Source organism: Aeromicrobium sp. YIM 150415 (assembly GCF_016918125.1).
GTDB classification, from domain to species: Bacteria; Actinomycetota; Actinomycetes; order Propionibacteriales; family Nocardioidaceae; genus Aeromicrobium; species Aeromicrobium piscarium.
In genome coordinates this window covers 1-56,324 of sequence record NZ_JAERWM010000011.1, presented here as the reverse complement: position 1 = coordinate 56,324, position 56,324 = coordinate 1, and the positions used below count along the sequence as shown (strand labels likewise).

Genomic DNA, 56,324 nt, shown 5'->3' with positions numbered 1-56,324 from the left:
TCCGCGCGGCAGCACCTCGACCTGGAGCTTGCCCTCATCGAGGTAGAGACGATTGAGATCGGTGATCTCCAGCTCCCCGCGGGCCGAGGGGCGCAGGCGCTTGGCCCGCTCGACGACCGAGTTGTCGTAGAAGTACAGCCCCGGCACCGCGTAATTGCTCTTGGGCGACGGCGGCTTCTCCTCCAGGGAGATCGCCCGCCCGGAGTCGTCGAACTCCACGACGCCGTACGCGGTGGGGTCGGACACCCAGTAGCCGAAGACCGCCGCCCCCTCGGTCTCATCGAAGCGGTGCAGGCTCGTGCCGACACCGGCCCCGTAGAAGATGTTGTCGCCGAGCACGAGCGCCGCGCCCTCGGAGCCGATGTGCTCCTCGCCGATGACGAAGGCCTGGGCCAGTCCGTCGGGGCTCGGCTGCTGGGCGAAGGTGATGTTCACGCCCAGATGCGAGCCGTCGCCGAGCAGCCGCTCGAACTGGGCCGCGTCGTGCGGCGTGGTGATGACGAGGATGTCGCGGATGCCCGCCGTCATCAACGTCGACAACGGGTAGTAGATCATCGGCTTGTCGTACACGGGGACGAGCTGCTTGCTCACCCCCAGGGTGATGGGGTGCAGCCGAGATCCGGTGCCCCCGGCCAGGATGATTCCGCGCATGGTGCCGAGCCTACCGGGATCCCGGGGCCGGCACGGGATCGATTGGTAGCGTCAGAGCATGGAGAAGATCGTGGTCACCGGTGGCGCCGGGTTCATCGGATCGAATTTCGTGCACCATCTGGTGCGCGAGACGGACCTGCGGGTCACCGTCCTGGACAAACTGACCTATGCCGGCAGCAGGGAGAGCATCGCCGGACTCCCCGAGGACCAGGTGAACCTCGTCGTCGGCGATATCGCCGATGCCGAGCTCGTCGACGAGCTCGCGGGCACGCACGACGCGATCGTGCACTACGCCGCCGAGTCGCACAATGACAACTCCCTCGACGGACCGCGGCCCTTCCTCGACACCAACATCATCGGTACCTACACACTGCTGGAGGCCGCCCGCAAGCACGATGTCCGGCTGCACCACATCTCCACCGACGAGGTCTACGGCGATCTGGAGTTCGACGACCCCAACCGGTTCACCGAGTCCACGCCCTACAACCCGTCGAGCCCGTACTCCTCCACCAAGGCCGGTTCGGATCTGCTCGTGCGCGCGTGGGTGCGCTCCTTCGGCGTGCGCGCGACCATCTCGAACTGCTCGAACAACTACGGACCCTGGCAGCACATCGAGAAGTTCATTCCCCGCCAGATCACCGGCCTCATCGACGGCATCCGTCCGCGCGTGTACGGCGACGGCGCCAATGTCCGCGACTGGATCCACGCCGAGGACCACTCCAGCGCCGTGCTGACGATCCTGGAGCAGGGACGCATCGGCGAGACGTATCTCATCGGCGCCGACGGCGAGAAGACCAACAAGCAGGTCGTCGAGATGCTGCTGCGACTGTTCGGGCGTGACGCCGACGATTTCGACCATGTCACCGACCGCGCCGGTCACGATCTGCGCTACGCGATCGACTCGACCAAGCTGCGCACCGAGCTGGGGTGGTCGCCGCGCTTCACCGACTTCTCCGATGGACTGGAGCAGACCGTGCAGTGGTACCGCGATCACGAGAGCTGGTGGCGGCCGAAGAAGGCCGCCGTCGAGGCCGGCTACGCGGCGAAGGGACAGTGATGGTCAGCGTCGACACCACCGAGATCCCCGGGCTGCTCGTCGTCCACCTGGACCTGCACGGCGACAACCGCGGCTGGTTCAAGGAGAACTGGCAACGCTCGAAGATGACCGCGCTGGGACTGCCGGACTTCGGGCCCGTGCAGAACAATGTCTCGTTCAATGCCGACGCCGGCACCATCCGTGGCATCCATGCCGAGCCGTGGGACAAGTTCGTGTCCGTGGCCGCGGGACGTGCCTTCGGCGCCTGGGTGGATCTGCGCGAGGGCGAGTCCTTCGGGCGCACCTTCTGGATCGAGCTGAACCCCGAGACCGCGGTGTTCGTGCCGCGCGGAGTGGCCAACTCCTTCCAGGTGCTGGAGGACCGCACGGCCTACTCCTATCTCGTCAACGCGCACTGGCGCGCGGATGCCACCTACACCAATGTCAATCTGCTCGACCCGGCCCTCGCGATCCCGTGGCCCGCGGAGATCGCCGAGATGTCCGAGAAGGACAAGGGACATCCGCTGCTCGCCGATGTCACCCCGATGCCCGCCAAGCAGACGGTCGTGATCGGCGCGAACGGCCAACTGGGGCGCGCGATGCGCAAGGCCAGGCCCGACCTCACCTTCTACGACCGCTCCACCGTCGATCTCGCCGATCCGTCGACCCTCGACGCCGTGCCATGGGACGACGTGCAGACGATCATCAACGCCGCCGCGTACACGAATGTCGACGGCGCCGAGACTCCCGAGGGACGCCGCGACGCCTGGGCGGTGAATGTGACGGGTGTGGCCGCCCTCGCCCGCATCGCCATCGAGCGGGGACTGACGCTGGTGAACGTGTCGAGCGACTACGTCTTCGACGGCACGGTCGAGGAGCACCCGACCGACGAGCCGCTGTCGCCGCTCGGGGTCTACGGCCAGACCAAGGCGGCAGGCGAGGCCGTCACCTCGACGGTGCCGCGGCACTACATCGTGCGCACCAGCTGGGTGATCGGCGACGGCAAGAACTTCGTGGAGACGATGCGGCGGCTCGCGCGCGACGGCGTGAGTCCGTCCGTGGTGGACGACCAGATCGGCCGCCTGACCCACGCCGACGATCTCGCCGCGGGCATCCTCCGTCTGCTGGACGACCGAGCCCCGTTCGGCGTGCACCACGTCACCGGCCCCGGCGAGCCGAGGTCCTGGGCCGACATCGCGCGCGAGGTCTTCGCCGAGGAGGGACGCGACCCCGGCGATGTGACCGGCGTCAGCACCGAGGAGTACGCGGCCGGAAAGCCGACCGCTCCGCGCCCCCGGCACTCGGCACTGCTCCTGCCGTGAACGAGATGGGCCGCATCGATGACACCGATGCGGCCCGTCCGGAGAAGAGGCGGCCCACCGCGCTCTCGTCGCGGCCAGCTCGAGAACGAATGGCCGCGCCAGCGACCAAGCCGGGCGCGGTGGGCGCTGAGGCCACGCTAGCGAGCCACGAGGCGCGCGCCAAATCGAGACAAGCTCTGAGCGGGAAAATCCCACGATGCGAACACGTACGCCGCATATTTATCACCCACATGACAACTTTTCGTGGGGTCCGCGGCGGGCGTCGGAGTCGGCACCGCTGTGCCCTGGGCCCGTGCGATGTCGAGTGACCCGACGATGTGAGGATCAGTCGACGTCATCGTCCACCCAGTCGAAGGTCTTGGTGACGGCCTTCTTCCAGTTGCGGTAGAGCCGGTCGCGCTCTGCCTCGTCCATCGCGGGCTCCCAGCGCTCGTCCTCCTGCCAGTTGCGCTCCAGCTCCTCGGTGCTCTCCCAGAAGCCGACGGCCAGGCCCGCCGCGTAGGCCGCACCGAGGGCGGTCGTCTCCACGACCACCGGGCGCACCACCGGAACCCGCAGGATGTCGGCCTGGAACTGCATCAACGTGTCGTTGGCGGTCATGCCGCCGTCCACCCTCAGCTCCGTCAACGGCACCTCCGCATCGGAGTTGACAGCGTCCAGCACCTCCGCGGTCTGATAGGCCGTGGCCTCCAGGACCGCGCGAGCGATGTGCCCCTTGTTGATGTACCGGGTGAGGCCCACGAGGGCACCACGCGCGTCCGGGCGCCAGTACGGTGCGAACAGGCCCGAGAACGCCGGAACGAAGTAGGCGCCGCCGTTGTCCTCGACGGACTCCGCCAGCTGCTCGATCTCCGGGGCCGAGGAGATGATGCCCAGATTGTCGCGCAGCCACTGCACGAGCGAGCCGGTCACGGCGATCGACCCCTCCAGCGCGTAGTAGGGCTCGTCGTCGCCGAGCTGATAGGCGAGCGTGGTGATGAGCCCGCTATCGGACTTGACGATCTCATGGCCCGTGTTGACGATCAGGAAGTTGCCGGTGCCGTAGGTGTTCTTGGCGCCGCCGCGATCGAAGGCCGCCTGACCGAAGGTGGCGGCCTGCTGATCGCCGAGGATGCCCGCGATCGGGGTCTCACGCAGCAACGACTCCGAGTGCGCGTGCCCGTACACCTCGCTCGAGGACTTGATCTCCGGCAGCATCGACGTGGGGACGCCGAAGACCTCGAGGATGTCCTCGTCCCAGGTGCGGCTCTCCAGATCCATGAACAGGGTGCGTGACGCATTGGTGACATCGGTGACGTGCACGCCCCCGTCGGTGCCGCCGGTGAGATTCCACAGCACCCAGGTGTCGGTGGTCCCGAACAGGAGATCGCCGGCCTCGGCCCGCTCGCGGGCGCCGTCGACATTGTCGAGGATCCACTTGACCTTGGTGCCCGCGAAGTAGGTGGCCAGCGGGAGACCCGTGGTCTCCTTGAAGCGCTCGGTGCCGCCGTCCTCGGCGAGCTCGTCCACGATCTTCTGCGTGCGAGTGTCCTGCCAGACGATCGCGTTGTAGACCGCCTCGCCGGTGTTCTTGTCCCATACGACGGTCGTCTCGCGCTGATTGGTGATGCCGATGGCCTCGACATTGTGGCGGGTGACATTGGCGCGGCTCAGGGCCTGGCCGATGACCTCGCGAGTGTTGTCCCAGATCTCCTTCGGATCGTGCTCGACCCAACCGGCATGGGGGAAGATCTGCTCGTGCTCGATCTGACCGGTGCTGACGACGGCGCCGTCGTGGTCGAAGAGGATGGCGCGGCTGGACGTGGTGCCTTGGTCGATGGCCATCACGTACTGGGTCATGGGTCTCTCCTTGGGGGTCGCGGGTCAGGACAGCAGGGGCAACAGAGGATAGGAGGCGAGGCCCGCGAGCAGGCCGCCGAGCAGGGGTCCGAGGATCGGCACCCAGGCGTAGGCCCAGTCGCTCGTGCCCTTGCCCTTGATGGGCAGCACGGCGTGCGCGATACGCGGACCGAGGTCACGGGCCGGATTGATGGCGTAGCCGGTCGGACCGCCGAGCGAGGCGCCGATACCGACGACGAGGAGCGCGACAGGCATCGCGCCGAGTGCGGCCAGCCCGGCCGGAGCGTCCGAACCGGTGTCGCCCACCCGGCTGAACGCGATCACCACGAAGACGAGGACGAAGGTCGCGATCGTCTCGGTCACCATGTTCCACCGGTACGAACGGATCTCCGGGGCCGTGGAGAACACCGAGAACTTCTTGGTCGTGTCCTCCTCCGCATCGAAGTGCTGCTTGTACGCGAGGAAGACCAGGCAGGCGCCGACGAAGGCGCCGATCAGCTGCGCGGCCACGTAGACCGCGAACTGGACGACGTCGATCTCGCCCGTGACGAGCAGCCCCACCGAGACGGCCGGGTTCAGGTGCGCGCCCGACGCATAGGCGACGCTGACGCCGGCGAAGACACCGAGACCCCAGCCGAAGTTGATCATCAGCCAGCCGCCGTCGAGGCCCTTGGACTTGGCGAGCAGCGCGGTCGCCACCACGCCCCCGCCGAGCAGGACCAGGATGCCGGTGCCGACGGCCTCGGCCAGGAAGATCGTCCCGAGCGAGGGATCATCCATGGCGATCCACCTCCTTCGGGGCAGTGACGCGTCTCACCCCTCCGTCGATCGTAGGAGTTGTCAGCCTCGACGGCTCGCCGAGCGATCTGCGCGCGGGACACTAGACTGCCCGCGTGCCCGCCGACCGCGATCCTCTCGCCCTCGACGAACAGGTGTGCTTCGCCCTCGCCGTGGCAGCGCGCTCGGTGATCGCCGCCTACAAGCCCGCCCTCGAACCCCTCGGGCTGACCCACCCGCAGTACCTCGTGATGCTCGCGCTCTGGCAGAACGACGGCCTCGGCCTGAGCGAGCTCAGCACCACGCTGTCACTCGACCCGGGCACCGCCTCGCCCCTCGTCAAGAGACTCGAGCAGATGGGGCTCGTCGAGCGCGTGCGCTCACCCCACGACCAACGCTCGCTGCAGATCACCCTGACCGCGGACGGACGGGCGCTGCGCTCACGCGCACTCGACGTGCCTCCGGCCATGCTCGAACGACTCGGCATGACCGAGGACGACCTCGACCACGCCAACGCCCTCCTCCACCGCATCATCGCCGCCGCGCACGCGGCGGAGTGAGCCCTAGACGATGGCCTGGTAGACCAGCTGACGCAACCCTTCACGCACGGGGAGCGGTCTGCCGGTGAACGCCTGCGTGAAGAACAGCGCCGTCAGCTCCTCGGCCGGATCCACCCAGAACCGCGTTCCGGCCATGCCGCCCCAGCCGTACGTGCCCGGGCTGCCCGGCCGTCCCGCGGCGGCGGCATCGAGATCGACCGAGAATCCCAGCCCGAAACCGACGCCCCGCATCGTCGACTCCGAGTACACCGGCGGACCGTAGGTCTGAAGATCGACACCGCCGGGGAGGTGATTGCGCGTCATGAAGTCGACGATGCGCGGACCGAGCAGCCGCTGGCCGTCCAGCTCGCCACCGCGCAGGAGCATCTGGGTGAACCGGTGGTAGTCCCGCGCGGAGCTGATCAGTCCACCGCCCCCGCCCGGGTAGGCCGGACGATCCACCGTCTCGGCGAGATGGTCGGCCGGCTCCAGTCCGGACTGGGTAAGCGAGTACAGCCGCGCGAGCCGTGTTACCGCCGACTCCTCGATGCCGAATCGCGTCTCGGTCATCCCCAGCGGCTCGAAGATCCGCGACGCGAGGAAGGACTCCACGCTCTGCCCGCTGAGCACCTCCACTACCCGACCGAGGACGTCCGAGGCCATCGAGTAGGCCCACCTGGAACCCGGCTCGAACAACAGCGGCAGTCCCGCCAGTCGATCGCAGAGGGCGGCCAGATCGAGACCGCCGCTGCCATCGAGGCCGTGGGAACGGTAGAGCGCGTCCACGGGATGCTGGCGGACGAAGCCATAGGTCAGCCCGGAGGTATGGGTCAGCAGGTGGACCATGCGCATCGGCTCGGCGGCCGGCACCGTGGAGGGTCGCAGATCGCTTCCGCCGCTGTAGACCGAGAGGTCGGCGAAGGACGGGATGATGTCGCCGACCGGGTCGCTGAGCTGGAAGGCCCCGTGCTCGTAGAGCATCATCGCCGCCACCGAGACGATGGGCTTGGTCATGGAGTAGATCCGGAACAAGGAGTCGTCGCCGACCGGCACCGAGTCCTCGCGATGCCGGAGTCCGTAGGACGAGGCGTGCGCGATCCTGCCGCCGCGGCTGATGGCCAGCTGCCATCCCGGCAACAGTCCATCGTCGACGTATCGTCGCAGATAGGCGTCGATACGACCGAGCCGACCGGGGTCCAGCCCCACCTCATGTGCCTCGACCTGTGGTTCCATGCCGCTCCTCATCGATGGTCTCCTCGCGCCCGAGTCGCGCTGCTCGACATCAGGCGATCACTCCCTCGGCGCGGAGGGTGCCGAGGGCGCCGTCGCCGAGATCGAGCAGCTCCCTCAGCACCTCGTCGGTGTGCTGGCCGGATGCCGGGCCGGGATGACGGATGCCGCCCGGGGTTCCCGACAGATGCGGCACGACGCCCGGCATGACGACGTCCCGGCCGCCCTCATCGGGCACTCGGACCAGCAGGCCCTCCTCCCAGGCGTCCGCATCCGCGAAAAGATCGGCCATCGAGTTGACCCGTCCGACCGCCACCTGATGGGCACGGAGCGACTCGTACAGATCGTCCAGCTCCCGGCCGGCGATCATCGGTTCGAGAACCGCCTCCAGCTCCTCGCGATGGCGCAGCCGATCCGCATTCGTGCGGAAGCGTTCGTCCTCGGCGACCTCGGGGCGGCCGAGAGCGACCCACAGTCGCTGCCACATACTCGGCGTGCTGATCGGCAGGACGATCCACTGATCGTCCGCGGTGCGGTAGATCCCATTGGGCGCGATGCTGTCGTTGCGGTTCCCGCTCCGCTCCGGCGATCTCCCCGTCGTCTCGTAGGCGGCGACGAGTCCCTCCAGCATGCGCACCATCGCCCCGGCGAGCGATACCTCGACGAGTTGTCCCCTCCCGGAGACACGCGCCTCGTAGAGAGCCAGCAGCACCGCGAAGGCCCCGTGGACGCCGCCGACACCGTCGGCGATCGCATAGCCCGAGAACATCGGCGGGCCGTCGGGGTCTCCCGAGGCGTAGGTGAGACCGGAGTAGGCCTCGGCGACGCGGGCGAAGCCGGGGTCGTCGCGGCGCGTGCCCGAACGGCCGAAGGCGGACAGGTGGTACATGATGAGCCCGGGATTGGCCCGCGACAGTTCCGGATAACCGAGCCCCCACCGTTCGAGGGTCGACATGCGCAGGTTCGTCACGACGACATCCACCTGCCCCGTCAACTCGCGGAACAGCGCCTGCCCCTGGGCGTCACGCAGGTCGATGGCGACGCTGCGCTTGTTGCGGTGGGAGATCTTCGACAGCACCGACCGGCCGTCCTCATCGGAGGAGATGAGCCGCATCGGGTCGCCGCCGCGAGTGTCCTCGACCTTGATGACCTCCGCGCCGAAGTCGGCGAGCAGGCCGCCGGTGAGCGGACCCGCGAGCATGGTGCTCGCGTCGAGCACCCGCACGCCACGCAAGGGGCCCTCGCCTGCCGAGAGAGGCGCACCCTCGGTCATCAGGTGTCCGCCCGCAGCAGCTGAGGGATCGAGTCCACGAGCAGCCGCGTGTACTCGTGCTGGGGAGATCCGCACACCTCGTCGGCGGTCCCCGACTCGACGATCCGTCCCTCGCGCATGACGTGGACCCGATCGCACAGCTGCCGGATCATCGCCAGATCATGGCCGATGAACAGCATGGCTGAATCGGGACGCAGGAGACCGTGCAGCAGCCGCGCCACCGAGGCGGCGGTGGTCACGTCCAGGGCGCTCAGCGCCTCATCGAGGATCAGCAACGAAGGATCGACGATGATCGCGCGGGCGATGGCGACCCGTTGTCGCTGCCCGCCCGACAGCTCCCGCGTCGTCCGCGGCAGGAAACCGGAGTCGAGCCCCACCGACTCGAGGGTCGCGATCACGCGGTCCCGTCGCTCACGCGACCCCAGATCGGTGTGCAGCACCAGCGGCTCCGCGACGATATCGGCCACGCTGTGGCGTGGATTGAGCGCCTGCAGCGGATCCTGGAAGACCGCCTGCACCGTCCGCCGGTAGGCGAGGGGCGGCGGCGCCGGCAGCGTGGAGAGATCGAATCCGCAGATCGTCGCATCGCCGGTGAAAGGCGTCAGTTTCAAGAGCGCACGGGCCACGGTCGACTTGCCCGAGCCGGACTCCCCGACGAGCCCGGTGATCTCGCCGGCGCGCAGATCGAGCGTGGCGTGATCGACCGCGGTGAACGGCTTGGGACGCAGGTCGCCCCACCGTGGGCGACGGGCGAAGGTGACGGTGAGGTCCTCGATCGACCCCAGCAGCTCGGTCGTCATCACATGATCTCCTCGGTGATCCGCGGCGGTTCGAGGATCGCCCGGCCCGGTTCGTTGCGTGGGACCGCGGCCACCAGCGCGGCCGTGTACTCGTGCTGCGGCCGGCGGACGACCGACTCGATGGGGCCGGACTCCACCACATGACCGTGCAGCATGACGACGACCTCGTCGGCGAGCTCGCCGGCGACACCGAGGTCATGGGTCACGAGCAGGACGCCGAACTCACGCTCCTCGCAGAGCCGTCGCAACAGGGCGATGATCTCGGCCTGCACGGTCACGTCCAGGGCCGTCGTGGGCTCGTCGGCGATGAGCAGATCCGGGGACTTGGCCAGCGCGAGAGCGATCATGACGCGCTGGGCCATACCGCCGGAGATCTGGCCGGGCCGCAACCGCGCCACCTCGTCGGGCCGGCGCAGACCGACGGAGGTGAGCAGATCGACGATCTCCTCGTCGACCGCTCTCGGGGTTCCGCCCTGCCGCCGGCCGCCGGCGAGGCGGCGCTGCGCCTCGATGACATCGCGGAGCTGGCGGCCGACCGTCTGCAGCGGATTCAGGGCTGCGGACGGCTCCTGGAAGACCACGCCGACCCGTCCGCGCCAGGCTGCGCGCGTGGCATCGTCGGCATCGACGAGCTCGAGCGGTCGGCAACCGCCGAGGCGCACCCGTGCGGCCGTGCTGGATGCCGGTGGGGTGAGCAGGTCGGCGAGGGCCATCGCCAGCGAAGTCTTGCCGCTGCCGGACTCTCCCACGAGGGCCACGACCTGACCGTGCCGGATCGCGAGGTCGGCGGCATCGACCGCCGTGGTCTCGCCGTATCGCACGGTGATCCCCTCGACCTCCAGCAGCGGGCTCACGGTCCCGCCGGGCACGTCTGACTCGTCGCCGCGGACATGCGCATCGGACGCGCCAAGATCGGTCGGCTCGAGATATCCCGTGGGATTCTCGGCGCTGGCACCGCGACGACGGCGGATCAGCGCGTCGCCGACGATATTGAGCGCCAGCACCGTCAACACGAGCGCGAGACCGGGCGGGATCGCCTGGAACGGCGCCTCACGGATCGCGCGCTGCGCGCTCGACAGCATGATCCCCCAACTCGCCGCCGGTGGTTGAGTGCCGAGACCGAGGAAGCTCAGCGCTGCCTCGATGGCCACCGCATGGGCGAACACCAAGGTGGCCTCGACTCCCATCGGCGCGGCGATATTCGGAGCGATGTGGCGGAACAGCAGTCGGCGCCGGTCGGCGCCGATCACCCGGGCGCCGTCCACATACAATCGGTCGCGCTCCGCCATCGTCAGTCCGCGGGCCAGCCGGGCGATACCCATCGCGAAGGCGATGCCGACGGCGAACATCGAGGTGGTCAGACCGCTGCCGAGGGCCGCGATGAGCGCGATGGCGAGCACGATCGCGGGGATCGCCGAGATGCCCTCGACGATGCGCATGACGATGCGATCGGGCCAGCCGCCGACAAGACCGATCACCATGCCCACGCCGCCGCCGAGCACCACCGCGACCGCGGTCGCCTCGAAACCGGCGATCGTCGACACCCGGGCGCCGTCGATGAGCCGGCTCAGTGTGTCCCGACCGAGATAGTCGGTGCCGAGCCAGTGGTCGCCGCTCGGGCCGGCGAGGGCGTCACCGACCGCGCCGGCCGTCGGGTCGTAGGGCGCGATCCACGGTCCGGCCACAGCGAGCACACCGACGACGATCAGTACGCCCCAGGATGCCTTGACGAGCACCGAACTGCCCCTCATGACGCACGCACCCGAGGATCGACGAGGGCGTAGGCCAGGTCCAGCAGGAACTGGATGACGGCCATCAAGAGGGCCATGAGGACGACGAATCCGAGCACCACGGGCATGTCTCCGTTCCGGATGGCGTTGAGTACGAGCTGACCGAGGCCGGGCAGCGCAAAGACCTGTTCGATCACGACGGCTCCGCCGACGAGCACGGCGGCCTGTCCCGCGATCGTGGTGACCACGGGGACCGCCGCATTACGCAGCGCCGTGCGCCACAGGATCCGCCGGCGCGCCAGCCCCCCGGCGACGGCCGTGCGGATGTACGGCTCGTGCAGGACCCGGACGAATCCCGCCCGAGTCTGCCGGGCGAAGGCCCCGGCGGCCGCCGCCCCGAGCGCGAGCGACGGAAGCGCGATACTGCGCAGCCACTCCCCGGGGTCGGTGCCGAAGGGGACGTAGCCGGTCGCCGGGAACCACGGCGTCTGCATCGCCACATAGGCGACCAGCAGAAGAGCCAGCCAGAAGCTCGGGATGGCCTGCCCGACCGAGGCGGCGCCCGTGAGCAGCGAATCGGTGCTGCGGCCCGCGCGGATGCCCGCGGCGATACCCGCCGGGATGCCGATCAGCAGTCCCACGACGAGCGCCCCGACGGAGATGGCCAAGGTGACCGGGAATCGGCTCATCAGCAGCTCGGTCACCGGGGTGGAGCTCGACCAGGACACGCCGAGATCGCCCTGCACGGCGCCCAGCAGCCAACTTCCGAACTGGACGAGGATCGGACGATCCAGGCCGAGCTCGTGGCGGAAGGCCGCGTAGGCCTCGTCCGTCGCCGTCTCGCCGAGGCGCACCACCGCGGGATCGACCGCGGTCAACTGCAACAGCAGGAAGGTGGTGAAGCTGGCCACGAAGACCAAGGGGATGAGCGCCGCGAGGCGGCTCAGAGCGACACGAAGCACCGTCAGTCCAACGTGATGTCGTAGGGCTTCGGCAGATTGTCCGAGGGCGACAGCTCGGCACCGGACACGTGCTCCGCGGCCACGACCACCGGGATCTGGTGTGCGACCACCATGAGGTAGCCCTGCTCGATCAGGTAGGAGTAGACATCGCGCCAGCCTTCAGCCTGACCTTCCTCCGTCTCAGCGTTCAAGGCGATATCCGCCAGCTCGGCGACATCGCCGCGATCGGTGCCCAGCGGATCGTAGGGGCTGCCCGGCGCGTGCCGCTCGTCGTAGTGGGACTCGGCGGTGAAACCGCGGGCGAGCGTGACGGCCATGGCGGTCGTGCCGTTGCGCATCACATCGGCGAGGGTCCCGGGCTCGACCTGATCGATCGTGACCTCGACACCGATCTCGCCCCACATCTGCTGCACCGACTCGGCCACCTCGGTGATCGCACCGAAGCTCGGGAAGGTCACCGAGAAGCCATCGGCATAGCCGGCCTCGGCCAGCAGGTCGCGTGCCTCCTCGGGATCGTAGGCGAGATCCTCCAGGTCCTCGTCGTAGTAGGGGGTCTCCTCCAGCCAGAAGCTGGGGCTCGGATCGCCCTGCCCGAACTGCAGGCCCTTCATGACCGATTCACGATCGATGGCCAGGTTGAGTGCCCGGCGGACGCGCTCGTCGCCCATCGGCTCGATCAGCGTGCCATCGGTATCCATGATCTGGACGTAGTAGACATTCGCATTCGCCCGCTCGATCAGCTGCAGTGAGCCGTTGTCGAGGGTCGACCGGTCGGCCTCACTGCGCATCTCGATGACGTCGACCTGTCCGTCGAGCACGGCATTGGTAGCGGCCGAGGCGTCCTCGAGCGCACGGATCTCGACGGTGTCGACACCGACTCGGTCGGTATCCCAGTAGTCGGGATTGGCGCGGTACACCTGCACCTCGCCCGCATTGGAGGCCGCGGCATCGTAGGTCCATCCGCCGGCACCGATCGGCGTCGTCTCCGGGTTCGCCTCGAAGGAGGCGGGGCTCATCATCATGCCGGGCAGACGACTGAGCTGGGAGAGCATGTCGGTGGTCGGCTCGGAGAGCGTGAGCCGGACCGTGGCGTCGTCGACGGCCTCGACACCGGCGATATTGCTGTAGAAGGCCGCCGAGGGGCTGGCCTCCATCCCCATCCCGCGCTCGAAGTTGGCGACCACCGCGTCGGTGTCCATCGGCTCGCCGTCGCTGAAGACGACATCCGGACGGACGGTCAGCTCGAAGGTCACCGGGTCGACGATCTCCCACTCCTCGGCGAGGCCGGGCTCGAAGGTTCCGTCGGGCTGGGCGTGGATCAACGTGTCGAAGACCGGGTTCACGTAGTACTCCTGCGCCACCGCGGCCATCTGCGGGTCGAGGGTCTGCAGGTTGGTCGCTGCGCCGATCGTCAAGGTGCCATCACCCGACGACTCGGATCCACCGCCGGAGCACGCGGTCAGCGCGAGGGCGGCGCTCACAGCGCCGACGAGGATGCCGAGGCGACGGGAGGGACGCTGCGGTCGGTGAGTCTTCATGACACTCCTTGATGATGTCTCGGTCACGTGCGGATCAGGCCGGTCCGCGAAGGCAGGGCGGTTGATGGGGTCGTCGTTCGGCGGCGATGGGCGCATCAGATCGTTCCATTCGCGCGCAGAGTGCCGATCTCCTCAGCGGACAGACCCGCGAGATCGGCCAGCACGGCGTCGGTGTGCTGACCGAGTCCGGGTGCTGGCGAGCGGAGCGTGCCCTCGAAGCCGGAGAACAGCCCGGCCGGCGACTGCATCCGACGCAGATGTCCCGAGTCGTCCGGGAACTCCACCACCGAACCACGGGCGCGGATGTGCGGATCGGCGCAGATCTCCTCGGCGGTGTTGACCGGGCCCGCGGCGATACCCGCGTCGACGAGCAACTCCATCAGGGGCTCGAGATCGTACGAGCCGACGAAGGCGTGGACACGATCCTCGATCTGCTGGCGATGCGCTACCCGCTGGGCCATGTCGGTGTAGCCGGCGAGATCGTCGGCACCCATCGCCTTCACCAGACGCCTCCACATCTGCTCGGTGGACGCGGGCAAGGCCAGCCAGCGTCCGTCACGCGTCCGGTACAGGTTGTTGGGGCTGATGTGGGGGTTCTCATTGCCCTGTCGGCCCACGCTATGACCGGTGACGTCGTAGTCGACGATGAAGTCCTCCATCATCCGCAGCAGCGGCTCGTAGAGCGCGAGGTCCACGAGCTGCGGCTCAGCCGTCCGGTCCCGTTGGCGCAATGCCAGCAGGGCGGTGAAGGCCGCGTAGATGCCGGTCACTCCATCGGCGACCGGATAACCCGCGAAGACGGGAGGCCGGTCGGGCTCGCCGGTCCTGTGGGTCAGCCCGGCGAAGGCCTCGGCGACACGGGCGAATCCCGGACGCTCCGCGTACGGTCCGGTACGCCCGAAGGCGCTGACGTGGACCATCACCAGGTCAGGGCGGAAGGCCACCAGGTCGTCGAAGTCGACCCCGAAGCGACGCAGCGTCGCGGGGCGGAAATTGGTCACGACGATGTCCACCGCGGCCGCCAGCCGCCCCACGACCTGCGCGGCGTCCGGCTGGTGCAGGTCTACGGTGACGCTGCGCTTGTTGCGCCCGAGGACCGACCACTGCGCGGAGACGCCCTCCACCAGCGGCGGATAGGAACGGGCCGGGTCACCATGGCGGGGTTCCTCGATCTTGATGACATCGGCACCGAACTCGCCCAGCAGTGAGGCCGCCATGGGCCCGGCCAGGATGGTGGACATGTCGAGGACGGTCACTCCCCGCAGTGGGGCCTCGGTCATGGTCGGTGCCTTTCGATCGCCGTGCGCCCCACGACTGTGAGGCGCGTCACCAGCGACTATCTCGAAGAAGCCCGGCGGGGGGAACTGAGCGGAACCTTCCATATGTGAAAGGTGAAAGTTATCGCCTGACACGCTCCTGCTCGCGCCCTCACCTCCGTGGCCGTGATGACGGCGCAGATCTCCAGCGAGAGGATCTCGCGGTGATACAAGCAGACACTTTCACCGGCGGGCGTCTCCCGGATATCGTGGCGCCGTGCGAGTCGAGCGAGCCCGATACTTCCTCGCGGCCGTCGAGACGGGGTCGCTGCGTGCTGCCGCCGTCCGCTGCGGCATCAGCCAGCCCGCCCTCGGCCAGCAGATCGCGCTACTGGAGGAGGAGCTCGATGTCGTCCTGCTGACCCGCAGCCGGTCGGGTGTGCGGCCGACGCCCAGCGGCCAGGCCCTCCTGCAGCCAATGGCGCGACTCGTCGCGGCCGAACAGGACGTGCACGATGCCGCCACCGAGTCCGGTGGGTCGTATCGGGGACGGGTCGCCATCGGCGCCATCTCGGTGGTCGTCGAGACGGTCATCGCCAGCGTGATCGGCCGGCTGCACGAACAGCATCCGGGCCTGCGATTCACCCTGACGGAGGCCGCCTCGACGGCGATCGAGGCGGGCGTCGCCTCCGGCGAGCTCGACTTCGGGCTCGTGACGATGCTCTCCGAGCCCGCGGCGCCGACCATCGAGCGGACCCTGCTCCTGCAAGCTCCCATCGGCGTCATCGTGCGCGCCGACCACCTGCTCGCCGAGCGCGACAGCGTCGAATGGAGCGATCTGGAGACCTGGCCGATCGTGACCATGCGCGAGGGAACGGTCATGTGGGAGCGGCTGCACGCCGATGTGCCTGAGCCGGACGTGGTGGTGCAGGCGATGTCGGACCGATCGGTCAAGGTGATGGTCGCCCACGGGGCCGGCATCGGCATCCTCGGCCCCTTCGACACGTCGGTCGACGTGCCGGGACTGCGCTGGATCCCCCTGCGCAACACGGCGCCGATCCGCATCGGCCTGATCCAACGCCGCGACAGCCGCCCCTCGCCCTCGGCCTTGACCGTGCGCCGCCTGATCACCGAGCGCGCCGCCGAACTGCTGACGGCGACCGTGAGCGCCCATCGGCTCGGCCACTGAGGTCAGTCTCGCCACACCCCAAACCCCAATGATGCCGATTGACGGCTTGGATTGTTTCACATAGGTAGATACAATCCAAGTATGAAATCCGGTGAAGCTCTCCGAAAGCTCGCCGATGTCACCGCCTCGCAGTGGGGTATGGCGACGACGGCGCAAGCTGATGCGCTCGGAATCACCCGCCTGACCCTGTCTCGCCTGGCCGAGTCGGGTCATCTGGAGCGGCTCGCACACGGTGTCTACCGCGACACGGGTGCGCCGAGCGATGAGTTCGACGACCTTCGGGCTGCCTGGCTCAGCACCGATCCTCGGCTCCCGGCTCACGATCGGCTGGGGGATCTTGCGGCAGGTGTCGTGGTGGCGAGTTCGTCAGCGGCCCTGCTCCACGGCGTCGGAGACCTATGGGCGGATCGTCACGAGTTCGTTACCGTCAGGCGTCGCCAAACCCAACGTGCTGAGATTCACTACCGGCAGCGCCACCTTGAAGACCGTGACATCACCCTGGTCAAGGGGATCCCGGTCATGACGCTCGAACGCACCCTGGCGGACCTGCTGGAGGACGTGAGGGAACTGAGCCTTGTCGCCGATGCGCTGAGTTCGGCGATGAAGAAACGGCGACTGGATCTCGATCGCCTGCGAGAACTGCTCAGTCCGCTGGCTGAGCGCAACGGGTTCAGACGACACGATGGCAATGCCGTGCTAGAGCAGCTTCTTGAAACTGCGGGGCTGGATCTCGAATCCGTCGCGCGTCGGATCTCAGAGGACTCGGTGCTTGGCTCACGGGTCCTCATCAACTACCTGAAGCACGTCACGCGACCATCTGACATCGAGGAGATCCTCTCAAAGGCGCTGACTGATGCCATACCTGATGTCAGCAGAGTCGCTGCGGAACCGATGAACCCGCCCGATCTGACGACCATCTCACAGCAATGGATCGAGCACATCGCCACGCTTCCGGCGGCCGCAACCGCACGCAGCGGGGAGTCCGAGCATGATGTCCGTGCCTGAGCCGTATCCGACACCCCGGGGGGTGGAGGCCGCGATCAAGGATGCCGCGAAGAATGCCGCGGAGGCTGATCCCTCGCTCGACACGAACAAGCGCATCCAGCTGGAGTACTTCAACCGCTTCCTGAGCCGGATCTTCTCTGACGGCGAGGACTCAGAGTGGGTACTGAAGGGAGGAGCGGGCATCCTGGCCCGGATCCCCTCGACACGCTCCACTCGAGACATCGACCTCTATCGTCAGGGATTCAGCCTCGACCAGGCGCTGGAGGACCTGAAGCGCCTGGCGTCGATCGACCTCGGCGATCACTTCCGCTTCGAGTACGTCGGCCACGACGTAGCCATCGCCGTCGACACTCAGCCATACGCCGAGGGGTACCGAGCCTCCTTCACCGTCTTCATCGGCGTCTCCAAGAAGGGCTCGGTACAGGTCGATCTCACGATCGGCACAGGCGTGACCGATGAGGTCTCGGCCGCTCTCCCCGCCACGGCACTCGATCTCCCGCGACTCGTCAGCAGGCCTTACCGCCTGTATCCGGTCGTGGATCAGATCGCCGATAAGGTCTGCGCAACACTGGCCGACTACGGTGGCCGACCCTCCAGTCGCGAGAAGGATCTCGTCGATATCGTCACCCTCGCGACCACGCAAGACATCGATGGCACGGCGCTGAGTCTCGCGGTCGACACCGAACGTCATCGCCGCAGGATGGCGCCCTTCGGAGGATTCATCGTCCCGTCGACCTGGGGAGCCGGTTACAAGAAGCAGAGCAGATCGGTGCCCTACTGCGCCGACTACCGCACGGTTGAGTCGGCTGCGGGCCTCGCCTCTCGGCTGATAGATCCTGCGCTCACCGATGAAGCGAAGGGGAAGACCTGGTCCAGGGACCTGCTGCGATGGCGACCCCGGGGTTCGGTCAGTGGAGGGTGAAGGGTGCCCACGACACGAGGTACACGCCGGCGAGCATCGGCAGTAGCCCGAAGGCCAGCCACGGCACCGACAAGGGCGAATACCCGAGGATCACCCGGGAGACCGCCACCGTCAGCATCCCCGCCAGGGCCGTCATCACCAGCATCAGCACCGCCTCGGGCATCCGCCCGTCCTCGGCGAGGTACTGGCCGACGAGCGGCAACGCCACCACACCGTGCAAGGCGATCGCCAGGAAGCCAATCACCGTCACCCGGCGGCGGACGCGATCGAGGGACTCGAGCTCCTCGGCGACAACGGGCTGGCTCGGCGCATCCTCATGCATGACGGACCTCTCGACGACTATTACTTAGCGTACCAAGCGTCTGCCAGCCGCCCATCGCACAGCTAGGGCGCCCAGGGCGGCGCCCCCCGTGTTCGCGAGCACATCGGTCACCGACGCGGTGCGATCCAGTGGCGTCACGGCCTGCACCACCTCGATCACCACCGACACGAGCGCACCGACGAGCACCACTCCCCACCACCGCCATCCCGGGAACCGCCAGGAGACGAGGAGCCCCAGTGGCACGAAGAGCGCCACATTGGCCGCCACCTCGATGACCGCATAGGCCGACGAGGCCGAGATCCCCGCGACCGCTGCCAGCGCCCGGGTCAGCGGCCAGTCGACCACGCCGAGGCCCGCATCGACATGCGTCGGCCACCAGGCGATGAGCACCAGCGCCGCCAGATACGTCGCCCCCACCACAAGAGGTAGCAGTCGGAAGGCGCGGCGCATGTCCTGAGAGTAGACGGCACATGACTGAGGGCGGGACCAGAACGGCCCCGCCCTCAGCTCAGAGCATCAGCGCAGTGCGCCGCCCTGGGTGCGCGAACGCGCGATCAGGAACCCGCCGCCGAGCAGGAGCAGCAGCGCCCATCCCGCGACACCTCCCGCGACATTCGCCCCGGTGTTCGGCAGGCGATCCCCGCCGTCTCGATCACGGTCACGATCGCGGCCCTCATCACCGCCGCCACCGCCGTTGTCGCCATCGTCGCCGCCACCGTCATCGGCCTGCGTGATGGTGATCGAGGTCCATCCCAGGAGGATCTCCTCCTCGGCATCGGCGTAGACCGCGAGCCGGTGGTCGCCCACCAGCCCGTCGGGCAGCGTGACCTGGATCGTGCGGTTCTCGCTCACCTCGAACGCACCGAGGTACGTCGGCTCGGAGAAGGCCCAGACGCCGACCCGGCTGCCCGGCTCCGCGCCCGGCACGACCAGTTCGATGGTCGAGCCCTCGACGGCGGTGTCGGGACCGGTCACTCCACCGCGGTTGTCGTCGGTGAGGTTGTCCTCCGACGGCGGCTCGGCCGGGATGGTCGCATTCGGGTCGGGATCGGCCGTCACCGTGAACGTCGCCTCGGCACTCGCATCGCCGACGGCGGCCGTGACCGTGTGCTGTCCGATGCTCGCATTGTCCGAGGTGAGCTGGGCGGTGGCGTTGCCCTGCTCGTCAGCCGTCACGCGGGCGGCTTCCTCGCCACCGACGCTGAAGACCACGACATCGCCTTCGAACCAGCCGGTCGAGGCGACCGTGACGCCCGTATCCCGCGCCTGGGACTGCGTGAGCGTCTGCGGCGTCACGGTGACCTTCGGGTCACGCACCGCCGGATCCTCCGTGACGGTGACCGTGGCCGAGTCCTGACCCGCGGCGCTCGACGCCGCGAGTGTCAGCGTGCCCGGCTGGTGCTGGCCCTTGTAGGTGTACGAGAACGCACCCTCGCCATTCGCGGCAACCGTCTCGACAGCACTGCCATCGGCCGTGATCGCGATCTGTGCGTTCGCGCCGAAGTCCTCACCCGAGAACACCACACCATCGGACGCCAACTGCGACACCGTCACCGAACCCGGCGACACACCCACCGACGGCTCGGGCTCCGGATCCGGATCGGCCGTCACCGTGAGATTCGCCTGGTCGGACCAGTCGCCGCTCACGAGCGCAACCGGATAAGTGCCGGGCGCGACGCCCTCGCGCACCAACTCGTAGCTCACCGTGCCATTCGCATCCGAGCCCACGGTCGCCACAGCGGAGCCATCGAAGCGGACCTCGACATCGGCGTTCTCGGGGAATCCCGTGCCGCTGACGGTCACGCCGTCACCGGCGAGCGCCGACTGCGTCACCGAGGTGGGGTCGAGGGACACGGCCGGGTCGTAGACGGGCGCGTCAGCGGTCACCGTGACCGTCGCCGAGTCCTGGCCCGCAGCGCTCGAGGCCGTCAGCGTCAGCGTGCCGGGCTGATGATCACCGGTGTACCGGTAGGAGAACGCACCCTGGTCATCGGCGAGGACCACGATCTCATCGCCCTGACCGTTCGTGATCGTGACATCGGCGTTCGCGCCGAAGTCCTCACCGGAGAACACCACACCATCGGACGCCAACTGCGACACCGTCACCGAACCCGGCGACACACCCACCGACGGCTCAGGCTCCGGATCCGGATCGGCGGTCACCGTGACCGTGGCCGAGTCCTGACCCGCGGCGCTCGACGCCGTGAGCGTCAGCGTGCCCGGCTGGTGCTGGCCCTTGTAGGTGTACGAGAACGCACCCTCGCCATTCGCGGCAACCGTCTCGACAGCACTGCCATCGGCCGTGATCGCGACCTGCGCGTTCGCGCCGAAGTCCTCACCCGAGAACATCACACCATCGGACGCCAACTGCGACACCGTCACCGAACCCGGCGACACACCCACCGACGGCTCAGGCTCAGGCTCCGGATCGGCCGTCACCGTCAGGGTGCTGTCGACGCTGCCATCCGCGGACGAGAGCTCGACGGGATAGGAGCCCGGAGCGAGGGGGCCGTTATAGCCGAAGCTCACGGCTCCATCGGCATCAGCGTCCTTGCTTCCGACCTGCGATCCAGCGACCGTGAGGGTCACCGAGGAATCGGCGATGAAGTCGCCGCCGGTGATCTGGACACCCTCGCTGACCAGCTGGGACTCCGTCACCGAGGAGGGCTGGATGCTGATGGTCGGCTCGATCGGATCGGGATCCCCCCCGCCACCATCCGGCCCCTGCGCCGTCCACTCGAATTCGATACCGCCACAGGTGCCATAGGGCAGGAAGCCCGCGCGGCCCGTACCGCTGGCCGAACCATCGGCGTTCACCGTGCCGGTCAGCTCGTAGTAGGCCCGGACCGATCCGTCGCCGAACTCCCAACTGAGATCGAACGGCTCTCCGGCATTGACCGGAGTGGACGGCATCCCCGCCCACTGCACAGGCCACTGGTACAACCCGTCGAAGCAGTAGCTCTCGGTATCGAAACCGCTCATATTGCCGTTGGCATCGATCTCGAACTCGACCGTCGCAGTGCTGTACGCATCGCTCGTCCCCGTGTACGACCCGGCCGGAGGCGCTTGGGCGGCCGTCGCGGGCGGGGTGAGGGTGAGCGCCACGAGGGCGATGATCATGCCGAGGACGCCGAACCGGCCGAACCGCCGCCGGAGGCGGTCGGCCGTGGTCGTTCGCCGGTGCTGAGACACAGGGGGACCTTTCGTCACGAAACTGAGCGCCGCGTGGGCAACTCACCCCGGGCACCGAACCCGTCCACGCTACGAAGCCAGCCACCTGGCCCGGTACCCGTATTGCTACGGGTATCCGAAGTCCACGCGCCTGTGAGATGATGTCGATGCGGACCATGGCGTCCGCCAGGGAGCATGGGGGACACGTGATCGGTCGTCATGAGGAGAGGATCTTCCTCCTCGGACAGTTGCATGCCGCACCCTCCGTACCGCCCCGCATCATCCTGGTCGACGGCCCGATGGGATCGGGCAAGACCGCTCTCGTGACCTCGGCACTCGCCGAGATCGAGCGTCCCGTACTGCTCGCCCGCGCCGATCGTTTCGCCGGCGCCTCCCCTCTCGCCAGCGCCCGCCCCGTCATCGAGAGCCTGCTGGACGCCGACCTGCAGCAGATGATCGAGGAGCACTCGCTCCGCGGCATCCTGCGCGAGTGCATCACCGTGCTCCGCGAACGAGACGCCATCATCACCATCGACGATGCTCAATGGCTGGACCCGATGTCGAGTCAGTTCTTCGCCGATCTGATCAGCGGCACCGCGCCGCTCACCGTTTTGCTCGCCTATCGACAGGCGATGGCCCCGGTCCGACTCATCGATACCGCGCGCTCTGCCGGAGCGAGCATCGAGCATCTCTCCGTCGGACCGCTGGCCGATCCGGACATCGCGACCCTCTCCGCCGGGGTGAGCACCGAGCAACGGCGGATCATCGTCGAGACCGCGGACGGCAACCCGCTCTTCGCCCGGACGCTGCGCGCCGCCTTCCTCCGTCACCCCGACGCGACCACGCTCGATGAAGTGCTCCCGCTGGGCCGCGGCCCGCGTTCAGAGCTGCTCCGCTCGGTCGTCAGCGCGGATGTCCGGGCGCTCCCCGCCTGTGCCCGCCGCACACTCGAGGCGGTCGCGGTGCTCGGCGCCATCGATCCGGCACGCCTCGCCGCGCTCACTGGAGGCGATGTCGCGGAGGATCTCGTTCTGCTGCGCCGCCACGGGCTGATCGACGACGAGTCGAGCGAGGCCATCCATCCGGTCGTGCGCTCCAGCACCTATCAGTCCGCCACGGAGGACGACCTCGCCGACCTGCATCGGCGCGCCGCCGCACTCGCCGGCACCACCCCGCTCGAGAGCGCCGAGCATCTCTCGCGGCTCCGTTCACATCTCACCGACGACGATCTCTCCGTCCTCCTGGACACCGCCGAGCACGCCCTCGGCACGGATCCCGCGAGCGTCGAACGCTGGCTACGCGCCTCACTGCACCTGCGCGAGCCGCGACGGGATCTGCTGCTGGCCCGTGCGCTGGCGCTGAGCGGCCGGGTCGACGAGGCCGCGCCGCTCCTGGAGCCGCTGCTCGATCTCCCCGGCCACGGCGCTGAGGCGCGGGCACTGCTCGCGCACGCGCTCCGGATGTCGGGCCAGCCGGACGAGGCGCACGAGGTCCTCTCCTCCTATGCCGGCCCCCGCATCCCCGCGCTGCTGCTGGAACTCGCCGCCACCAGTTCACTCACCGATGGTCACGACCCTGCCGATCCGCTGCTGATCGAGCTGTCGGCGGCCCACGGCGAGCCCTATGCCAGCGCGAGTGCGGCACTACGCACCATCGCGCTCCTCAACACGGGCAATATCGGCGCCGCACGTCGCGAGTTCGACGGCGTCCTGGCGGCGATGCTCGCGCGTCCGGCCGAGGAGCTGCGCGAGGTGATGGATGCCGCGGCCTGCGCCGTGTGGTGCGCGTACATGCTCGACGAGCTGCCCCAGGGCATCGAGTTCGGCGAGCGCATGCTGCGGATCGCCCGGCGATTCGGCCGGATGAGCGTGCAACCCCTGCTCTACTGCGCGCTGGCCTTCTGCCTCACCCAGGCTGGCCGCCTGGAGGATGCCGATGCCGCCGCAGACCTGGCGGTCGAGACCGCCGAGCGCTACCGCGTTCCCGATATCGTCGCGATGGCCCGAGTGGCCCAGGCGCTGTCCGCCTTCCTGCAACAGGACATGGAACTGCTTCGAGAACGCCGCGATGCACTACAGGCGAGCCCCTTGCCGGCCGTGCGCTGGTGGCGGCGCACTGCCCAGTCCGCGCTGGCCCGGACGAGTGCGATGCTCGGCGAACCGATCCCTCACGTCCTCGTCACCGACCCTCCGGATGTCACGACGCCCTTGCGCTATGCCGATGCCGCGACGGTCGCTCTCTTCGAGGGCGATACCGAGACGGCTCGCCGCTACTACGAGGAGGGCCGACAGCTCGCCCTGGACTACGGAGTGGCGAGCCAGTCGGCGCTCCTCGGCGTCCTGCTGTCGGGAGTCATCGCGGGCGACGGGCCGGCCTCGGCCGCTCGAGCCATCGACCTCCTGGAGGAGGCGCGCGACAGCTTCGAGCGGCTGGGCATGCCGTGCCACCTGTCCATGGCCGTCGGCAATCTGCAACGACTGCGCGCCAGTGCCACCGGCGAGGCGCTCAACGCGTTGACGCCACGCGAGACCGAGGTGGCCGACCTGCTCGCCGATGGCAAGACCAATCAGGAGATCGCCGATGCCTTGGTGATCAGCCGGCGGACGGCCGAGGAGCACGTGGGCAATGTGCTGCGCAAGCTCGGCCTGTCCTCACGGCACGGGGTGCTGTCCGCGCTACGCGGGCGTTAGAGCTTCTCCTCGTGGCTCGCCCTCCCGCCCGGGCGGTGGGATAGGCACCTGTCCACAGCTCGAAGAGGTGCGTAGCCCACCGCCCCTCGGGCGGAGCGGCGGGGCGAGAGTCAGAGCCCGAGGCCCCGGCCGACGATCTCCTTCATGATCTCGGTCGTGCCGCCGTAGATCGTCTGGATCCGTGAATCCAGGAATGCCTTCGAGATCGGGTACTCCGTCATGTAGCCGTAGCCGCCGTGCAGCTGCAGGCAGCGATCGGCGGTCTTGGTCTGCAGCTCGGTGGTCCACCACTTGCCCATCGCGGCGTCCTGGACGGTCAGCTTCTTCTCGTTGAGCAGCTCGATGGACTTGTCCACGAAGACCTGCGCGATCTGCTGCTCGGTCTCCAGTTCGGCGAGGGCGAAGCGCGTGTTCTGGAACTTGCCGATCGGGCGACCGAAGGCATCGCGGTTCTTGACGTAGTCGAGGGTCATGTCGACCATCTGCCGGCAGGCGGCGGCCGCGACGACGGAGATCGTCAGGCGCTCCTGAGGCAGCTTCTCCATCAGGTAGATGAAGCCCTGCCCCTCCTGGCCGAGCAGGTTCTCCTTCGGAACGCGGACATTGTCGAAGAAGAGCTCGGCGGTGTCCTGCGCCTTGAGCCCGATCTTGTCGAGATTGCGGCCCCGCTCGAAGCCCTCCATGCCGCGCTCGACCACGATGAGCGAGACACCCATCGCGCCCGCATCGGGATCGGTCTTACAGGCCACGATCACCAGATCGGCGAGGATGCCATTGGAGATGAAGGTCTTGGACCCGTTGAGCACATAGTCGTCGCCGTCGAGCTTGGCGGTGGTCTTGATGCCCTGCAGATCCGAGCCGGCGACCGGCTCGGACATCGCGATCGCGGTGATGAGCTCGCCGGTGCAGAACTTCGGCAGCCAGCGCTGCTTCTGCTCCTCGGTCGCGTAGCTGAGCAGATAGGTGGACACCAGATCCGTGTGCAGGGCGAAGCCGACGCCGCTCGCGCCGACACGGGTGAGCTCCTCCTGCACGATCGCGTTGTAACGGAAGTCGTCGACACCTCCGCCGCCGTACTCCTCGGGCATCATGAAGCCGAGGATCCCCAGTTCGCCGGCCTTGAGCCAGAGCTCGCGCGGCACGATCGAGTCGGCCTCCCACTGCTCGTGGTGCGGGACGATCTCCTTCTCGCAGAAGGCGCGCACCATGGCGCGGAAGTCGTCGTGCTCAGCCTCGAAGATGGTGCGTTCCATAGGTCATTCCTCAGTTCTGGACGGCGACGCCGTCGGCGATCAGCGCATCGACATCGTCGATGCCCCACGAGGCGAGCGCCTCGCGGGTGTTCTCCCCCGGCCGCACCGGGGGCGTGGTCAAGGTGGCCGGGGTGGCCGAGAAACGAGGAGCGGGGGCGGGCTGCACGAGCCCCTCATGCTCCACATAGGTGCCGCGCGCACGGTTGTGCGGATGCTCCGGCGCCTCGGCGAGCGGCACCACCGGCGCGACACAGGCGTCGGTGGGGGCGAAGATGTCGTTCCACTCGTCCTGGGTCTTGGTGGCGAAGACCTCCGCGAGCCGCTCACGCAGGTCGGGCCACTGGGTCACGTCGTTGCGATCGGGCAGGTCGGTGACGCCGTGCTGCGCGAGGGTGTCCTCCATCGCGGCCCAGAACTGGGGCTCGAGGCCGCCCACGCTCATCCATCGTCCGTCGGAGGTCTCGTAGACGTCGTAGAAAGGGGCGCCGGTGTCGAGCAGATTGGTGCCCCGATCATGACCCCAGCCGCCGGACTGCTGCATCGAGACGATCATCGACAGCAGATGCGCGACGCCGTCGGTGATCGCGGCGTCGACCACCTGGCCTTCGCCGGTCGAGCGCGCATGCGTGAGAGCGGCGAGGACCCCGGCGACCAGGTAGACGGCCCCGCCGCCGAAGTCGCCCAGCAGATTCAACGGCACCTGCGGCGGCCCGCCCGCGCGTCCGATCGGATCGAGGCCTCCCGCGACGGAGATGTAGTTGATGTCGTGTCCGGCCTGCTGAGCGAGGGGACCGTCCTGTCCCCAGCCGGTCATCCGCCCGTACACGAGGCGAGGGTTGCGGGCGTGACAGTCGCCGGGCCCGAGCCCGAGACGCTCGGTGACACCGGGCCGGAATCCCTCGAGCAGGATGTCGGCTCGTTCCACGAGCCGGAGAACCGTCTCGCGCCCCCGGTCGGCCTTGAGGTCGATGGCCGCGCTGGGTCGCCCACGAGCCAGGATGTCCTGCTCGGCCGGCGCGACGCTCAGCGCGCCGCCGCCGGGGCGATCGACGCGGATCACCTCCGCACCCAGGTCCGCGAGCATCATGGCGGCGAAGGGCCCCGGGCCGATGCCGACGAGCTCGACGACACGCACGCCCGCCAGGGGGCCGGAGGTGGTGGGAGTCACGGTCACGATAGTGACACTAACACTGTCACTGTTGCAACGCGGCACGCCTCGGTGGCCCGCAACGCGCGCACTAGGATCTCTCCGTGATCCGCCTGTTGCTCGCCGCCGTCGTCGGAGTAGGAGTCGGGGGTGCCGTCGCGCATGCGCTGACCCACGACCCCCGCTACATCGCCTACTGGACCGTCGCGCTGCCGGTGGGCGTCATCTGCGCCGTCCTCGTCGGCATCGGCGGCTCCTTGCGCGGCCTCGCCGGTCCGCCCCAAGAGCAACTCGATGCCGCGCGCACGGCCGGCCGGCTGACCGCGGCACGCATCGACTCGATCACCCAGACCGGGACGCAGATCAACGACGTGCCCGTCTGCGAGATACACCTGACGGTCGAGGCCCGCGACCGCGGGAACTACCGCACCACCGTGCGACGCCTCGTGCCGATGATCGAGGCACCGCAGTTCCAGCCGGGTACCGCGCTCTCGGTCGTGCGCCTCCGCGAGGACGAGCCCGCCGTGGCGATCGTCCCCGATGGGCTCCCCCACCTGCACGAGCGCGTCGCTCGCCTACCGAAGGCGTCCGGGGTGCCGGTCTGGGCCGGGGAGACGACCTCGGGTCCGCGATCGATCATCTCGACCGGCCGCAAGGGTCGCGGCCGGCGCTGGCTCGCCTACGCCGCATTCGCCCTGGCCGGCCTCGCCGTGGTGGCTGTCCCCGCGCGCACGGAGCTCGCACTCTCAGCCGGCGCACTCGTCTCCGGCGATGATCGCGACAGCTATCTGTACTCCGAGGACCGCGTCGCCGACGCCGTCGCCGAACTTCGCGAGGTAACAGGCGACGACGCGGCGACCGAGGTGCTTTTCTACGACGACATGGTCCGTGCCACCGCGCCGAGCGAGCCCGGCGCCACGACCTACGACGACTACACGATCCGCTACGGACGAGGCAGCCACGACGGCCCGTCGACGATCCAGCCCGACGACACCGCGTCATTCACCCTCGACGAGGTGTCCTGGGCGGCGATACCCTCACTCGCCCGGCGGGCCGCGCAGGAGACCGGCGTGACCGGCGAGGACCCCCACGTGCACGCCGACGTGAGCCGCGCGCTGACCCCGTCGGACGACGGCTCCTCACCCGTGCGCATCTCGATCTACGTCTCCGGGGACTACGGCAGCGGCGCACTCATCGCGGACGCCGACGGCACGGTCATCGAGGTTCGCCGAGCCAACTGAGTGGTGACAGCGGCCATTTTCCATGTCACACTCTCGATGTCACATTGATCGTCCGAGGGAGTACCGATGCTGTCCGAGCTCTCCTACTCGCGTACCGGCGGCGGGGAACCACTCGTCCTGATCCACGGGATCGGGCACCGCTGGCAGGCCTGGGAGCCGGTCATCGAACGCCTCTCCGAGCACTATGACGTCATCGCGATCGACCTGCCGGGCTTCGGTCAGTCGCCGCCGCTGTCGGCTGCCGGCGTGCCCACGCAGATGGAGAACGTCATCGCGGCGATCGCGGAGAACTTCGAGGCCTGGGGCATCGAACGACCGCACGTGGTCGGCAACTCACTCGGCGGCGCGATCGCGCTCTACCTCGGCGATCAGGGCTTGGCTCGCAGCGTGGTCGCCCTGAGCCCGGCCGGCTTCTTCCGCCTCGCCGGCAAGGCCCAGGCGATGGCCGCGCTCATCGTGCTGAAGCTGGCCACCTACAGCCCCGATCCGGTGCTCCGGCTCGTGTCGCGGAGCAGCATCGGCCGCCGGTTGAGCGGCTACCTGCTCTATGCCCATCCCGACCGCTATGACATCGAGCGGACCTTCGGGGACTCCTCGGCCCTCAAGCGCGGCAAGGCGTTCTGGCCGACCTTCTTCCAGGCGGCGCGCTTCCGCTATCGCGGAGGTGTGCGCGTGCCCACCACGATCGCGTGGGGTACCAAGGATCGGCTCCTCAACCCGCGCCAGGCGGTCCGCGCACGACACGAGCTGCCGACGGCGACCCATGTGCCGCTGCCTGGTGCCGGGCACGTCCCGATGGGCGACTGCCCCGAGGAGATCGCCCGCATCATCGAGGAGACCACCGCTCGCGGCGACGAGGCCGCCGGCAGCGTGCCCTTCTCGCACTCGGCCTGAACCGCCGCCCCAGACCGGTCGGTCGTCGCCCGTCGTGGAGGGAGCGGCGGGCGACGGCCGGCCTTCACCCGCCTCGGCAGACGCAAGATGTGACTCCACGGTTGCCCCCGCGACCCGCGAGTCACATCCTCCGTCAACCCGTGGACGGACGATGTGACTCCATGGTTGTCCCCGCAACCGCCGAGTCACATCCTCCGTTCATGTCTCGGGGCACGGGGACCACCCAGTCAATCGCCCTGTCCTCTGTACTCACGGATGAGGAAGGCGATATGGAGTGCCAGCAGACCCACGGCCAGCATGAGTATGGTCCACGAGTTCCACCCACCTTCCCCCCACACGACGGCGGCGATCCCGACCACGGTGAGCAGCATGGCCAAGATGACGAGCGCGATCCGTCCCCTCATCGGTCAGTCGCCTGTGCGCTGGTAATCATGGGGCGCCTCCACAGCCTGCCGGGCGGCTGGAGGTTCCGGCCGATGTGCCGCGTCACTACCTGATCACATGTCGCTGCCGGGCGGGAAGTCCTCGGGCCCCTGGGGTGTTGATCTCGGTGTGGAGACGTACGAGTCGATCGTGATCGGCGCCGGTCAGGCGGGGTTGTCGACGTCGTACCATCTGCGGCGGCGAGGCGTGGAGCACCTCGTCCTCGACGCGAACGCCGAGCCCGGCGGGGCATGGCAGCATCGCTGGCCCGCGCTCACCATGAGTGACGTGCATGGCATCGCCGATCTTCCCGGCATGCGGCGCCTCCCCGATGACGGTGACGATCAGGCCCGCGATGCCGTGCCCCGCTATTTCGCCGAATACGAGCGCCGGTTCGAGCTCCCCGTCCTGCGGCCGGTCGATGTGGACGCGGTGACCGAGGAGGACGGCCTGCTCGTCGTCCACGCCGGCGACCGGCGATGGCGCACCCGGACCATCGCCAATGCCACCGGCACCTGGACACATCCCTTCGTGCCCTACTACTCGGGGATCGAGACCTTCGCGGGACGTCAGCTGCATACCGTCGACTTCACCCGACCAGAGGACTTCGCGGGGCAGCGGGTGCTCGTCGTCGGCGGCGGGCAGTCCGCTGTGCAGTTCCTCGGGCTGCTGCGGCCGGTCACCGACACCTTGTGGGTCACCCGCCGTGAGCCGCAGTGGCGGACCGAACCGTTCACGGTCGAGGCCGGGCGGGCGGCCGTCGCGCTCGTCGAGGAACGGGTCCGCGCGGGCCTGCCACCGGACAGCGTCGCCGAAGTCACCGGCCTGATGCTGCGGTCGCAGGAGGAGGAAGCGCAACGTCTCGGGGCGTTCGAGCGGCACCCGATGTTCAGCCGGATCGAGCCCGACGGCGTGCGCTGGGACGACGGGTCCTTCGAGCCGGTCGATGTCATCTTGTGGGCCACCGGATTCCGGCACGCACTCGACCACCTGGCTCCCTTACGGCTGAAGGGCCCCGAAGGCGGTATCCGCATCGACGGATCGTCCACCACTCCCACGAATGTGGCCGACGATCCCCGGATCCAGTTGGTCGGCTACGGGCCGAGTGCCAGCACGATCGGCGCGAACCGGGCCGGTCGCGTGGCAGCGCGTGGCGTGCTGCGTAGTCTCGGCAGATGACCCTCGACCACGATGCCGTCCTGGCCACCGCCCTGGACCTCGCGCGCGGCGGCGGGGAGCTGGCCCGCCGGTTCGCGGCCGAAGGCGTCGAGGTGGAGGCGAAGGACGGGATCGATCTGGTCACCCGCACCGACCGTGATGTCGAGCGCCGGATGGTGCACCATCTACTCGCACGGTATCCGGACCACGCGATCCTGGGCGCGGAGTCGGGCCATCACGGACCAGAGGACGCGCGAGTTCAGTGGCTCCTCGACCCGCTCGACGGCACGCACAACTACGCGATGGGACTCGATGTCTACGGCGTGTGCCTGACCGTGCTGCTGGACGGTCGAGCCGAGGTGGCCGTGGTCCATGACTCGCCGTCCGGTCGCTCCACCAGCGCCATCCGCGGGCGGGGAGCCTGGCAGGAGGGACGCCGACTCGCGGTGCGCGATGCCGGACCGCTGGCCCATGCCACCGTGTCATGGATCCAGGGCTACGGGATCGACCTCGACGATCCGGCCCGGCGTGCTGCCTTCGACCCTGTGGAACGATCGGTGAAGCGGGTGCTGCGCACCTGGGCCCCCTCACGCGACTGGGCGCTGCTCGCCGAGGGCGGCACCGATGCCGTCGTCGCCTTCCGCAACGAGCCGTGGGACCTGGAGGGTGGCGCGCTCATCGCCCGCGAGGCCGGGGCCGCCGAGCTGCGCACCGACGAGCTGGTCATCGTCGGCGTACCGCCGATCGTCGATGAGCTGGGCGGGATCCTGGATGCCGACGGCATCGACCTATAGGTTAGCCTACCCTCACCGCTTTCACTGGAGGTTACATGCGTCTCGTCAGCCGACCACTGGTCGCCATTCTCGCCGGCTCCACCCTCGCACTCGGCGCCTGCGGCAGCACCGACACATCGGGCGCAGGCGACGGTGCTGAAGATGGCTTCCCCGTCACCGTGACACACGCTCTCGGGGAGACCGTCATCGACAGCAAGCCGGAACGGGTCGTCGCCGTCGGGAGCGCCGCGAATGCCGAGGTGGCACTGGCCCTGGATATCGTCCCCGTCGCCATGCCCCGCACCGACTACGGCGACGAAGACGGCGACGGCGTCCTCCCCTGGGTGACCGAACGACTCGATGACATCGACGCTGACACGCCCATCCTCTTCGACGAGACCGAGGGCATCGACTTCGAGAGCGTCTCAGAGACCGAACCTGATGTGATCCTCGCCGCCACGTCGGGGCTGACCCCGGAGGACTACGAAACGCTCAGCAAGATCGCGCCGGTGGTGGCCTATCCGGACCTTCCCTGGACGGCCTCGTGGCGGGAGACCATCACCATGAACAGCGAGGCCCTCGGCAAGGCCGAGGAAGGGCAGGAGCTGATCGCCGATCTGACCGAGCGGATCGAGAGCTCGGCCGCCGAGTACCCCGAACTCGACGGTGTCAGCGCGGCTTTCATCAACATCAGCGTGGATGATCTCAGCACTGTTCTCGTGGCGGCATCGGCGGACGCCCGTGCTAGCTACCTCGCCGACATCGGCCTCACGACACCGACAGTGGTCGAGCAGAACTCCAAGGACGCTGAGGCTTTCCGCTTCTCGATCAGCGCGGAAGAGATCGACGCTTTCGACGATACGGACATCGTCCTCGGCTACAGCGGTGAGGGAACGAGCCTGCTCGACACCCTTCGCTCGAATCCGCTCTTGAGCCGGATGTCAGCTGCGGAACGCGGCTCGGTCGCCGAAATCGTCGACGGCAGCCCACTTGCCGCGGCCGTGAGCCCCAGCGCGCTCGGCATCCCCTGGTCCATCGATGAGCTTCTGGACCGACTGGCGACGGCAGCACGTCAACTCCCGTAGCTCTCATCTCAGCCGCCACAGCCACGAGCCATGCGAGGAGGCAGCCGAGGGGCACGAGGAGATGTGCTTTCGCGGTTGCCATAGCCACCAGAAAGTCACACCCTTCCCGATGACGGGACGGAGGATGTGACTCGGCGGGTGCTGGGGCAACCGCGAAGTCACATCCTCCGTTCTCAGCTGACGACGAGCGCGGGTCCGCTGGAAGCGCTTGCCATGCAACTAGTTGCATGGTTAAGGTGCTCGCATGGCCCTCGAACACGCGATCCTGGTGTCGCTTCGCGAACAGTCGGCGACCGGCTACGACCTCGCGCGGCGCTTCGACGCCTCGATCGGCTACTTCTGGCGCGCGAGCCACCAGCAGATCTACCGGACCCTGACGCGGATGGCCGGCGACGGCTGGGTCGAGGGCGCCACCGAGCACCGTGACGGGGCCACCGACCGCACCACCTACGCCATCACGACCGCGGGACGGGCCGAGCTCGAACGCTTCTCGGCCACACCGTCACCACGCGAACCCCTGCGCAGCGACTTCGCCGTCAAGCTGCGCGGACTCCTCGACACCGAGGCCGCCATCGCCGACGCGCAGGCTCGTCGCGCCGACCACCAGGCCCGCCTCGACACCTACGAGGCCAGCGCCAAGCGGTACTACCCCGACCCGTCCGCGCTCAGCGAGGACGACCGCGGACCCTACCTGGCGCTACGCGGCGGCATCCTGCTCGAACAGGCCGGGATCGCGTGGTGCGATGAGATCCTGAGTCAGCTCGACCGGAGCGAGCGATGAGCCCTGATACCGATCACCAGCACGATCACACCGAAGGTCATCGCCGTCGCGATCAGCACCGCATGCACCCAGAAGAATCCGGTCGGCGCACTACTCCACGTCTCGCCCGTCCACGCTCGATCGTCGGCCACGATCGCCTTCGCGAAGCGCGGCCAGATCACGATATTGAACACGCCGGCCGCCACCAGCAGCCAGGCACTCGCTCTTCCGATCACCTCCCCAGTGTGACAACGCACCACCACCGCCTCGAAAGGACCGCACCATGAAGGCATTCCGTGAGCTCGTCGAAGCCCAGATCGCCACTGGCGAGATGAGCGGCGTCGAGGAGCTGCTCGCCGACGATGTCGTCTTCCGCAGCCCCGTCGCCTTCAAGCCCTACCCCGGCAAGGCGATCACGGCAGCCATCCTGCAGGGCGTCAGCCGGGTCTTCTCCGACTTCCGCTACGTCAACGAGATCGAGGACGGCCGGCACAGCGCCCTCGTCTTCGAGACGAAGGTCGGCGACACCTCGGTCCACGGCTGTGACTTCATCACGACGAACGACGACGGTCTCATCACCGAGTTCACCGTGATGGTGCGTCCGCTCTCCGCCGCCAACGCCCTCGCCGAGGCCATGGGTGCGCAGTTCGACCGCATCCAGGCCGAGGCCGTCGCGATGGAGGAGACCCGATGACCCGCTACCCGCACCTGCTCGAGCCCCTCGACCTCGGACACACCACGCTGCGCAATCGCGTCGTGATGGGCTCGATGCACACAGGCCTCGAGGACCGCGCCAAGCACCTGCCCGAGCTGGCCGCCTTCTTCGCCGCACGCGCCGAGGGCGGCGTCGCGCTGTCGATCACCGGCGGCTTCGCGCCCAACCGGCGCGGCTGGCTGCTGCCCTTCGGCTCGGAGATGGTCAGCCGTCGCCACGCCGACCGGCACCGCGTCGTCACCGATGCCGTGCACGAGCACGACGGCAAGATCGCGTTGCAGATCCTGCACGCCGGACGTTACGGCTACTCGCCGATCAAGAAGGGCGTCTCGTCGATCAAGAGCCCGATCACCCCCTTCAAGGTCTCGCCCATGAGCACGCGCGAGGTCGACCGCACCGTGACGGACTTCGCCCGGTCGGCCCAGCTGGCCAAGCGCGCCGGGTACGACGGCGTCGAGATCATGGGCTCCGAGGGTTACCTCATCAACCAGTTCCTCGCCGCGCGCACCAATGACCGCACCGACGCCTGGGGCGGCAACGCGGCGGCACGCATGCGCTTCCCGATCGAGGTGGTGCGCCGCACCCGCGAGCTGGTCGGCGACGACTTCATCGTGCAGTACCGGATCAGCCTGCTCGATCTGGTCGACGACGCCCAGTCCTGGGAGGAGACCATCGAGCTCGCACTGGCTCTCCAGGACGCCGGAGTCAGTCTCCTCAACACCGGTATCGGCTGGCACGAGGCCCGCATCCCGACCATCGTCACGTCCGTGCCGCGAGCGGCCTTCGCCTGGGTGACCGGCAAGCTCAAGGCCGCGGTCGACGTCCCGGTGATCGCCTCCAACCGGATCAACGACCCGACCGTCGCCGAGGAGATCATCGCCTCCGGACAGGCCGATCTGGTCTCGATGGCCCGGCCGCTGCTCGCCGACCCGGACTTCGTCGTCAAGGCCGCGGCGGACCGCGCCGACGAGATCAACACCTGCATCGCCTGCAACCAGGCCTGCCTCGACCACACCTTCTCCAACAAGCGCGCGAGCTGCCTGGTCAACCCGCGCGCCTGCCACGAGACCACGCTCGTCCTCACTCCCACCCGCACCGTCAAACGGGTCGCGGTCGTCGGCGCGGGACCGGCAGGCCTCGCCGCGGCGACCGAGCTGGCGGACCGCGGTCACGAGGTAGAACTCTTCGAGGCCGAGGACGCGATCGGCGGACAGTTCCGCATCGCCATGGCGATCCCCGGCAAGGAGGAGTTCGCCGAGACCCTCCGCTACTACACGGTCAAGCTGGAGAAGACCGGTGTGAAGGTCCACCTGAACCGCCGCGCCACCGTCACCGATCTCGCCGACTTCGACGAGGTCGTCATCGCGACCGGTGTCGAGCCGCGCATTCCCGACCTGCCGGGGGTCGACCACGCCAAGGTCCTGACCTATCAGCAGGTGGTCCGCGAGGGCGCCACCGTCGGCGATCGGGTCGCGGTGATGGGCGCCGGTGGTATCGGCTTCGATGTCTGCGAGTTCCTGCTCCACGACCCCGACGAGAGCCTCGACCACTGGAACGAGCGATGGGGCGTCGTCGACCCCGACGTCGAGCGCGGCGGTCTCGGCACCAAGACCCTCGCACCGCCCCGTCGCCAGGTCACCCTGCTGCAACGCAAGACCACGTCGCTCGGCAAGGGCCTCGGCAAGACGACCGGCTGGGTGCACCGCACCACCCTGCGCGACTCGGGTGTGGAGATGGTGCGCGGGGCGAGCTACGACCGTATCGACGACGACGGCCTGCACATCACCGTCGGCGACGACGACGCCCGACAGCAGCGGGTGCTCGATGTCGACACGATCGTGCTGTGCACGGGACAGGAGTCCGTGCGCGAGCTGGTCGATCCCCTGGAGACGGCCGGCGCGACGGTGCATGTCATCGGGGGAGCCGACGTGGCGGCCGAACTCGACGCCAAGCGGGCCATCAAGCAGGCGACCGAACTGGCCGCGCGGATCTGAGCCGGGAGGTCAGGCGGCGTCCGCCTCGGCGGGCGGAGGCTCCGGGGCGCACTCGACGGGCGGGTTGCCGAGCACCGCTCCGATGAGGAAATCGCGCCCGACCTCGACGGATTCGCGCACTACCGTGCGTGACCCGTCCGCCTCGATCCGATACCCGGTCCGGTGTCGGACGGTGATCGTCTCCTCCACCACGGCACGCATCGTGCGTTCGCGCAACGAGCCGTCGCACATCACCTCCCAGCGATCCTCCTCATCCATCACCAGATCGATCACATGCCGGTTGACGGTGATCTCGTCGTACTCCCGTTCCCACACGACCTGACCTGGCCGAGCTGTCTGCGGCCCGCCCGCCACCTCGCGATCATCGGTCCGCGTCGTCTCCGTCTCACGCCGGACATCGCGAGCCCGGTAGACGTCCTCGGTCCCGCCGGTGAATCGATCGCCCACCTGGGGCGGCGTATCGGTCCAGTCCGGCAGCTCGGCCGGACCCGAGGGCGCAGAAGGATCGGGGTCCGGAGTCTCGGGCGTCGGCGGCGCCACGGAAGCGGCAGTGCCGTCCATCTCCTCGGCTGCGGTCGAGGGGGCGGGATCCCTGATCTCCGCCACCTGCGGCAACGGCTCACCGAGCTGTCCGTCCATGGCCGGCGGTGTCTCAGCGCGGGCCTCGGGCAGGGCAGCAGGCCCCGCGCCGAGCACTCCACCGGCGATCACACCCGCGGTCACGACGCCGATCAGCGGCAGCGTCACCAGTCCGGCGAAGCTCGCGGCCACGCCGCCGGAGGCCGCGAGTCCCAGTCCACCGAGGCCCACACCGGCCGCGGGCATCAGCCAGGAGTCGAGCTGCTGATCGAGGCGGACCAGTTCGGCTCGAACCTCCCGGCAGGCCGGGCACTCCCGCAGATGGCGCCTCACCCGCTCGCTCTGACGGCGGCTGCTCGTCCCACGCACGTCCTCGGGCAGCAGACCCAGCGCCACGCGGCACCCAGGCGCAGCATCATCGATGGGACGGAGGCACTCGGTCAGGTAGGCCGTTCGCAAACCTCGTCGCGCGCGGTAGGCCACAGCGGAGACGCGAGCGGCGGAAACACCCTCCGTCCGCGCGACCTCGCCGACCGCGCGTCCTTCGACCTCGATCTGCCACAGGACACGCCGCCACCGTGACGGCAGCGAACGGTAGGCGCGGGTCACGGTGGTCGACTCGAACCACGGCCCGGCATGATCGGGGACCGGCGCGAGACGTTCGGCCAGCTCTTCCTCCCCGCGGGTACGGGCGGCCTGCCGGTGACGGTCGATCGCCTTGTTCACGACGACCCGGCGCACATAGGCGCGCACGTCGGTCGTCGGCCCTCTTCCGTCGCGCAACTGCAGGTAGATCGCGAAGAAGGCCTCGGCGACGATGTCGTCCTCGTCGCCGAAAGCATGCTCGCGAGCCACCTGCTCGGCGAATCCCCGGTAGCGCTCGAAGAGCACGCGGAACGCCTCGGCATCGCCGGCGCGCACCGCCTCGGCGAGCGCGTCATCGTCCCACGACATCCCCGTCGTGTCCCCTCCCACGGATCCAGCGTGCCATGGCCGAGAGTGCCCGTCACTGGCTCACTCTGACGATCAACGCCCCCTCCTGACCGACCACCGCCGCTGCCGACGGTGTCTCAGGCGACTCCCTCGGAGGCCTCCTCAGGATCCGTCACAGCACACTCCACGACCGGATTGCCGGGCAGCATTCTCACCCCGGACCACCGATCGATCTCCTCGGACTCGCTCACCGGGGTGCGGGTTCCATCGACCTCGATCCGATACCCCTCGCGGTGTCGGATCGTGATGAACTCCTCCAGATACCCGACGGCCTGCCGTTCGCGAACCGAACCATCGCAGACGTCCTCCCACCGCTCGACCTCGTCCTCCACCACCAGAACGACCATGGTGCGCTCGACGGCCACCTCGTCGTATTCGCGCTCCCACACCGTGGAACCGCCGGGTGCGTCGGCCTGCGGCGCAAGCTCCCGCTCCTCGCCTCGCTCGGTCTCAGTGGTGTGCTCGACACGCTCCACCACCATGACGTCCCGGCCTCCGATCAGGACCCGATCGCCCACGCTCGGCGGACGCTCAGTCCAATCGGGCTCATCCAACCGCTCCGTCTCATCGACCGGTACCGCCTCGGCATCGGGACTCGGGGCCGGTGCGGGCACCCTCTGCTCGGGAGCAGAGCCGTCCGGCCCCGCCACGGCGGGTCGCCGGGACTCGCTGAGAGCCGCCGGGGGCGTGTCGTGATTCGTCCCGCGGGAGACGTCCGGGCTCCGCTCGGCGCTGCCGGCGAGGAGTCCACCCGCGACGATCACCGCCGTCACGGCACCGACCAAGGGGAGCGTCACGAACCCCACGAACCCCGCCGACACACCGCCGGCCACCGCCAGACCCACACCACCGGCACCCGCCCCCGCGGCTGCCGGGAACAGCCAGCCATCCAGCTGCTGATCGAGACGGACGAGCTCGGCACGGGCCTCCTGACACTGCCCGCACTCGCGCAGGTGACGCTCGATCCGCTCACGCTGTCGCCGGGTGGCGACTCCACGCACGTCATCGGGCAGCAGCCGCCGCATGTCCCGGCATCCGGGCTCCTGGGTCACTCCCAGGCACTCGGTCAGATAAGCCACCCGCAGCCCCCGCCGAGCGCGGTAAGCCACGGCCGAGAGGCGCGCCGCCGACACACCCTCGACGTGGGCGACCTCGCCCACCGCGCGACCTTCGACCTCGACCTGCCACAGCACGCGCCGCCACCGGTCGGGCAACGATCGGTAAGCCCGCGCGATCGTCCTCGACTCGAACCAGGGATCAGCGGGGTCCGGCTCGGGATCACGGCGGTCGTCGACATCGTCATCGGCCGACACCCGGCCGGCCCGGCGATGCCGGTCGATCGACTCGTTCACCACGACCCGTCGCAGGTACGCACCGACGTCATCGGTGGGGCCGCCACCCGCCCGCAGCCGCACGTACACGGCGAGGAAGGCCTCGGCGACGACATCGCCCACGTCCGCGGCAGGCACGAGGGATCGCGCCACCTGCTCGGCACGAGGACGATGCCGTGCGTACAGCGTGCTGAACGCCTCCCCATCGCCGGCACGTACCGCATCGGTCAGCGCGCCGTCCTCAGGCGACTCAACCTCTCCGGTCACCGCACCAGGATCACATACAGGTGATAGACGCGGCGAGGGGCGGTGACCGGTCTCCCGGCACCGCCCCTCGTAGCCCTGTCGTCAGAACCAGTGTTTGCGTCCGCCGACAGCCCGCCCGGTGGCACCGAGGATCCAGAGGATGACCCCGACGACCAGGAGGATGCCGCCGATCGTGTACAGGATCGGGACGTTCAGGACAGCACCCAGGATGGCCAGAATGGCTCCGAGGATGATCATGTGGCGTACTCCTTCATCGGGTCACGACGGTTCCCGTCGCTCGGACCACGCTAGTGATTGCTGAGCAATCCGCATTCCGAGTGAAGTGGCGGCCCATGTGACCTCGTCCATACTGGTCACGTGGCTGAGATCGTGGTGCTGCTGCGCGCCGTCAACGTCGGCGGCGCGAAACTGCCGATGGCCCGGCTGCGGGAGATCGCCGCCGAGCTCGGTGCCTCGGACATCTCCACCCACATCGCCTCGGGCAATCTGCTCTGCACGCCCGGTGGCGGAGTCGCCGAATTCGCACGGGGGCTGGAGCGACGCATCGCCGACGAGTTCGGCTTCTCCCGCGAGGCGATCGTGCGAACCCCCGCCGAGCTGACGGCTGCGCTCGACGCCTACCCCTTCGACCCCGCGGACGAACGCCGCGCCCACATCCACTTCCTCTACTCCGACCCGACCGGTGACGCCGAGTTCACGCCCGCTCAACTCGGCGACGATGAAGCCCGGTTGATCGGCCGCGACCTGCACCTACGATTCGGCGCCGGTGCCGGACAGACCAAGCTCACGACCGCCGTGCTCCAGCGCGCGCTCGGCGCCCCCGGAACGGCACGCAACCTGCGCACCGTCCGTGCACTCATCGAAAAGGCCCAAGGCACATGAGCGCGGGCTGGGAATCGCGTCGGTGGCTCGTGCTCACCGGTGCCGGGGTGTCGACCGACTCCGGCATCCCGGACTATCGCGGTCCCGATGCCCCGCCGCGTACTCCCATGACCTATCAGGAGTTCATCGGCTCGGCGTCGGCTCGGCAGCGGTACTGGGCTCGCGCCCACATCGGCTGGACACACATGCGCGCCGCCGAGCCGAATTCGACCCACCACGACCTCGCCCTCCGCCAGCGCGACGGCCAGCTGCTCGGCCTCATCACCCAGAATGTGGACGGCCTGCACCAGCGGGCAGGCTCGATCGGGACCATCGACCTGCACGGGCGCCTGGACCGGGTGCTCTGTCTCGACTGCGGCGAGACGACCCTCCGCGACCAGCTGCACCGCCGGCTGCACGACACCAACCCCGGATGGACCACACGCACGGTCGAGGTGGCTCCCGACGGCGATGTCGTCATCGACGACACCGGTTCCTTCGTGGTGACACCCTGCCTCCGCTGCGGTGGCCGGCTCAAACCCGATGTGGTGTTCTTCGGCGAGACCGTGCCCAGGACACGAGTACAGCGGTGTTTCGATCTCGTCGAGCGGGCGCGCGAGGAGGACGCGGTGCTGCTCGTGCTCGGATCCTCGTTGCAGGTGATGAGCGGCCTGCGCTTCGTCAAACGCGCGGCGAAGGAAGGGGTCGACATCGTCATCGTGAACCGGGGGCCGACGAGGGGCGACGACCTCGCCGCCCTCAAGCTCGACGCCGGCGTCGCCGAGACACTCACCGCGCTGCCCCATCGCCTCAACGCCTGACCCCGGCCGGCGGCGGTACGCCATCAACCCTTCGAGCCTGGCCGCGGTATCTGGTCAACCTCATAGCCACCGCGTGAGGTTGACCAGATACCGCCGGCAACAACGAGAAGGGTGAGGGGCTACCTCCCCCGTGGGGTTCAGGACAGCTGGCGCAGGCGGATGGTCTCGGGCAGCTCGGCCAGGGCGGTCAGCACGTCGGGCTTGACCTCCGAGGAGACATCGGTGACGACATAGCCCAGCTCGCCGCGGGTGGCCAACTGCTGGCCCTCGATGTTGACGCCGTGATCCCCGAGGATCGCATTGATCGAGGCGAGCACGCCCGGAGCGTTGCTGTGCACATGCGCGAGGCGATGCTTGTCCGGATCGGTCGGCGGGTTGAGCTCGGGGAAGGTGACGCTCAACGAGGTGGACCCGAAGGCCGCGTACGAGCGCAGCTTGGACGCCACGAAACGGCCGATGTCCTGCTGCGCCTCCTCGGTGGAGCCACCGACGTGCGGCGTGAGGATCACATTCGGCAGGCCACGCAGGTCGCTCTCGAAGGGATCGCCCTGGCGCTTGGGCTCGACGGGGAAGACATCGATCGCAGCACCGGCGATGTGACCGGACTCGATGTGCTGGCGCAGTGCGGCGGTGTCGACCGCGATCCCCCGCGACAGATTGAGGAACAGCGAGCGCGGCTTCATCCGGCGCATCTCTGCGTCACCGAACAGGCCGGCATTGCCGGGGCGGCCGTCGACGTGCAGCGTGACGACATCGGCGGTCTCGAGCAGCTCCTCCAGCGTCGAGCAGCGCTTGGCGTTGCCGAGGGCGAGCTTGTCGTCGATATCGTAGAAGATCACCGAGAGGCCGAGCGCCTCCGCGATCACCGAGAGCTGGCTGCCGATATTGCCGTAGCCGACGATGCCGAGCGTGCGGCCGCGGATCTCGTGGCTGCCGGCGGCCGACTTGTTCCACACGCCGGCATGCATCGCCGTGGACTTCTCGTGCAGGCGGCGCGCGAGGGAGATGATCTCGGCGATCGCCAGCTCGACGACGCTGCGCGTGTTGGAGTACGGCGCGTTGAAGACCGCGACGCCGTGCCGGCTGGCCGAGGCGAGGTCGATCTGATTGGTCCCGATGCAGAAGGCGCCGATCGCCATCAGCTCGGGAGCGTTCTGCAGCACCCGGTCAGTGATGTAGGTCGTGGAGCGGATGCCCAGCAGGTGCACCCCCTGGATCGCCTCGATCAGCTCGTCCTCGCCGAGGGCGCGGTCGAGGGTCTCGACCTGGTAGCCCTTGCCGCGCAGGAAGTCGGCTCCGTCGGCGTGGATGTTCTCCAGGAGCAGGACGCGCACATCGGCGTCATCCAAGGTGCGGAGCGGTTCGGTGGCCGCAGCGTTCATCGTCATCATCGTCATTTCAGTCATGCCTCCGGTCAGCAGTCAACGGGCTGACGCGGGGCCCAGGCGAACGGTCCCGGTGTCGAACAGTCTCGTCGCTCCCTGGTGGTCACCCACCTCAACGCCAGTCGCGACCAGACGGCTCCCATGGTACTGGTGCCACCGACCGCGTCACCCGCATGCTCACCTTCCGGACGATCCTCGGCGGTGGCGGTACCTCATCAACGTCACCCCGCCACCGGCGGTAACTGGTCAACGTTACCGAGGCTCGATTCGGTTGACGATGTACCGCTACGGCGGACGACCCGGGACAGACGCCGACCGAGATCGCGCCATCGACCGGTGAACACCGGAGCCGGTCCCTCATAGCCGTGACGGCACATGGCGCGATAGACGGCGACCACTCCGGCCACGGGCGAGGTCTCCCGCGTCAGCTGCACATAGTCGATCCCGAGGCGACGCAGATCGGCATACCGTTGAAGATCGACGAGGTACTGCCGGCGGTCCTGCTGATGATGGCCGCCTTCGTACTCGGCCACGGTGTGCCAGCGCAGGAAGCCCAGGTCGCTGATGGCGACCAATGCGCCCGCCGCATCGTGGATCGAGACATTGACCTCGGGTTCCGGCAGTCCCGCGGCCACGAAACGCAGCCGCCAGCTGGTCTCCTCGGGCGATCGGGAGTCGGCGCGCAGGTGCCGGGCGATCCATCTGGCCTCACGCGAGCCCGCGCGCCATCGCTCCGCCGATGCCGTCTCGACCAGGCCCTGGACCGACATCGATCCTCGTGCGACGAGCCAGTCCCCCGCTCGCGCGGCCTCGAGCACCGTCGCCTCGGCACAGTAGGCGATGAACGCGGCCGTCGGACTGACGCCGAGCGCTCCTGTCGCGGGCATGGCATCGGTGCGATGCAGGAAGACGCCGTCCAGGTGGGCGTGATGGTCGCGGGCGATCACGAAGTGGAGCGGGAACCATGCCGAGCCATCGTCGTAGCCGAGAAGACGAAGGAGGGTGGCGCCGGTCGGCTGCGCGTCCTCGGGGAGTGCCGCGCTCGCGGCGCCCACCCACGCCTCGTGGCCGGGCTGCCACCCCGCCCAGGCCCAGACCCCGGGGAAGAGCCGTCGCCAGCAGGCGCTCTGCAGTTGACGGTCAGACAAGCCGTGCCGGCGCGCGTGGTCGCGGGTGAAGTGGCCCTGCCGGAGGGCGTCGGGAACATGGGGTCGTCGAGGCATGTCACGAGACGATCACAGCGAAGCGCCCCGGACGACCCTTCTCTCGACTTCTGTGGACGGCCGCGGTCGGCCCCTCACGCTGTGGAAAGGTAGGCCAGCAACCGAATCAGCCCTCGATAGCGTTGACCAGCTACCGCCACTCGCGAGGTGAGGTTGAAGGCCTACCGCCACCTCGCACGTAGCGTTGACCAGCTACCGCCACCGGATCAGGAGGCGGTGAAGGCGGCGAGGGCCTCGGGCGGGATCTCCTGGTCGAGATTGGCGAGGCGCACCTGGCCCTGGGCGATGAGCCGGCTATCGCCGTCGACCGAGTCCAGATGCCACAGCTGCTGCGAGCGGCCGCGGTGGATCGGCGTCGCCGTGGTGGTGATCGTGTCGCCGACCTTGGCTTGACGCAGGAAGTCGGTCGAGTTGTTGGTGCCGACGACGACGCCCTTCGTCCCGAGCCACACCTGGCCGGCGATGCTGGCGGTCGACTCGTGGACGGCACAGTAGATGCCCCCGTGCGGGATGCCGAAGGGCTGGAGGTGCCGTTCGGTGATCGTGAAGCGCACGACGACCTTGTCAGGTCCGACCTCCAGGTGCTCGACACCGAGCACCCCGTCCAATCCGGGGATCTCACTCATGAGGGCGACTCTAACCGGCCGCCTCCGCGCCGAGTACGGAACGGCGGCTGTCACACCCGGCGACTAGTCTCAAGAGCATGGATGACGTGCTGGAGATCACCGGATCGGTCACACTCGACGAGGTGGAGGCCTTCCGCCCCGGGTCGATCCTCAGTGTCAAGCTCGTGGATCCCGAGGGGGAGGTCCTCGCCGCCACCGCCTCCGTGATCGATGAGCTTCCCGCCACCTTCGCTCTGCACGCCGATCCCGCCCAGGTGGCACGGCCCGATCGCCTGTTCCTGTGGGCGCTCCTCCGCGACGGCGACACGGGGTGGGGCACCCTCGAGCTCGCCCGCGTCACCGACGACCACCCGGCGATCGTGTTGTCCCGGGTCCCGTCCGGCGGCGCGCAGTGACCGCATGAGCCGGGGCGCCGCATGAGGCCGGGTCCCAGCACACAAGCCACGCACCTCGATCCGGCGGAGGTCCGCAGCGTCGAGGCCGGTCCCGTCCTCGGGCGCATCGCCCGGGTCCTGCGTCCCTACCGAGCGCAGATCGGTGCCGTCGCCGCGCTGGTGGTCATCGCGGCGATCCTCACCTCGATCGTTCCCTTCCTCACCCGGGCGGTCTTCGACAACGCGCTGTTCCCGGGCGACGGGTCGGGCCCGCACCTGTCCCTGCTGGGCTGGCTCGTCGCGGCCATGTGCGCACTCCCGCTGCTGACCGCCCTGCTCGGCATCGCGCAGAACTGGCTGACCTCCACCATCGGCAACTCGGCCATGGCCGATCTGCGCGGCGACCTGTTCGCGCATCTGCAGAAGATGGAGCTGGCCTTCTTCACCGCCACCAAGACGGGGGCCATCCAGTCCCGGCTCGCCAACGACGTCGCCGGCGTCCGCACGGTGCTCACCGACACTGCCACCTCGATCCTGCAGAACTCGGTGACCGTCGCCGCCGCGTTCATCTCGATGGTCATCCTGTCGTGGGAACTGACCCTGCTGACGCTCATCCTCATGCCGTTGTTCGTCTGGCTGCAGCTCAAGGTCGGACGGCGCCGCCAGCAGCTCGCGCGCAAGACGCAGGAGTCGCTCTCGGAGATGACGGCCATCACCGAGGAGGCCCTCAGCGTCTCGGGCATCCTGCTGTCCAAGGTCTTCGATCGCGGCGATGCCGAGGTGGAGCGGTACCGGGAGGCCAATCGCCAGCAGACGCGGCTGCAGGTGCAGCAGGCGATGACCGGTCGCGCGTTCTTCGCCACCGTGCAGACCTTCTTCGCCATCACTCCGGCGCTGCTCTATCTCGCGGCGGGTTTCATGATCGCCGGCGGCACCGGGGGTCTCACCGCCGGGACCCTCGTCGCCTTCACCACCGTCCAGGCGCGGTTGCAGATGCCGCTGCTGTCCCTCATGCGCGTGACCCTGGACGTGCAGACCTCGCTCGCGCTGTTCCGGCGGATCTTCGAGTACCTCGACCTGCGCCCGGCGATCATCGACCGCGACGATGCTCACCCGTTGGAGCACGTCGAGGGCCGCGTGGAGTTCCGCGACGTGTGGTTCCGCTACCCCGAGGCCCGCCAGCTCTCCGGTGATCGTGGCGGGGATCGCTTCGGCGACAGCGGGGTGCGGATCGAGCACGAGGACGATGCCGAGGACCGCTGGGCCCTCGCTGGCGTCTCCTTCACCGTGGAGCCCGGCCAACTCGCGGCGATCGTCGGTCCGTCGGGATCGGGCAAGACCACCATGACCTATCTTCTCCCCCGCTTCTACGACGTGACCGAGGGCGCCGTGCTGATCGACGGCCAGGACGTCCGCGAGGTCACCCAGGCCTCCCTGGGCGGCACGGTGGGCATGGTGACCCAGGAGCCGTACCTCTTCCACGGCACGATCCGCGACAACATCGCCTACGCCCGCCCGGGCGCCACGGCGGAGCAGATCGAGCAGGCGGCCCGCGATGCCAACATCCACGCTCGGATCATGTCCTTCCCCGAGGGTTACGAGACCATCACCGGCGAGCGCGGCTACCGGCTCTCCGGTGGCGAGAAGCAGCGGCTGGCGATCGCCCGGGTGCTGCTGATGGACCCTAAGATCCTCATCCTCGACGAGGCCACCTCCGCGCTGGACACCGAGACCGAACGACTCGTCCAGGAGGCCCTCGACCGCGCCACCCACCAGCGCACGACCATCGCCATAGCGCACCGGCTCTCCACGATCCAGAACGCCGATGTCATCTACGGGCTGCAGGACGGCCGGCTGGTGGAGCGCGGGACCCATGCGGAGCTGCTCGAATCCGAGGGGCTGTACGCACGGCTGTATCGCGAGCAGTTCACCCACGTACGACGTCGGGAGCCGGACGACCGCCGCGCCGACATCCCGTTATGAGCCGACCCAGAAGCGCTGCTCGCCCTCGTGGTTCAGCCCCTCCTCGGCGACACCGCCGTTCGCGATGACGACCCGCCGCGACCACTCGTTGTCCGGCGCGACGGTGAGCAGGACGCGGTCGACCCCGAGCGAACGGGCGACGACGAGGCCCTGGGCGAGCATGCGCGTCGCATGCCCCTGGCGCTGCCACGGTTGGACCACGTGATAGCCGATGTGACCACCGCCCTCGTCCTCGGTGAGCCGGTGACGCACGACGAGGCTGCCGAGATAGTGCTCGCCGGACACGAACCAGAACAGCGTCGACGGAACTCCCCATCGTTCGCGCACCCCGACGCGATCGGCCACGAAGGCCTCGAAGTCGGTGCTCGCAGCGGCCAGCCAGGAGGTGTCGGCTCCGCGTGACCGCATGTCGGCCTGCTCACCGGTCAGATAGGACACCCGGACGGCCGTCGTGGGCTCGACCAGTCGCGGCGTCTCGGACAAGGAGATCACGTCACCCTCCGGTCCCCGCGCCGGCGAAGTGCGCCGCGAGCCGGCGGTGCCGGTGCCGGAAGAGGAAGGGCACGATCGTGCGCGGCACACGAGCCGGCACGGGAAGCCGCGGCTCGATCGTCAGCTCATCGGTGACGAGCGTCCGTCTCTCACCGACCCTCGCGAGCTGGCGACGGTGTTCCCATACGCGTGCCACCAGCATCGACGAGCGCTCGTGGAATCCGTGCGGCGGATCGAGCTCGGCGATCGTCAGGTCGTCATAGTCGATGGGCACGATCCCGCCGAGCCGGAGCCACGCCTTGCCCAGCGGGACCCCCACCGGCACGGTCGCCACGGTCGCATCGCGGTGATCGCGGGGCATCCCCATCGAGAGGATCGGCGCGAGCTCGTCGTTGATGCCCGCCGGAGACGTCACCCGTTCCCACACCTGCTCGAGGGGAGCGTTCACGGTGACCGCGAGCCGCACGACGATGCGTTGAGCCATGGACCGACGCTACCGCGCCCGTGACGCTTGCGGGAGCCGGTCGAGTCGCGTTCGATAAGGACATGAAGCCTCGAAGTCCCCGTCCATCCCTCGAGAGTCGGTGAGGGATGGATCTCGGAACCCTCGCCAATGTCGGCTTGGTCGCGCTCTTCATCCTCATCGGCGGTGTCTTCGCCGGCACCGAGATCGCCTTCGTCTCCCTGCGTGAGAGCCAGATCGACCAGCTCGATCGCCGTGGTGGACGGGGCGCACGCGTCGCCGCGGTCGCGCGCGACCCGAACCGCTTTCTCGCGGCAGTGCAGATCGGCGTCACCGTCGCCGGGTTCTTCTCCGCCGCCTACGGTGCGTCGACCATCGCCCCGGATGTTGCCCCCTATCTGGAGGATCTCGGCCTCTCCGCCGGGGTATCCGGCAGTGTCGCGCTCATCGCCCTCACCCTGCTCATCGCCTATCTGTCGCTGGTCTTCGGCGAGCTGGTCCCCAAGCGGTTCGCGTTGCAGAAGTCGACCGGTCTCGCACTGATCACGGGACCGCCGCTGGATCGCTTCGCGCGGCTCATGCGACCGGTCATCTGGCTGCTCTCGATCTCGACCAATGCGGTGGTCCGGCTGCTCGGCGGCGATCCGCGAGCCACCAACGAGGAGATGACCGAGGAGGAGCTGCGGGAGCTCGTCATCACGCACGAGGGGCTGCCCGATGACGAGCGCCGCATCCTGCACGACGTGTTCAGCGCCGCCGATCGCTCCGTCGCGGAGGTGATGCAGCCCCGCCCCGATGTCGCCTTCCTGTCCCGCGACTCCACCCTCGACGAGACGGTCGCCACGATCGCCGAGCAGCCGTACTCGCGCTATCCGGTGACCGGCGAGGACTTCGACGACGTCATCGGCTTCGTGCACGTCCGCGACCTGTTCGCCGCCCAGCAGCGGCCGGGGGCCGAGGAGGTGCTGATCGGCGATCTCGTGCGCGAGATCGTGGTCGTCCCGGCCACCAATCCGCTGCTGCCCACCATGTCGATGATGCGTCAGAGCCGCGTGCACATCGCGGTCGTCATCGACGAGTACGGCGGCACCGACGGCATCGTCACCCTGGAGGATCTCGTCGAGGAGCTGGTCGGCGAGATCGAGGACGAGCACGACGACGAGGACGCCGATATCGAGGGCGATCGCACCGTCGAGGGCGCGCTCAATATCGAGGACTTCGCCGACGAGACCGGAGTCGAGCTCCCCGACAGCGGCGACTACGAGACGGTCGCCGGCTACGTGCTCGTGCAGCTGGGACGCGCCGCCGAGGTGGGTGACACGGTGACGGCCGGCGAGCACGTCATCGAGGTCGTCGAAGTGGACGGGCACCGCATCGCCCGTGTCCGCGTCACCCGCTGACCACGACGCTACCGCTCGACTTTTGCCGGGCTATGGCCCCTGAGAGTGGGTCAGAAGGGCCATAACCCGGCAAAAGCTGGACCCGGAGGGTCCTAGAGGGCGAGGCCGACGTACTTGGTCTCGAGGTACTCCTCGATGCCCTCGTCGCCGCCCTCGCGACCGAAGCCCGAGGCCTTCATACCGCCGAAGGGCGCGGCGGGATTCGACACGACCCCCTGGTTCACACCGACCATCCCGGTCTCCAGGCGCTCCGAGACGAGCATCGCGCGGGAGAGGTTCTCGGTGAACAGATAGGACACGAGACCGTACTCGGTGTCATTGGCCATCGCGACGGCCTCGTCATCGTCGGTGAAGGTGAAGATCGGCGCCACCGGGCCGAAGATCTCCTCCGACCAGATCTTGGTCTCGCGCGTCAGCTCGGCAAGCACGGTCGGCGGGTAGAACCAGCCCGCGCCGCCGGGGACCTCGCCGCCGGTCAGCACCTGGGCGCCCTTGGTCTTGGCGTCCTCGACCAGCTCGGAGACCTTGTCGCGCTGCTTCTCCTCCACGAGGGGCCCGACGTCGATCGAGTCTCCGGTGCCGTCGCCCACCGAGAGCGAGGACATGCGCTCGGCGAGACGGCGGCCGAACTCGTCGGCGACCGACTCGTGGACCAGGAACCGGTTGGCCGCGGTGCATGCCTCGCCGATATTGCGCATCTTGGCGAGCATGGCGCCGTCGACGGCCTTGTCGAGGTCGGCGTCCTCGAAGACGAGGAAGGGGGCATTGCCGCCGAGCTCCATCGAGACCCGCAGGACTCCCTCGGCGCTCTGCTCGATGAGCGACCGGCCGACCTCGGTGGACCCGGTGAAGGTGAGCTTGCGCAGCCGAGGATCTCGGATGATGGGCTCCATCACCTGTCCGGTGCTTGACGTGGTGACGACATTGAGCACCCCTCCGGGCAGCCCGGCCTCCTCCAGCACAGAGGCGAGCCAGAGCATCGTCAGCGGCGTCAGGCTCGCGGGCTTGACGACCATCGTGCATCCGGCCGCGATCGCCGGACCGATCTTGCGGGTGCCCATCGCGAGGGGGAAGTTCCAGGGGGTGATCATCAGGCACGGGCCCACCGGCTGCTTCATGGTGAGCAGCCGGGTGGCGCCGTTGGGGGCGACCGAGTAGCGGCCGGCGATCCGCACCGACTCCTCGGCGAACCACCGGAAGAACTCGGCCCCGTAGGCGATCTCGGCGCGGCTCTCCTTCAGCGGCTTGCCCATCTCCAGGGTCATCAGCAGAGCGAGCTCCTCGGTGCGCTCGGTGATGAGCTCGAAGGCCTTGCGGAGGATCTCGCCGCGATCACGGGGTGCGGTGGCGGCCCAGTCGGCCTGCGCGGCGACCGCGGCGTCGAGTGCCGCGCGCCCGTCGGCGACCGAGGCATCGGCGACGCGGGTGAGCGCGTCGCCGGTCGCGGGATTCTCGACCGCGAGGGTGGCACCGTTCTCGGCGTCGCGCCACGTGCCGCCGATGTAGAGCTGGGTGGGAGTCGTGGGCAGCGAAGCAGTCATATTCGCCACTGTAGGACCTTCCCGGGGGTGGGCGCAGCGCACTCCGCAGAACATCATTCTTGACTTATATAACTGATGACTGATCTACTGTCGATGTGCACGCACTCGATATCCTCGGCGACCCGGTCCGCCGCCGGCTGCTGGAACTCCTCGCCGATGGCGAGCGGCCGGCAGGCGAGCTCACCGAGGTCGTCCGAGCCGAGTTCGGCATCACCCAGCCGGCCGTCTCCCGCCACCTGCGCGTGCTGCGGGAGCACGGCTTCGCGACCAGCCGGGCCGAGGGCACCCGCCGCCTCTACGCGGTCGAGGCCGACGCGCTACGGGAGGCCGACGACTGGATCGACCGCTTCCGCCACTTCTGAGGGCCGCGCTTCGCGGCCCTCGAAACCGAGATCGCCCGGGGCAAGCGCGCCCGGCGAGAGGAGTCCTCATGACACCCGACGACCAGATCGACGCCGTCCGGCGCGGCGTCACCGTGACCGAGAGCAGCGATGCGATGCGCACCGTGGTCCAGATCAGCCAGTCCTTCGCTACCACGGTCGAGGACCTCTGGGACGCCTGCACCGACACCGAGCGGCTTCCCCGCTGGTTCGCCCCGGTGTCGGGCGACCTTGAACTCGACGGGCGCTATCAGATCCAGGGCAATGCCAGCGGCACGATCACCGCCTGCGATCCGCCGAACGGCTTCAGCCTCACCTGGGAGTTCGCCGGCGCCATCTCCTGGGTCGAGGTCGCGATCGAGGCCGATGGCGGCGACCGAGCGCGACTCACCCTCACTCACACCGCCGGTGGCGAGGACCGCTCCTTCTGGGACACCTACGGTCCAGGAGCCACCGGCGTCGGCTGGGATCTGTCTTTCCTCGGCCTGGCGATGCACCTGCGAGACGGATCGAGTCCGGCCCAGGACGCAGCGACTGCCGACCCCGCGGCCCTGGCTCCCTTCATGCGGGCCAGCAGCACCCGATGGGCCGATGCCGCCGTTGAGGCGGGCACGAGCGAGGAGCAGGCCCGAGGGGCCGAGCAGCGCACCACGGCCTTCTACCTCGGCGAGTCCTGACGCGTCTGAACCAAGATGTTCAGGCCGGGCGGTCGCGGCGGTTGCGGTAGATCTCCCGGACGCGGACGACCACGAACCAGCACACCACCACGAGCACGGCGAGGATCACGAGCCGCTGGAACCAATCGGCATACGGCTCGATGCGATGCCACTGCTCGCCGAGCGAGTAGCCGGCGACCACGAAGATCGAGTTCCAGATCAGGCTGCCGATCGTCGTCAGAACGAAGAACAGCCAGAACCGCATCCGCTCCACACCGGCGGGCAGCGAGATGAGGCTGCGGAAGATGGGCACCATCCGCCCGAAGAACACCGCCTTGGTGCCGTGCTTGGCGAACCAGCGCTCGGTCATCTCCAGGTCGCTGAGCTTGAGCAGCGGCGTGTGCACGAACACCCAGGCCGTACGTTCCCTCCCGAACATCCGGCCGAGCCAGTACAGCAGGCACGCGCCGATGACCGATCCCGCCGTCGTGGCGAAGAGCGCTCCCGCGAGCGAGAACGTGCCCATGCTGGCGGCGAAACCCGCCATCGGCAGCACGATCTCGCTCGGGATGGGCGGGAAGAGGTTGTCCAGACCGACTGCGATCGCGGCTCCGAAGAGGCCGAGACGATCCATCAGATCGACCATGAAGCCGGCGAGGCCGTCCACATCCTCCACCCCCGGAGTGTTCGAGGACGCCGCCAGCGCAGTGCTCAGATTCACTCGCTGAGCATAGACAGCACGACTGAGAAAGCGATGAAGGGCCGAGCCGAGCCCGCTTATTGCCAACATACTTTTGCAAAGTTATCTTTGTAAAATGCGTGAGCGGCGGATCGAGGACGTAGACACCCTCAAGGCCCTGGCCCATCCGTTGCGATTGGAGGCCCTCGGGGAGCTGCGGGCGCACGGCCCGGCGACGGCGAGCGAACTGGCCCGGGCCCTGGGCGAGTCGAGCGGATCCCTGTCCTATCACCTACGCCAGCTCGCGCGTTACGGCTTCGTCACCGACGACGCCTCTCGCGACAGCCGCGAGCGCCGCTGGCGAGCAGTCCACGAGACCACGTCATTGCTGTCCTCGCTCCGCGATACCGATGAGGGACATGCCGCGATGAACGTCGTCGCCGGAGTCCAACGTTCGCATCTCCTCGCCCAGCTGGAGGCGGCCGAGAGCGACCCCACGGCACTGTTCGATCAATCGGACTACCGGCTGCGGCTCGACCGCGCCGAGCTGGACGACCTCCTGCGCGACCTGCACGAGGTCGTCGGGCGCTACGCCGATCGCGGCGGTGAGCACGAGATGGCACTCCACCTGGTCGCCGTGCGCCCGACTCCGCGATGAGCGTCCGCTCCCGGTTCCTCGTCCTCCTGGCCCTGCGCTGGTCGGCGACCGGGCTCATCATCCCGGTCGCCCTGCTGCTGCCGCTCTCACGGGGTCTGAGCGTCACCGAGGTCGGCGCCGTGACCGCCGCCCAGGGAATCGTCGTCCTGGTGATGGAGGTGCCGAGCGGGGTGCTCACCGACTCGTGGGGGCGGCGGCCGGTCTTCGTGCTCTCGGGTGTCGTCGCGATCATCGCCTACGGCCTCCAACTCGCCGCCCACTCGGTCATCGCCTTCGCCGTCGCCTGGGCCGTCTCCGGGCTCTTCCGCGCCCTCGACAGCGGGCCGCTGGAAGCCTGGTTCGTGGACGCCGAGAACGCCCGCGGTGCAGCCGACAGAGTTCCCAGCTCCCTGGCCTCGGCGGGCGGTGTCATCAGCGGATCGATCGCCGCCGGCTCACTGGCGAGCGCCGGCCTGCTCTGGCTCGCCCCCTGGGCACCCGCCACCACCCTCGCCGTGCCCTATGCCGCGGCGATGGTGCTCGTCACGGCACAGGTACTCACCGCCTGCCTGGTGATGGAACGCGCGCCCCTCACCCGCGCCGCTCCCCCGACAGGCTGGCGGGAGGCCCTCGGCGGCGGCCTGCGACTCGTCGCGGGACCGGCCCTCCGGACGCTGGCGGTCGCGATGCTCTTCGTGGCCGTCGGGGTGAGCGCGCTGGAGCTGCTGATGCCGGTCCGCCTGGACGAGTTCAGTGCGGACCCCGCGACGGCAGGCACCGCGATGGGGGTGGTGACGGCGGTCGCCTGGGGCCTCGGTTCCCTCGGCGCCCTGGTGGCCTCACAAGTGCTGCGACATCGGCGAGCGGCGGCCGTCGCCGTCGTCCTGATCCTCGTCGAGGGCCTCGGACTGGTGACGATGGCACTCGCCACGGGACCGACCGTGCTCATCATCGGCTTCTGGATCGCCTACCTCGTCCACACCGCCTTCGGCGCCGCGTACAACTCGCTCGTACACGCGCGGGTCGACGACGCGCACCGTGGGACGGCCCTGTCCGTCACCTCGATGGCCTTCCTGGGGTCGGCCGCCGGAGCCGGCATCGTCCTCGGCGCGCTGTCGGACGCCATGTCGCCGTCGCTCGCCCTGCTCGTGGGTGGCGCCGCGCTGGTCGCGGCAGCGGCCCTGGTGGGGAGGGGCGGGCAGGCTCAGTCGTCGACGAGGGCGTCGGCGTAGCGCTCGATCGCCGCACCGTACTCCGGCAGCGTCGGTGCAAGGGCGTGCAGCGCCACACGCAGGGCCTCGCCGCCGCGCCCTTGGTCATGCAGGGCGAGCGCGAGAAAAGCGTCACGGGCGCCGCCGACCACCGGCGAAGGCTCCAGCCGGGTGAGCACGCCGACCGCCTCGTCCGTCCGGCCCAGGACCCGCAGCGAGCTCGCCAACTGCACCGATGCTCGTTGCTCCCGTTCGACGTCGAGGCCGCCGGTGAGCGCCTGCCGGTAGAGCGGCACCGCATCGGCGGGTCGGTCGAGGAAGTCGTGCACCGAGGCGAGCTCGTACAACGCGATCGGATCGCCCTCCGGCCGCCGCGCCACCAGCATCTCCATCATCGTGAGGGTGGCTCCTGGGTCGTCTCGCTCAGCCATCGCCCAGAACTCGGTGACCTCGCGCTCCCACCTGTCCACACCCATGAACCCATCGTGGCGCAGCACCTCTGGGCCCGCCACCGAGGAACTGTCTCGGGGTGCGCCCTGAACGGTCCCTGAAATACCCCGTAATCGACTGTCATTCCAGTCTCTCGCCATCGAAGGTGGTGCCATGCGTGCCTCCATGAAGTTTCTCGTCGTCGTCCTCGGCCTGGGCGTGCTCGCGATCGGAGCCTTCGCGGCCTGGATCGCCATCGCCTTCGTTCGAGCCCCTCTCGACACGGTGGGCGACGTCGACTTCGACCGAGCCCTGGCCATTCCCCCGCTGGCCGAATCCCGTGTCGACGGGGACGTCCGCACCTTCGATCTGCGCTTACAGAGCGGCACGAGCGATCTCGGTGCCGATCACCTGACTCCCACCTGGGGAGTCAATGGGGAGCTGCTCGGCCCCACCCTGCGCGCCGAACGAGGCGAGACCGTCGCAATGCGGGTCCGCAACGACCTCCCCGAAACCTCCACACTCCACTGGCACGGCATGCACCTGCCCGCCGAGATGGACGGCGGTCCCCATCAGCTGATCGAACCCGGGAACGTATGGTCGCCGACCTGGACGATCGATCAACCGGCGTCGACCCTCTGGTACCACCCTCATCTGCACGGGGCGACGGCCGACCACGTCTACCGGGGGCTCGCGGGCATGTTCATCATCGACGACCCGCTGGAGGCCGAGCTCGATCTCCCGCGCGACTACGGCGTCGACGACCTTCCGCTCATCGTGCAGGACAAGAACCTCGACGATGACAGCGAACTCGACATGAGCGAGTCCTTCTTCGCGTCGGCGGGGGTGATCGGTGAGACGATCGTCGTCAACGGCACGCCCGGGCCCTACGCCGATGTGACCACCGAGGCGGTCCGGTTGCGTCTGCTCAACGGCGCGAATGCGAGACCCTTCACCTTCACCTTCGCCGATGGGCGGGACTTCGACCTCATCGGCACCGACGGCGGGCTGTTGGAGGCCCCTGTCGCGATGGACGCACTCCAGCTCTCACCGGGCGAACGTGGCGAGATCGTCGTGCGCTTCGAGCCGGGTGAACGCGTCGTGCTGCGCAGCGACCCCAGCGACACCGGCAACGTCTTCGCGGGCGGACAGGACCGCTTGGACATCATCGAGTTCCGGGCGGCCGAGCAGCTCGACCCCTCGCCGAGGGTCCCCGACCAGCTCGCGGAGGTGCCGCGCCTCGACCCGGAGGATGCCTCCGAGGAACGGTCGTTCCGGCTCTCCGACTCCACCATCAACGGCCTCGAGATGGACATGGAACGGGTGGACGAGGTGGTGGAGGCGGGGGCGACCGAGATCTGGACCGTCACCAATACCGACGGCGGATCGCATAACTTCCATGTGCACGACGTGCAGTTCCAGGTGCTCGACATCGACGGTCGCGAGCCCCCGTCCCACCTACGTGGCTGGAAGGACACCGTCTGGCTACGGCAGAGCGAACCGGTCCGGCTCATCATGCGCTTCGGTCACCACACGAGCACCGAGTGGCCGTACATGTTCCACTGCCACACCCTGCGACACGAGGACGACGGCATGATGGGGCAGTTCATGGTCGTCGAGCCCGGCCAGTCACCTGGTCCGATCCCCCATGCCGAGGGACACGAGCATGAGCACTGAGGGCTCTCAGACCAGGGCGGCGATCTCCTCCAGATCGGCGAAGTCACACCAGCGGCACTCGACTCCCAGATGATCGGCGCTGAGGGTGTCGAACAGGGCTCCGCCGCGCTCGCACCACGGGCAGCGCGCGGCCTCACCCGCTGTCTCGAGGATCTCGATCGTCAGCATCGCGTTCGTCATGATGACCTCCTGCTCTCAGGGTAGGAGCGCCCACTGACAGAACCACGATTCGCTCGGCGCGTGTCGCCGCTGACACCAGAATCAACCCCATGTCGTGGTGGCGGGGCGGTGGCTTACGCACCCCTCGATGGTGGCTGGTTCTAGTGGTCGAAGCAACGGGTGGTCAGGCTGCCTGGGTGAGGAGCCTGTTCAGCCGGGTGGCTGGGGTGTCGAGGTCAAGGGTAGGTCGGGGACGTGCGTTCAGGCTGTCCTGGGCGTTGCGGAGGTCCTCGGCGGTGAAGGTCGAGAGGTCGGCACCTTTGGGGAACCAGTGTCGTAGGAGCCGGTTGGTGTTCTCGTTCGATCCGCGTTGCCAGGGTGAGCGGGGATCGCAGAAGTAGACCCGCATGTCCAGAGCGGTCTGGATTCGGGCGTACTCGGCGAGTTCGGAGCCACGGTCCC

General features: G+C 68.7%; 55 protein-coding genes and 1 riboswitch (1 of these 56 running past the window's edge). Of the genes, 25 read left to right on the top strand and 30 right to left on the bottom strand.

Annotation, left to right across the window (positions count from 1 at the left end):
* A protein-coding gene (gene rfbA / locus JL108_RS07845) for a glucose-1-phosphate thymidylyltransferase RfbA (protein WP_205197763.1) crosses the window boundary here: on the bottom strand, positions 1-651 show its 5' portion. It extends 210 nt beyond the left edge of the window; only the first 651 of its 861 coding nucleotides appear in the window; its start codon is at positions 649-651; its stop codon lies off the left edge, out of view.
* A 58-nt stretch (positions 652-709) separates the two neighbouring features.
* Here rfbA and rfbB point away from each other — a divergent pair, with 58 nt between their 5' ends.
* On the top strand, positions 710-1,708 hold the full coding sequence (gene rfbB, locus JL108_RS07840; protein ID WP_205197762.1) for a dTDP-glucose 4,6-dehydratase: 999 nt from the start codon (positions 710-712) through the stop codon (positions 1,706-1,708).
* Complete coding sequence (locus JL108_RS07835; protein ID WP_205197761.1) at positions 1,708-3,009, top strand: bifunctional dTDP-4-dehydrorhamnose 3,5-epimerase family protein/NAD(P)-dependent oxidoreductase; 1,302 nt, start codon at positions 1,708-1,710, stop codon at positions 3,007-3,009. The genes rfbB and JL108_RS07835 overlap by 1 nt, the downstream gene beginning before the upstream one ends.
* A 324-nt stretch (positions 3,010-3,333) precedes the next feature.
* Here JL108_RS07835 and glpK read toward each other — a convergent pair whose 3' ends face one another.
* Positions 3,334-4,848 carry a glycerol kinase GlpK gene (gene glpK / locus JL108_RS07830; RefSeq protein ID WP_143913923.1) on the bottom strand — a complete coding sequence of 505 codons (1,515 nt, stop codon included), beginning with the start codon at positions 4,846-4,848 and terminating at the stop codon, positions 3,334-3,336.
* Positions 4,849-4,872: 24 nt separating this feature from the next.
* The gene (locus JL108_RS07825) at positions 4,873-5,628 is read right to left on the bottom strand and encodes an MIP/aquaporin family protein (RefSeq protein ID WP_205197760.1); all 756 of its coding nucleotides are present in this window, start codon (positions 5,626-5,628) and stop codon (positions 4,873-4,875) included.
* 113 nt (positions 5,629-5,741) lie between these two features.
* Here JL108_RS07825 and JL108_RS07820 point away from each other — a divergent pair, with 113 nt between their 5' ends.
* The gene (locus tag JL108_RS07820; protein ID WP_143913925.1) at positions 5,742-6,185 is read left to right on the top strand and encodes a MarR family winged helix-turn-helix transcriptional regulator; all 444 of its coding nucleotides are present in this window, start codon (positions 5,742-5,744) and stop codon (positions 6,183-6,185) included.
* A 3-nt stretch (positions 6,186-6,188) separates the two neighbouring features.
* On the opposite strand, the gene JL108_RS07815 is transcribed toward JL108_RS07820, so the two are convergent.
* The 7 genes from JL108_RS07815 to JL108_RS07785 all read right to left on the bottom strand — a co-directional run bounded on the left by JL108_RS07815 (position 6,189) and on the right by JL108_RS07785 (position 14,977).
* Positions 6,189-7,397 carry a serine hydrolase gene (locus JL108_RS07815; RefSeq protein ID WP_240190797.1) on the bottom strand — a complete coding sequence of 403 codons (1,209 nt, stop codon included), beginning with the start codon at positions 7,395-7,397 and terminating at the stop codon, positions 6,189-6,191.
* Between the two features lie 49 nt (positions 7,398-7,446).
* Positions 7,447-8,667 carry a CaiB/BaiF CoA-transferase family protein gene (locus tag JL108_RS07810; RefSeq protein WP_143913927.1) on the bottom strand — a complete coding sequence of 407 codons (1,221 nt, stop codon included), beginning with the start codon at positions 8,665-8,667 and terminating at the stop codon, positions 7,447-7,449.
* Positions 8,667-9,467: an ATP-binding cassette domain-containing protein gene (locus JL108_RS07805; RefSeq protein WP_205197758.1), complete on the bottom strand. Its 801-nt coding sequence runs from the start codon at positions 9,465-9,467 to the stop codon at positions 8,667-8,669. The genes JL108_RS07810 and JL108_RS07805 overlap by 1 nt, the downstream gene beginning before the upstream one ends.
* Positions 9,467-11,218, bottom strand: a complete 1,752-nt coding sequence (locus tag JL108_RS07800) for a dipeptide/oligopeptide/nickel ABC transporter permease/ATP-binding protein (protein WP_205197757.1) — start codon at positions 11,216-11,218, stop codon at positions 9,467-9,469. Before JL108_RS07800 ends, JL108_RS07805 begins: the two co-directional genes overlap by 1 nt.
* A complete protein-coding gene (locus JL108_RS07795) occupies positions 11,215-12,159 on the bottom strand; it encodes an ABC transporter permease (protein ID WP_205197756.1) in 945 nt (314 codons plus the stop codon). The genes JL108_RS07800 and JL108_RS07795 overlap by 4 nt, the downstream gene beginning before the upstream one ends.
* 2 nt (positions 12,160-12,161) lie before the next feature.
* The gene (locus JL108_RS07790; protein ID WP_205197755.1) at positions 12,162-13,697 is read right to left on the bottom strand and encodes an ABC transporter substrate-binding protein; all 1,536 of its coding nucleotides are present in this window, start codon (positions 13,695-13,697) and stop codon (positions 12,162-12,164) included.
* 95 nt (positions 13,698-13,792) lie between these two features.
* A complete protein-coding gene (locus tag JL108_RS07785; protein WP_205197754.1) occupies positions 13,793-14,977 on the bottom strand; it encodes a CaiB/BaiF CoA-transferase family protein in 1,185 nt (394 codons plus the stop codon).
* 253 nt (positions 14,978-15,230) lie between these two features.
* Here JL108_RS07785 and JL108_RS07780 point away from each other — a divergent pair, with 253 nt between their 5' ends.
* From JL108_RS07780 to JL108_RS07770, 3 genes are all read left to right on the top strand, one after another.
* Positions 15,231-16,142 (top strand): LysR family transcriptional regulator, encoded by a 912-nt coding sequence (locus JL108_RS07780; protein ID WP_205197753.1) that lies wholly within the window; start codon positions 15,231-15,233, stop codon positions 16,140-16,142.
* 81 nt (positions 16,143-16,223) lie between these two features.
* A complete protein-coding gene (locus JL108_RS07775) occupies positions 16,224-17,147 on the top strand; it encodes a type IV toxin-antitoxin system AbiEi family antitoxin domain-containing protein (RefSeq protein WP_205197752.1) in 924 nt (307 codons plus the stop codon).
* Complete coding sequence (locus JL108_RS07770) at positions 17,140-18,069, top strand: nucleotidyl transferase AbiEii/AbiGii toxin family protein (RefSeq protein ID WP_205197751.1); 930 nt, start codon at positions 17,140-17,142, stop codon at positions 18,067-18,069. Before JL108_RS07775 ends, JL108_RS07770 begins: the two co-directional genes overlap by 8 nt.
* Here JL108_RS07770 and JL108_RS07765 read toward each other — a convergent pair.
* The 3 genes from JL108_RS07765 to JL108_RS07755 all read right to left on the bottom strand — a co-directional run bounded on the left by JL108_RS07765 (position 18,056) and on the right by JL108_RS07755 (position 21,583).
* Positions 18,056-18,391, bottom strand: coding sequence for a hypothetical protein (locus JL108_RS07765; protein WP_143913934.1), 336 nt, complete (start codon positions 18,389-18,391; stop codon positions 18,056-18,058). The genes JL108_RS07770 and JL108_RS07765 overlap by 14 nt on opposite strands.
* 24 nt (positions 18,392-18,415) lie before the next feature.
* A complete protein-coding gene (locus JL108_RS07760; RefSeq protein ID WP_205197750.1) occupies positions 18,416-18,841 on the bottom strand; it encodes a VanZ family protein in 426 nt (141 codons plus the stop codon).
* Between the two features lie 66 nt (positions 18,842-18,907).
* Positions 18,908-21,583 carry a hypothetical protein gene (locus JL108_RS07755; protein WP_205197749.1) on the bottom strand — a complete coding sequence of 892 codons (2,676 nt, stop codon included), beginning with the start codon at positions 21,581-21,583 and terminating at the stop codon, positions 18,908-18,910.
* A 185-nt stretch (positions 21,584-21,768) separates the two neighbouring features.
* Between JL108_RS07755 and JL108_RS07750 the strand changes: the two genes are divergently transcribed.
* Positions 21,769-24,252 (top strand): LuxR family transcriptional regulator, encoded by a 2,484-nt coding sequence (locus JL108_RS07750; protein WP_205197748.1) that lies wholly within the window; start codon positions 21,769-21,771, stop codon positions 24,250-24,252.
* A gap of 110 nt (positions 24,253-24,362) precedes the next feature.
* On the opposite strand, the gene JL108_RS07745 is transcribed toward JL108_RS07750, so the two are convergent.
* Both JL108_RS07745 and JL108_RS07740 read right to left on the bottom strand, forming a co-directional pair.
* Positions 24,363-25,505 carry an acyl-CoA dehydrogenase family protein gene (locus tag JL108_RS07745; RefSeq protein WP_205197747.1) on the bottom strand — a complete coding sequence of 381 codons (1,143 nt, stop codon included), beginning with the start codon at positions 25,503-25,505 and terminating at the stop codon, positions 24,363-24,365.
* Between the two features lie 10 nt (positions 25,506-25,515).
* On the bottom strand, positions 25,516-26,679 hold the full coding sequence (locus tag JL108_RS07740; RefSeq protein WP_205197746.1) for a CaiB/BaiF CoA-transferase family protein: 1,164 nt from the start codon (positions 26,677-26,679) through the stop codon (positions 25,516-25,518).
* A 77-nt stretch (positions 26,680-26,756) separates the two neighbouring features.
* On the opposite strand from JL108_RS07740, the gene JL108_RS07735 reads away from it, so the two are divergent.
* Together JL108_RS07735 and JL108_RS07730 are read left to right on the top strand one after the other, a co-directional pair.
* Positions 26,757-27,893 (top strand): hypothetical protein, encoded by a 1,137-nt coding sequence (locus JL108_RS07735; RefSeq protein WP_205197745.1) that lies wholly within the window; start codon positions 26,757-26,759, stop codon positions 27,891-27,893.
* Between the two features lie 66 nt (positions 27,894-27,959).
* The gene (locus JL108_RS07730) at positions 27,960-28,787 is read left to right on the top strand and encodes an alpha/beta fold hydrolase (RefSeq protein ID WP_205197744.1); all 828 of its coding nucleotides are present in this window, start codon (positions 27,960-27,962) and stop codon (positions 28,785-28,787) included.
* 227 nt (positions 28,788-29,014) lie between these two features.
* Here the strand turns inward: JL108_RS07730 and JL108_RS07725 are convergent, their stop codons facing one another.
* The gene (locus JL108_RS07725; RefSeq protein ID WP_205197743.1) at positions 29,015-29,191 is read right to left on the bottom strand and encodes a hypothetical protein; all 177 of its coding nucleotides are present in this window, start codon (positions 29,189-29,191) and stop codon (positions 29,015-29,017) included.
* A gap of 148 nt (positions 29,192-29,339) precedes the next feature.
* Here JL108_RS07725 and JL108_RS07720 point away from each other — a divergent pair, with 148 nt between their 5' ends.
* The 4 genes from JL108_RS07720 to JL108_RS07705 all read left to right on the top strand — a co-directional run bounded on the left by JL108_RS07720 (position 29,340) and on the right by JL108_RS07705 (position 33,007).
* Complete coding sequence (locus JL108_RS07720; RefSeq protein WP_205197742.1) at positions 29,340-30,389, top strand: NAD(P)-binding domain-containing protein; 1,050 nt, start codon at positions 29,340-29,342, stop codon at positions 30,387-30,389.
* A complete protein-coding gene (locus tag JL108_RS07715) occupies positions 30,386-31,162 on the top strand; it encodes an inositol monophosphatase family protein (RefSeq protein ID WP_205197741.1) in 777 nt (258 codons plus the stop codon). Before JL108_RS07720 ends, JL108_RS07715 begins: the two co-directional genes overlap by 4 nt.
* Positions 31,163-31,197: 35 nt before the next feature.
* Positions 31,198-32,226 (top strand): iron-siderophore ABC transporter substrate-binding protein, encoded by a 1,029-nt coding sequence (locus JL108_RS07710; protein ID WP_205197740.1) that lies wholly within the window; start codon positions 31,198-31,200, stop codon positions 32,224-32,226.
* A 244-nt stretch (positions 32,227-32,470) separates the two neighbouring features.
* Positions 32,471-33,007 (top strand): PadR family transcriptional regulator, encoded by a 537-nt coding sequence (locus tag JL108_RS07705; protein ID WP_205197739.1) that lies wholly within the window; start codon positions 32,471-32,473, stop codon positions 33,005-33,007.
* Here the strand turns inward: JL108_RS07705 and JL108_RS07700 are convergent.
* Positions 32,983-33,222, bottom strand: coding sequence for an SCO4848 family membrane protein (locus JL108_RS07700; RefSeq protein ID WP_143913946.1), 240 nt, complete (start codon positions 33,220-33,222; stop codon positions 32,983-32,985). The two genes, JL108_RS07705 and JL108_RS07700, sit on opposite strands and share 25 nt — an antisense overlap.
* A 47-nt stretch (positions 33,223-33,269) precedes the next feature.
* On the opposite strand from JL108_RS07700, the gene JL108_RS07695 reads away from it, so the two are divergent.
* Both JL108_RS07695 and JL108_RS07690 read left to right on the top strand, forming a co-directional pair.
* The gene (locus tag JL108_RS07695; protein ID WP_143913947.1) at positions 33,270-33,680 is read left to right on the top strand and encodes a nuclear transport factor 2 family protein; all 411 of its coding nucleotides are present in this window, start codon (positions 33,270-33,272) and stop codon (positions 33,678-33,680) included.
* On the top strand, positions 33,677-35,695 hold the full coding sequence (locus JL108_RS07690; protein ID WP_205197738.1) for an NADPH-dependent 2,4-dienoyl-CoA reductase: 2,019 nt from the start codon (positions 33,677-33,679) through the stop codon (positions 35,693-35,695). Before JL108_RS07695 ends, JL108_RS07690 begins: the two co-directional genes overlap by 4 nt.
* A 9-nt stretch (positions 35,696-35,704) precedes the next feature.
* Here JL108_RS07690 and JL108_RS07685 read toward each other — a convergent pair whose 3' ends face one another.
* The 3 genes from JL108_RS07685 to JL108_RS07675 form a co-directional block, all read right to left on the bottom strand.
* Complete coding sequence (locus tag JL108_RS07685) at positions 35,705-37,249, bottom strand: sigma-70 family RNA polymerase sigma factor (RefSeq protein WP_205197737.1); 1,545 nt, start codon at positions 37,247-37,249, stop codon at positions 35,705-35,707.
* Positions 37,250-37,344: 95 nt separating this feature from the next.
* The gene (locus JL108_RS07680; RefSeq protein ID WP_205197736.1) at positions 37,345-38,865 is read right to left on the bottom strand and encodes a sigma-70 family RNA polymerase sigma factor; all 1,521 of its coding nucleotides are present in this window, start codon (positions 38,863-38,865) and stop codon (positions 37,345-37,347) included.
* 81 nt (positions 38,866-38,946) lie between these two features.
* A complete protein-coding gene (locus tag JL108_RS07675) occupies positions 38,947-39,102 on the bottom strand; it encodes a DUF6131 family protein (protein WP_185973139.1) in 156 nt (51 codons plus the stop codon).
* A 120-nt stretch (positions 39,103-39,222) separates the two neighbouring features.
* On the opposite strand from JL108_RS07675, the gene JL108_RS07670 reads away from it, so the two are divergent.
* Together JL108_RS07670 and JL108_RS07665 are read left to right on the top strand one after the other, a co-directional pair.
* On the top strand, positions 39,223-39,747 hold the full coding sequence (locus JL108_RS07670; protein WP_205197735.1) for a DUF1697 domain-containing protein: 525 nt from the start codon (positions 39,223-39,225) through the stop codon (positions 39,745-39,747).
* Entirely contained in the window at positions 39,744-40,547 is an 804-nt protein-coding gene (locus tag JL108_RS07665) for an NAD-dependent protein deacetylase (RefSeq protein ID WP_205197734.1), read from the top strand. Before JL108_RS07670 ends, JL108_RS07665 begins: the two co-directional genes overlap by 4 nt.
* A gap of 137 nt (positions 40,548-40,684) precedes the next feature.
* Here the strand turns inward: JL108_RS07665 and serA are convergent, their stop codons facing one another.
* The 3 genes from serA to JL108_RS07650 form a co-directional block, all read right to left on the bottom strand.
* On the bottom strand, positions 40,685-41,929 hold the full coding sequence (gene serA / locus JL108_RS07660) for a phosphoglycerate dehydrogenase (RefSeq protein WP_240190795.1): 1,245 nt from the start codon (positions 41,927-41,929) through the stop codon (positions 40,685-40,687).
* Positions 41,930-41,979: 50 nt separating this feature from the next.
* Positions 41,980-42,068, bottom strand: a riboswitch (ZMP/ZTP riboswitch).
* Between the two features lie 85 nt (positions 42,069-42,153).
* A complete protein-coding gene (locus JL108_RS07655; protein WP_205197733.1) occupies positions 42,154-43,155 on the bottom strand; it encodes a hypothetical protein in 1,002 nt (333 codons plus the stop codon).
* 206 nt (positions 43,156-43,361) lie between these two features.
* Entirely contained in the window at positions 43,362-43,781 is a 420-nt protein-coding gene (locus tag JL108_RS07650; RefSeq protein ID WP_205197732.1) for a PaaI family thioesterase, read from the bottom strand.
* Between the two features lie 77 nt (positions 43,782-43,858).
* Between JL108_RS07650 and JL108_RS07645 the strand changes: the two genes are divergently transcribed.
* On the top strand, positions 43,859-44,176 hold the full coding sequence (locus tag JL108_RS07645) for a YbaY family lipoprotein (RefSeq protein WP_205197731.1): 318 nt from the start codon (positions 43,859-43,861) through the stop codon (positions 44,174-44,176).
* Between the two features lie 21 nt (positions 44,177-44,197).
* The gene (locus JL108_RS07640; protein ID WP_205197730.1) at positions 44,198-46,138 is read left to right on the top strand and encodes an ABC transporter ATP-binding protein; all 1,941 of its coding nucleotides are present in this window, start codon (positions 44,198-44,200) and stop codon (positions 46,136-46,138) included.
* Here JL108_RS07640 and JL108_RS07635 read toward each other — a convergent pair.
* Both JL108_RS07635 and JL108_RS07630 read right to left on the bottom strand, forming a co-directional pair.
* Positions 46,133-46,630 carry a GNAT family N-acetyltransferase gene (locus JL108_RS07635; RefSeq protein WP_205197729.1) on the bottom strand — a complete coding sequence of 166 codons (498 nt, stop codon included), beginning with the start codon at positions 46,628-46,630 and terminating at the stop codon, positions 46,133-46,135. The two genes, JL108_RS07640 and JL108_RS07635, sit on opposite strands and share 6 nt — an antisense overlap.
* A gap of 1 nt (position 46,631) precedes the next feature.
* The gene (locus JL108_RS07630; protein ID WP_205197728.1) at positions 46,632-47,114 is read right to left on the bottom strand and encodes a hypothetical protein; all 483 of its coding nucleotides are present in this window, start codon (positions 47,112-47,114) and stop codon (positions 46,632-46,634) included.
* 107 nt (positions 47,115-47,221) lie between these two features.
* On the opposite strand from JL108_RS07630, the gene JL108_RS07625 reads away from it, so the two are divergent.
* Positions 47,222-48,493: a hemolysin family protein gene (locus JL108_RS07625; RefSeq protein WP_205197727.1), complete on the top strand. Its 1,272-nt coding sequence runs from the start codon at positions 47,222-47,224 to the stop codon at positions 48,491-48,493.
* Between the two features lie 92 nt (positions 48,494-48,585).
* Here the strand turns inward: JL108_RS07625 and JL108_RS07620 are convergent, their stop codons facing one another.
* Positions 48,586-50,034, bottom strand: a complete 1,449-nt coding sequence (locus JL108_RS07620; RefSeq protein ID WP_205197726.1) for an NAD-dependent succinate-semialdehyde dehydrogenase — start codon at positions 50,032-50,034, stop codon at positions 48,586-48,588.
* A gap of 95 nt (positions 50,035-50,129) precedes the next feature.
* Between JL108_RS07620 and JL108_RS07615 the strand changes: the two genes are divergently transcribed.
* Both JL108_RS07615 and JL108_RS07610 read left to right on the top strand, forming a co-directional pair.
* Positions 50,130-50,396 (top strand): helix-turn-helix transcriptional regulator, encoded by a 267-nt coding sequence (locus JL108_RS07615; RefSeq protein WP_205197725.1) that lies wholly within the window; start codon positions 50,130-50,132, stop codon positions 50,394-50,396.
* A gap of 68 nt (positions 50,397-50,464) precedes the next feature.
* Positions 50,465-51,091, top strand: coding sequence for an SRPBCC family protein (locus JL108_RS07610; protein WP_205197724.1), 627 nt, complete (start codon positions 50,465-50,467; stop codon positions 51,089-51,091).
* A gap of 19 nt (positions 51,092-51,110) precedes the next feature.
* On the opposite strand, the gene JL108_RS07605 is transcribed toward JL108_RS07610, so the two are convergent.
* On the bottom strand, positions 51,111-51,791 hold the full coding sequence (locus JL108_RS07605) for a DedA family protein (RefSeq protein ID WP_246065176.1): 681 nt from the start codon (positions 51,789-51,791) through the stop codon (positions 51,111-51,113).
* 94 nt (positions 51,792-51,885) lie between these two features.
* On the opposite strand from JL108_RS07605, the gene JL108_RS07600 reads away from it, so the two are divergent.
* Positions 51,886-52,407 carry a helix-turn-helix transcriptional regulator gene (locus tag JL108_RS07600; protein ID WP_205197722.1) on the top strand — a complete coding sequence of 174 codons (522 nt, stop codon included), beginning with the start codon at positions 51,886-51,888 and terminating at the stop codon, positions 52,405-52,407.
* Positions 52,404-53,618, top strand: a complete 1,215-nt coding sequence (locus JL108_RS07595; RefSeq protein WP_205197721.1) for an MFS transporter — start codon at positions 52,404-52,406, stop codon at positions 53,616-53,618. The genes JL108_RS07600 and JL108_RS07595 overlap by 4 nt, the downstream gene beginning before the upstream one ends.
* Here the strand turns inward: JL108_RS07595 and JL108_RS07590 are convergent.
* Positions 53,591-54,073 carry a tetratricopeptide repeat protein gene (locus JL108_RS07590; RefSeq protein ID WP_205197720.1) on the bottom strand — a complete coding sequence of 161 codons (483 nt, stop codon included), beginning with the start codon at positions 54,071-54,073 and terminating at the stop codon, positions 53,591-53,593. The two genes, JL108_RS07595 and JL108_RS07590, sit on opposite strands and share 28 nt — an antisense overlap.
* A gap of 127 nt (positions 54,074-54,200) precedes the next feature.
* Between JL108_RS07590 and JL108_RS07585 the strand changes: the two genes are divergently transcribed.
* Complete coding sequence (locus JL108_RS07585; RefSeq protein ID WP_205197719.1) at positions 54,201-55,703, top strand: multicopper oxidase family protein; 1,503 nt, start codon at positions 54,201-54,203, stop codon at positions 55,701-55,703.
* A 6-nt stretch (positions 55,704-55,709) separates the two neighbouring features.
* Here the strand turns inward: JL108_RS07585 and JL108_RS07580 are convergent, their stop codons facing one another.
* Positions 55,710-55,883: a hypothetical protein gene (locus JL108_RS07580; RefSeq protein ID WP_185973142.1), complete on the bottom strand. Its 174-nt coding sequence runs from the start codon at positions 55,881-55,883 to the stop codon at positions 55,710-55,712.
* A 163-nt stretch (positions 55,884-56,046) separates the two neighbouring features.
* Positions 56,047-56,324 (bottom strand): IS30 family transposase (locus JL108_RS07575; protein ID WP_205197718.1); only part of this gene is annotated, 278 nt, incomplete at its 5' end.

Excerpts from the sequence above, each read along its gene's own strand:
- JL108_RS07745 (WP_205197747.1), bottom strand. The coding sequence starts at position 25,505 with ATGGAACGCACCATCTTCGAGGCTGAGCACGACGACTTCCGCGCCATG.
- JL108_RS07595 (WP_205197721.1), top strand. The coding sequence starts at position 52,404 with ATGAGCGTCCGCTCCCGGTTCCTCGTCCTCCTGGCCCTGCGCTGGTCG.
- JL108_RS07730 (WP_205197744.1), top strand. The coding sequence starts at position 27,960 with ATGCTGTCCGAGCTCTCCTACTCGCGTACCGGCGGCGGGGAACCACTC.
- JL108_RS07710 (WP_205197740.1), top strand. The coding sequence starts at position 31,198 with ATGCGTCTCGTCAGCCGACCACTGGTCGCCATTCTCGCCGGCTCCACC.
- JL108_RS07630 (WP_205197728.1), bottom strand. The coding sequence starts at position 47,114 with ATGGCTCAACGCATCGTCGTGCGGCTCGCGGTCACCGTGAACGCTCCC.
- JL108_RS07810 (WP_143913927.1), bottom strand. The coding sequence starts at position 8,667 with ATGACCGAGGGTGCGCCTCTCTCGGCAGGCGAGGGCCCCTTGCGTGGC.
- JL108_RS07620 (WP_205197726.1), bottom strand. The coding sequence starts at position 50,034 with ATGACTGCTTCGCTGCCCACGACTCCCACCCAGCTCTACATCGGCGGC.
- JL108_RS07580 (WP_185973142.1), bottom strand. The coding sequence starts at position 55,883 with ATGACGAACGCGATGCTGACGATCGAGATCCTCGAGACAGCGGGTGAG.
- JL108_RS07655 (WP_205197733.1), bottom strand. The coding sequence starts at position 43,155 with ATGCCTCGACGACCCCATGTTCCCGACGCCCTCCGGCAGGGCCACTTC.
- JL108_RS07585 (WP_205197719.1), top strand. The coding sequence starts at position 54,201 with ATGCGTGCCTCCATGAAGTTTCTCGTCGTCGTCCTCGGCCTGGGCGTG.
- serA (WP_240190795.1), bottom strand. The coding sequence starts at position 41,929 with ATGAACGCTGCGGCCACCGAACCGCTCCGCACCTTGGATGACGCCGAT.
- JL108_RS07715 (WP_205197741.1), top strand. The coding sequence starts at position 30,386 with ATGACCCTCGACCACGATGCCGTCCTGGCCACCGCCCTGGACCTCGCG.
- JL108_RS07725 (WP_205197743.1), bottom strand. The coding sequence starts at position 29,191 with ATGAGGGGACGGATCGCGCTCGTCATCTTGGCCATGCTGCTCACCGTG.
- glpK (WP_143913923.1), bottom strand. The coding sequence starts at position 4,848 with ATGACCCAGTACGTGATGGCCATCGACCAAGGCACCACGTCCAGCCGC.
- JL108_RS07645 (WP_205197731.1), top strand. The coding sequence starts at position 43,859 with ATGGATGACGTGCTGGAGATCACCGGATCGGTCACACTCGACGAGGTG.
- JL108_RS07765 (WP_143913934.1), bottom strand. The coding sequence starts at position 18,391 with ATGCATGAGGATGCGCCGAGCCAGCCCGTTGTCGCCGAGGAGCTCGAG.
- JL108_RS07775 (WP_205197752.1), top strand. The coding sequence starts at position 16,224 with ATGAAATCCGGTGAAGCTCTCCGAAAGCTCGCCGATGTCACCGCCTCG.
- JL108_RS07705 (WP_205197739.1), top strand. The coding sequence starts at position 32,471 with ATGGCCCTCGAACACGCGATCCTGGTGTCGCTTCGCGAACAGTCGGCG.
- JL108_RS07835 (WP_205197761.1), top strand. The coding sequence starts at position 1,708 with ATGGTCAGCGTCGACACCACCGAGATCCCCGGGCTGCTCGTCGTCCAC.
- JL108_RS07800 (WP_205197757.1), bottom strand. The coding sequence starts at position 11,218 with ATGAGGGGCAGTTCGGTGCTCGTCAAGGCATCCTGGGGCGTACTGATC.
- JL108_RS07690 (WP_205197738.1), top strand. The coding sequence starts at position 33,677 with ATGACCCGCTACCCGCACCTGCTCGAGCCCCTCGACCTCGGACACACC.
- JL108_RS07760 (WP_205197750.1), bottom strand. The coding sequence starts at position 18,841 with ATGCGCCGCGCCTTCCGACTGCTACCTCTTGTGGTGGGGGCGACGTAT.
- JL108_RS07590 (WP_205197720.1), bottom strand. The coding sequence starts at position 54,073 with ATGGGTGTGGACAGGTGGGAGCGCGAGGTCACCGAGTTCTGGGCGATG.
- JL108_RS07650 (WP_205197732.1), bottom strand. The coding sequence starts at position 43,781 with ATGAGTGAGATCCCCGGATTGGACGGGGTGCTCGGTGTCGAGCACCTG.
- rfbB (WP_205197762.1), top strand. The coding sequence starts at position 710 with ATGGAGAAGATCGTGGTCACCGGTGGCGCCGGGTTCATCGGATCGAAT.
- JL108_RS07625 (WP_205197727.1), top strand. The coding sequence starts at position 47,222 with ATGGATCTCGGAACCCTCGCCAATGTCGGCTTGGTCGCGCTCTTCATC.
- JL108_RS07695 (WP_143913947.1), top strand. The coding sequence starts at position 33,270 with ATGAAGGCATTCCGTGAGCTCGTCGAAGCCCAGATCGCCACTGGCGAG.
- JL108_RS07825 (WP_205197760.1), bottom strand. The coding sequence starts at position 5,628 with ATGGATGATCCCTCGCTCGGGACGATCTTCCTGGCCGAGGCCGTCGGC.
- JL108_RS07675 (WP_185973139.1), bottom strand. The coding sequence starts at position 39,102 with ATGATCATCCTCGGAGCCATTCTGGCCATCCTGGGTGCTGTCCTGAAC.
- JL108_RS07815 (WP_240190797.1), bottom strand. The coding sequence starts at position 7,397 with ATGGAACCACAGGTCGAGGCACATGAGGTGGGGCTGGACCCCGGTCGG.
- JL108_RS07600 (WP_205197722.1), top strand. The coding sequence starts at position 51,886 with ATGCGTGAGCGGCGGATCGAGGACGTAGACACCCTCAAGGCCCTGGCC.
- JL108_RS07785 (WP_205197754.1), bottom strand. The coding sequence starts at position 14,977 with ATGACCGAGGCCCCACTGCGGGGAGTGACCGTCCTCGACATGTCCACC.
- JL108_RS07805 (WP_205197758.1), bottom strand. The coding sequence starts at position 9,467 with ATGACGACCGAGCTGCTGGGGTCGATCGAGGACCTCACCGTCACCTTC.
- JL108_RS07790 (WP_205197755.1), bottom strand. The coding sequence starts at position 13,697 with ATGAAGACTCACCGACCGCAGCGTCCCTCCCGTCGCCTCGGCATCCTC.
- JL108_RS07640 (WP_205197730.1), top strand. The coding sequence starts at position 44,198 with ATGAGGCCGGGTCCCAGCACACAAGCCACGCACCTCGATCCGGCGGAG.
- JL108_RS07665 (WP_205197734.1), top strand. The coding sequence starts at position 39,744 with ATGAGCGCGGGCTGGGAATCGCGTCGGTGGCTCGTGCTCACCGGTGCC.
- JL108_RS07610 (WP_205197724.1), top strand. The coding sequence starts at position 50,465 with ATGACACCCGACGACCAGATCGACGCCGTCCGGCGCGGCGTCACCGTG.